Raw genomic sequence first — 40,390 nt, 5'->3', positions numbered from 1 at the left:
CCACGTTGCGTCCCAAAGTCTTTGCCGAAGCCAAGCTCGACACCGCCCGCAGTGGAGCCATCGAGCCGTTTGCATCTTCCGCATCATCCAAGCTTCAGGTCGAAACCGGTGCTGCCGGCGGCGGCGGGGAAATCACACTCGCCGAGGCCGACATCATCGTGGCCGGCGGTCGCGGTCTGCGCGAACCTGCCAATTTCCACCTGATCCGCGAATTGGCCGATGCTGTCGGCGGCGCCGTCGGCGCCTCCCGTGCCGTCGTCGATGCCGGGTGGATTCAGTACAAGTATCAGGTCGGTCAGACCGGCCGTACGGTAAATCCCAAACTCTACTTCGCCATTGGCGTCTCCGGTGCCATCCAGCATCTCGTCGGTATGCAATCCTCCGGGACGATCGTCGCCGTCAATCGCGATGCCGACGCGCCGATTTTCAACGTCGCCACCTACGGAATCGTCGGCGACCTCTTCGAGATCGTTCCGGCCTTGACCGAGAAATTCAAGAAAGAACTGCATAAGTAGCAGGCGGAAAGGCCCCGTTCATTGCTTCGTCTGGCCGCAGTCGATATCGGCTCCAATTCCTCGCTCTTGCTCATCGTTGAGCGCAACGATAGCGGGCAACTGCGCGTTCTGGTCGATACCAAAGCCTCGACTCGACTGTCCGCCGGTGCCGCGGCCGGCGGCGTCATAACACCGGAAGCCCTCGCGCGACAAATTGCCGTCCTTGACAAGTTTGCCGCAATCATCAAAGACTTTGAAGTCTCCGAGGTTCATGCCTGCGGCACCCAGGTCTTCCGCTCAGCAACCAATGGCCCGGTGCTGGCCACGCTGATCGCCAAACAATACGACTGGACGATGGAGATCATCAGCGGTGCCCATGAAGCGGAATTGTCGTACCGCGCCGCGGCGACCGGACTGACCAACGTGCCCGAACGCCGCATTGTTCTCGATGTCGGCGGCGGCTCCAGCGAGGTGATCTTCGGCGCGCGCGACCGCATCGAACGCAGCAAAAGCTTCGCGATCGGCGCCGTGAATCTTACCGAATCATGCGGACTTGACACTCTGCTGACCGAAGCCAAGCGAGCCTCCGCACTGGAACACATGGCCGATGCTTTCACCGGCCTGGACCGCATGGGTCGGCCGGCGTTCAACGCCCAAGTCATCGCTGTGGGCGGCACCGCCACGACGTTAGGCGCGATGAGCCTGAATCTGACCGAATTCGATCCCGACCGCGTCCACGGCACGATGCTCAGCCGCGTCTGGATCGAAGAGCAAATCGCCCACCTTGGCGCCATCAGCAGCCTCGGACGCTCCAAGTACATGCCTTTCGACCCCGACCGCGCCGAAATCATCGTCGGCGGGGCGCTGATCCTCCACTACCTGTTGCGGCAGTTCGCCTTCGAGAAACTCACGGTCTCCAACCGCGGACTGCGCTGGGGGCTGATTCTGGCCGCCTTGGCTGCCCGCATCGGTTGAGGATTAAACAGTCGCATGTCTCGGTTCGTCTGTAAAACAGCTTGACGGCACTTCCCAAATTGCTACCTTCCCGCAGGAGGAATCGCTATCGAAAGATCGTCATCGAGAAGAACTTAGCCGATTCGGATCTATCAGTTTGAAGTTGACTTACACCAGACCGAAACTCCTGCACTTAAGCACGGCTTCGGTTTTTTCGTTTTTGGGAAGGTAGGCTAATGATCAAAGGACTTTGCATAAGCTGCCTCGGTCTCGCGCTGCTGCTGGCAGTGAGCCTCTCGGCCGCCACCGGGGCGTTGCCGACGTTCTCCAAGGCGCACGACGGCACACCCACGCTACTCGACAATTCTGTTGTCGATATCATCACGGTGGGAAATGCGATCTGGATCGCCACCGGCAACGGCATTGCCCGAACCACCGACGGCGGCATCACCTGGATGACCTTCAACGCCCCCGAGTCGTTCGAAGATGATGCGATTGGGGCCATCGGCGCTTCCGGATCGCGTGTGCTCGCCGCCACCGCCAGCACCACTCTCAACCAGACTGGTGCCGGGCTCTATCTCACCGACAACGGCGGCGATTCCTGGCAATACGTCGAAAACCGACTTTTCGGCCTTCCCAACCGGCTGGCCTATGACCTCGCCGTCTACGATAGCGTCATTTACGCCCCCGTTTTCGGCGCCGGACTCTTGCGGAGTCTGGACGGGGGAAGCAGTTGGTCGCCGGTGTTTCCGTCCACCGAGATCGCCGACGACTTCGAGGGTGACAGCCTGATCAACGAAGCGGGTCATCTTCGCGGCCTGATGTTCTCCGCGCTGGTTGATCCGACCCATGAAAATGCCAAGATCGTCTGGACGGGAAGCGCTGAAGGCGTTCAGCTATTCTACTACGTCAGCAAGCACGTCAAGCTGATTTCGAAAAACATCATCGACATCGCCAATACCGGTTCCGAATGGTGGTATGCCACCGATCGCGGCATTACGAACGTCAACGACACCGTCTTCGCCATGCGCTCCTGGGACATCGACAACGGACTGCCGGGCTATCTGTTCAGCGCGATCGCTGCCAATGGCGACACCGTGATCGCCGGTGTTTTCGATACGCTCAGCCACTCCGGCCAGGGCTTCGTCGTCACCACCGATCGCGGCGCCACCTGGGAATCCAAATCGACCCCGCAGGCCGCCGGAACAAACCGCCGGGTGGAAGAGCTTGGCTTCTGGGGCGACGAAATCTGGGCCGCCTGCGATCACGGCGGGCTAATCCGATCCACCGATCTCGGCGACACCTGGTCCAACTTCTACTTCGACAACGGCAACCAGAGCGAAGACAATCTGCGCAATCGCTTCCATTGTCTCGATATCTCCCCGCGTGAGGACTTCGTCCGCATCTCGGCCGGCACCGACTCCGGGGTGGTGGCCTTCTATTTCAATCCGGGCGGCGATCTCGACTCCACTGCCTATCTCAACCTGTTCGACAATGCGACCTGGGGACAGAAAGTCATTACCCTGGCGACGATGAAGACCCGGCACGGCGAAGAGTTCTGGGCGGGTGTCGAATCGTTCAAAGACCAATTCGGTAGCCACCCGGCAACCCTTCGAACCACCAACAACGGCTTCACTTGGGAACACTACCTCGTCGGTCCGCCCGCTGTAACCTGTTATGACATCGAAATTGGCGAGTACTACGGCGATACGGTCATCTTCGCTGCCACCTCCGGCGGCATGCGGCGCTCGCAGGACTACGGCGCGCACTTCGACGTTCTCACCGTTGCCGACTTCTTCTCACCGACGAGTATTCCTATCGGCACTCAGTTCAACGCCGTTGAAATGAGCCAGTACGAGGTTCATGTTGGCTCCGCCGGTTCCGGGCTCGGACAGATGTACCTCGCCCAGATTGGCTCGCAGTTCCTTTTCAATTTCCGCGTTTATCAGCCGAATCTCGATCCGGATCAATTTGACTTCATCTGGCGGTCATATAACGGCGTCGGTGCGGTTCCCAAGGAGGATAGCCTCCCCGGCAATTTTGTCGTCTCCTTAGCCCTTCAGCAAAGCGGGGACAGCAGTCTCGTCTGGGCCGCCACCAGGCGCGGTGAGGACCTCGGCCACCCCTCCGTGTGCTACTCGACCGATCAAGGCACATCCTGGGTCGAGACCATCGCCGACGTCATGGCCTGGAACATCGCCTTCAACGGCGATACCGTCTTCTTCGCCGCCGACCAGGGACTCTACATGTCGACTGATTTCGGCGCCAACTGGACGGTGCCGACCATCTACGACCCCGCCACCGGCCGCAGTATCGCCGACGATGTACCCGTCTACGCCGTGCGCATGATCGGCGATCGCCTCTGGGTTGGCACCGAAGACGGCCTCGCACACACCCAGGACTTCGAGAACTGGACGATCATCCGCACCTTCGTTGATATCCCTGCAACGGCCGGCGACGACGACCGCACGTTCGTGACGCCGAATCCCTTCTCGCCCTACCTCGGCATCGGCGATTTGAAGTTCCACTACAAACTGAAGCAGAATGGCAAGGTGACCATCACCGTCTACGACTTCGCCAACAACATCGTGAAGAAAGTCGTGGACGGCGTTGAGCGGCTGGCCAATGTGCAGTACGACGATATCGATACCTGGGACGGCACCAACGGCAACGGCGAGAAAGTTGCCGCCGGCGTCTACTTCTATTTACTCGAAACCACCAGTGGCGAAGAATACTGGGGCAAGTTGATGGTGATACCATGATGCTAAGACGATTTTTCCTGGCGCTCCTTGCGTCGCTGCTGCTGGCGGCGACCGCCGCTGCCGGCGATGATTACGGCGGCTACGGCGGCGCCTTTCTCCAGATGTCGGTAACTCCGCGCGCGGTCGGCATGGGCAACGCCTACACCGCCGTCTCGGATGATATCGCCGGCATCTTCTTCAACCCCGGCGCTGTTGCCCAGTTGCAACGCCTGACCATTGGCGGTGCCTACCGCGACATGTCGCTGCAACGCTCGCTTCAGCAGTTCGCCGTGCTCTTTCCGGTGCGCGGTGAGGCCGCCATCGCTTTCTCCGGGGAGATGGCTTCCACCGGCGGCGTTATTGGCCGTGACGAACGCGGCGTCGACACCGGTGAACTCGACAACCTCGATGGCGTCATCGCCATCGCCTTCTCCCGCCGTTTCTCGCGCTATCTGACCCTCGGCGGCGATATCCGCTACTACTACCAGAAACTGGAATCCATCTCGGCCTACTCGGCCGGGTTCGATGTCGGCGGCATGATCCATCTTGACCGTGAAAGCATCTTGCCGCTCGACGGGCCGATCGACCTCGTGCGCTTCGGCGCGGTCGTGCGCAATCTGGCGGCCAAGTATCCATGGAATACCGGCGAATACTGGAGTCAGCGCGGGGAACTGGGAACCGATGTCACCGACAAGGTACCGTTTGTTGTTAAGGCCGGCGCTTCCGTACTGCTGTTGAAAGAACGCCTGCTGCTGGCAGTCGATGGAGAGAAGCACGAAGAGTTTTCGCCCAAACTATATGCCGGAGGCGAGTTCAAGATTGTCCCGCAACTGGCCCTGCGCGCCGGCGTTGCTGCCGGCGAACCGGCCTTCGGCGTCGGCTTCACTTTGCCGATAAAAACGGTGTTGGCCAAAGTTGACATCGCCGTCGAACAGGCTCGCAATGTCGGCGGCTGGGAGTCAATCTTTGGTTTTTCAGTTGGTCTTTAATCTCGAGGCGGTGCGTGCGCTATAATATCCTCCTGCTGGTTCTGGTGATCGTCGCGGCCGGACAGCTGTCGGCTGCCGACCCCGGTTCGGTCGGTTTCAACTTCCTCAAAGTCTCTCCTGGCGCGCGAAATGCCGCCATGGGTGAGATCGGGGCGTCCCTGCCGGCTGACCTCTACGGCGTCTATTTCAATCCGGCCGGAATCGTCGGAATCCCCCAGTCCAGCGTCAGCTTCATGCACCTTGAAGGCATCTTCGATACGCGGCGGGAATTCCTCGGTGCGGCGACCAACGCCTTCGGCGGTGCGCTGGCCCTGGGCTTTGACTATTTCAAAGTTGGCGACCTCGAAGCCCGCGATGCTCCGACCGAAGAACCTATCGGCCTGTTTGACTCACAGGATTGGCTGCTCGCTCTCAGTTATGCCCGGCCCGTTGGCGCCAAGTTTTCGGCCGGCCTAACCGGCAAGTACGCAGCCGAGAAAATCGAATCCCGCACGGCGGACGCCGTTCTCTTTGATGCCGGCCTGCAGTTTCATCCGACGCCCGCCGCGACCCTCGGCCTGGCCTTGCGCAATGTCGGCAGCAAACCCAAATTCAGCGCTGAGGAAATCGACATACCCGTTACCGTCGCCGGCGGCGTTAGCCTCGCGGTCCACGGTTTGACTGCCGCGCTCGAACTCGCCGCGCCCAAAGAGTCCGACCTGCGCGTAAATCTCGGCGCCGAAAAGGTTCTCGCCGAAATCTTCGCCCTCCGCGCCGGCTACAAAATCGGCTATGACGAAGAGAATTTCTCCGCGGGCGCCGGCTTTCGCAAGTCGATCTGGCAGATTGACTATGCTTTCGTCCCCTTTAAGTCGGGCCTCGGCTCGACCCATAGTTTTGCACTCACAATTAATTTCAAAGCATAGGAATTCGTAATGGCAAAGTATCGGATCGCGTGGTTACCCGGTGACGGCGTTGGTGTGGATGTGATGGAGGCAACGCGCATCGTCCTGGACAGAATGAAACTGGATGCGGAATATGTGCACGGCGACATCGGTTGGGAATTCTGGTGCCGGGAGGCCAATCCACTCCCCGACCGTACCATCAAGCTTCTCAATGAGACCGACTGCGCCCTGTTCGGTGCTATCACCTCCAAGCCCAAGGAAGAGGCCGAAGCGGAACTGGTGCCGGAACTGCGCGGAAAGAAGCTCGTCTATTCCTCGCCGATCGTCCGCCTGCGTCAGGAATTCAACCTGCGCACTAACAAGCGCCCCTGCAAAGCTTACGACGGCAACCCGCTCAATTACAAAGAGGGCGTCGATATCACGGTCTTCCGTGAGAATACCGAAGACTTGTACGCTGGCGTGGAGTTTTACCCGCTGCCCAAGGAACTCTCCGCCCAGATGACAACCCTCAATAAGAAGATGAAGCGCTTCGCCGAACTGCCGCCGGAAGATGTTGCGATGTCGTGCCGCCTCATCACGCGCCTCGGCTCCCGCAACATCGTTAAGGACGCCTTTGAAGAGGCAAAGAAAACTGGCAAGAAGTCGGTGACGATCGTCGAGAAACCCAATGTCCTGCGCGAAACGTCCGGCTTGTTTACCCGCGTCGGCCGCGAAGTCGCCAAGGACTACCCCGGCATCGAGTGCTGGGAAACCAATATCGACGCAATGTGCATGTGGCTGATCAAGAATCCGCTCGACTATTCGATTCTCGTCACGAGCAACATGTTCGGCGATATCATCTCTGACCTCTGCGCCCAACTCGTCGGCGGCCTCGGCTTCGCCTCCTCCGGCAACATCGGCGACAAGTACGCCGTCTTCGAACCGACGCACGGTTCCGCGCCCAAATACGCCGGCCAGTACAAGGTCAACCCGATGGCGACCTTCCTCGCCGCCAAATTAATGCTCGAATGGTTGGGTGAGACTAAGGCAGCCGATCGCCTCGAAAGCGCTATCGCTGCTGTTATCAAGGAAGGCAAGGTCCGCACCTACGACATGGGCGGCAAGTCCTCGACCATCGACATGGCTAATGCCGTTGCCGCTAAACTCTGATTCTTCGCATTTGTTGATTATCGCGGGCGCGCTCGTCGCGCCCGTCTTTTTTTGCCCGCCCTATTGGTGGTGTCGCTCTTTTAGCAGTTGCACCATCGAGCCAAACTCCGCGCCCAGCAGGACCACCGTCGCCGAATAGTAGACCCAGAGAAAGAGCAGGGCTAACGATGTGAACGATCCATAGATGGTGAAACCTCCACCAAAGCTGCGCACGTAGTAGTCGAAGACCAGCTTGGCCAGTTCCCACAACACGCCCGCCAACAGCGCGCCGATAAAGGCGCTCTTCAGGTGATGCCAGCGGCTCGGCAGCAGGTAGTAGATCCAGGTGAACAGCATCACCGAAATCAGCAGCGGCACGCCGTAGGAGATGATCGTACCCAGCACCGGGATGTCGATGATCGAAATCTGCAGCAGCGGCAGTTGGTTGTCCTTCAGTGCCTGCAAAATCGTCGTTAGCGCCAACGAGACCGTCACAAACAGCATCATGATCGGTACGCAGATATATGCTACCAGCCGCGACTTCCAGAAACTGCGCCCGCCCCGTGTCCGCCAGATGCGGCTCATCGCTTCCTCCAGTACGGCGAAGACGCGCGTGCTGCCCCACAGCATGCCGATCAAGCCCAGCAGCCCGTAAAGCGTCTTGTTCTGGACCGTCTCGGAAAACAGCTTCAGTGCCCCGGTCGCCGCGCCGGGGAAGTTGCCCGACACGAAATTCACGATATCATGCAACGCCTGGTCCGACGAGGCCAGAAAGAACCCCATCACCGAAGCCGCCAGGAGCAGGAAGGGAACGAACGAGAGCAGGGCATAGAACGAGATCGCGGCCGCCAGGGTCGAGATATTGTCGATGACAAATGTCCGTCGCAACAGCAGGACGAAAATGCGCCACAACTGCTGCCTCACGAGTCATCTCCCGACAGCATAATCCCGATCGGTCGCAACGAGTCAATGTTGTCGCAGAAAACCTTGAGCGCAGCCGTGATCGGAACCGCCAGGATAATCCCGATCGCTCCCCACAGCCAGCCCCAGTACAAGGTCGACACCAACTGCGCCAGCAGGCTGATATTCAACGAGCCCTGCAACATCCGCGGCGTGATGATGTTCGACTCGACGAACTGCACCGCCATGAAAAAGGCAACCACCAGCACCACCGCTACAATCGAATTGAACTGAATATAGGCCATAATCGCCGGCGGCACCGCGCCGACATACGCACCGACGTACGGCACCAGATTCAGCAGCGCCGCCAGCGGTCCCCAAATGTAGGCGTAATCCACGCCGCCAATGAGCAGACCCACCGTGAACACGATCGCCAGCGCCACCGTGATCACGAACCGTTGCCAGATATAGCCCGCAATCCGATTCGAAACATCGCCGATGATCGCCGCCGTTGCCTCGGTCTGCTCCTGCCCGAACAGCGACTTGAGCCGCCGATTGTAGGCCGGCTGCTCAATCAGCACGAACAACGTCAATAGGAACACCAGCACCGCTTGCCCGAGAAAGCTGAACACCGAACCGACACCTTTGAAGATGAACTTGGGAATCGTCGAAAGACTCCCCAGATCGATCTTGCTGAGTACTTCATCCAGTTTGGTATTGACCAGGTCGCTCAACCACGGCGGCAGATTGGTGAACTTGGCCGCCCGCATCTGCTGAAACTGCTCCCAATAGCCCGGCACATTGCTGGCGAACTGCATCGCCTGCCCGTAGATCAGCAGTCCGATCAACGCCAGCACGACCACTGCCAGCAGCAACACCAACAACACCGCTACCAGGTGCGGCACCTTCCATTTCTTGAGCTGGCTGATAACCGGCCATAGCACATAGGCCAACGTGATCGCGGTCACCAGCGGCACCAGGATTCCCGCCGCGAAATAGCAGAATGCGGTCAAGCCCGCCAGCGCCAGTATTGGCACCGTGATCTGGCTCAGCGGCAGCGTCCGCGCCTGTTCGGCCATCCTACCCTCCAATCAATTTCTCGAATTCGGGCTCGGTCAGAATCGTGATGCCGAGCTTGAGCGCGTCTTGGTATTTGGACCCGGGATCAGCGCCGACGACAACATAATCAGTTTTTTTCGAGACGCTCGATGCGACTTTCGCCCCCAAATCGATCAACAGCTTCTTGGCTTGATCACGGGAATAGTTCTCCAGCCCGCCCGTGATCACGAACGTCTTCCCCGCGAGCGGCCTCGGCCCGGCATTGATCTGGTAGGTCGGGAAGGCCTTCCACGCCTTCTCCAGCTTCTCGATCACTTGCCGATTGCTGCGATTGGCGAAAAAATCAACAATGCTCTCCGCCACGATCGGCCCGATCCCCTCCACGCTGCTCAACTCCTCGGCCTTCGCTTTTCCCACTCGCTCGACACTTCCGAAATTCACCGCCAGCAGCCGCGCAACGTGCTCGCCGACGTTGCTGATCCCCAGTGCCGCGATCAGATGCGCCAGGTCCGCGCCCTTGCTCTTCTCGACCGCCGCCAGCAGATTCGTCGCCGACTTCTCCGCCATTCGCTCCAGGCCGGAAACCTGCTCCAGTTTCAGGTAATACAAGTCCGCAAAATCATGAATCAGCTTGCTCTGCAGCAACTGCTCAATCAGCTTCGGCCCCAGCCCCTCGATATCCACACCGCTCTTGGAGGCAAAATGAATAATCCGTTCCGCTACCTGCGCCGGGCAAGAGAGATTCGGGCACCGGTGGGCTGCCTCACCTTCAATGCGAACAACCTCGCTGCCGCACTCCGGGCACTTCTTCGGCATCGCGAACTGCTTTTCCTTGCCCGTGCGCTTGGCCGTCAGCGGCTTTACCACTTCCGGGATAACATCGCCCGCCCGCTGGATAATCACCCGGTCCCCGATCCGGATATCCTTCCGCATCACCTCGTCATAGTTGTGCAGCGTCGCGCGCCTGACCTCCACGCCGCCCACGCGTACCGGCCTCAACTGCGCCACCGGCGTCAACGTGCCGGTGCGTCCGACCTGAACCACGATATCCTCAACGACTGTCTCCTCCTGTTGTGGCGGAAACTTCATTGCAATCGCCCAGCGCGGCGAACGCGACAATTCGCCCAGCTTCTGCTGCTGCCGGAAGGAATTGACCTTGACGACCATCCCGTCAATATCGTACTCCAGCGCCGGACGCTTCTCGTTGAGAAGATTGTACCGCTCGATGACCTGTTCCGCGAAATAGCACAATTGCGCCTCCGGCGTCACTTCGAACCCCAGTTGCGTCAATTGTCGCAGCAACTCCCACTGCGTGCCGAGTTCAGCGCCCTCGATGCGCCCGACGCCGTGCGCGTAAAAGCGCAGCGGTCGGGAAGCCGTGATCGTCGGGTCCAGTTGTCGCACCGAGCCCGCCGCCGTATTTCGCGGGTTGGCGTATAGCTCTTCACCCTGCTGCTCGCGCTCGCGATTGAGCCGCGCAAAATCCGACTTGCCCAAGATGATCTCGCCCCGCACCTCCAGCCGTCCGATTTTTTTGTCGCGCAAACTCAGCGGGATGTTCTTCACCGTACGCAGATTCGTCGTGACATCCTCGCCGGTCGTCCCATCCCCCCTCGTCAATCCCAGCGCCAGGATACCCTTCTCGTAGACCAGTTCCACCGCCAGGCCGTCCAGCTTCGGCTCGGTCAAATACTCGATCGTCTGCGGGTCTCCGGCCAAGATCTCCTCCACCCGCCGCTGGAAATCGAAAAACTCCTCCGGCGTGATCGCCTTGTTCAGCGACAGCATCGGCACCGCCCGCCGCACCGAGCGAAACGCCGTCGCCGGCGGCGCGCCCACCCGCTGCGTCGGCGAGTCGGGGCGCTTCAACTCCGGAAACTTCGCTTCCAACTCCGTCAATTCATCGAATAACCGGTCGTATTCGGCGTCGGTGACTTCCGGGTCATCCAATACGTAATAGCGATAGTTGTGATGGTTGATCAATTCCACCAGATCGTCGATCCGGCGCCGCGCTTCATTCTTGGTCATGCGGGTGAATTTACCATGCCGCAAGCGTGCTGTCAATCGCCGAGCCATGCCCCGAAAACGCCCGCCAGAAATTGACAAGGACGACCTCAAGCTCGTCTTTCTGGTTGACAGAGCATTGCACAATGAGTTTCATTTCTTGCACGATCGTCAAAGTGAGGGATCAGCCATGAAAGAACTTGAGACCGCCGCAGAGTCCCAAAGGCTTGCCGTTGCGCACCGCCTCTGCCCGTTGCTTACAATCTTGACCGTTGTAGTTTTCGTCTGGCCGTCGTTCGCACAGCAGAAGGTCGGCACCTTGCCTGACCCGGTCACCGACTACGCCTTTGCGTTCTATTCACTGAACTTCATCGACGGCGCCGCCGCTGCGCGTGGCGGTTCCGGTGTCGCTCTTGCGCTGGGAGCCCGTTCTGCGCTCGCCAACCCCGCTGGTCTGCTTGGAGGCGACCGCCTCCAGGTACATCTCGGCGGTGCTGGCTTCCGCAATGATCTCGACCCCGCGCCTCCTCGGTTCCCCGCAACACCGTACAAGCAACCCAACCCGCGCGCTACCGCCGCTGCCGCGATGCGCCTCGGGGATCGGATCGCCCTCGCCGCCGGCTTCAGCAATGTTCGCTACTACGAGTCACACCTGCGCTGGGAGTACGAAGAAACGACCTACGAATTCCCCAATGGCACCGGGCGCTTCTTCGTTTACAGCATCGACCGCCGTCTCCGTGTGCTGCAGTACTCGCTCGCCCTCGCCGTCGCGGCAACCGACAACTTCTCTGCAGGCATCGCCGTTGACTATCAGCACTTCACCCTCGGCTTTGACGAGGCCAGTACCGACAGCTCGTTCCCGACCCGCATCAATGCCCGCGACACGCACGATGCTGTCTTGCTTCGCTTCGGCGCATTGCAGCGGATCGGCGATGTCACTTTGGGCCTGACCGTGCGCAGCGGCGACCGCTTCACCTTCGCCGTGAACGATGATAGCCGAGACTGGGGTGAGTCCTCGCAAATTCCTTGGGAGTTCTCCCTCGGCGCATCATATCGCGACTTGTTCACCTGCGAAGGGAAGTGGTACTACTTCCGCGACAACTACAATCCGACCGACTTGTACGACCTCGGCGCCGGCGCTCATCTCTCCCTGATAACCCGCGGTGAGAATGCTTTACTGCACCTCAATCTCGGCCTGATCTATCGCCACCTCCTGGAAGTCTACAGCAGGCGCGACGCCCAAGCCTTCATCAATTCCGGACTCGAGGCCGATTTTGGCTGTTTTCATCTTGCCGCCACTGTCCTCAACGGCCACTGGCTCAACAATGAACGGCTCCGCGTATCAGAACTTCAGCTGGCGGTCGGGTATGGCGCCGACTGACGGGTGAAAGTCAGCGTTTGTTGTTGACTCACTCGTCCGATTTCCATCTTTTCCGAGCATGCCGGATCAACCGCATGGCCTGACCAAGATCATCTGCACGCTCGGCCCCGCCAGTGCCGACGAAGCCACCATCGAACAGCTGGTGCGCAGTGGCATGGCCGTAGCGCGTCTCAATTTTTCCCACGGTGACCACGCCTTCCACAAACGGATGATCCAGCGCCTTCGCCGCGTGTCGCGGCGCGTCGGGCGACCGGTAGGCATTCTTCAAGACCTATCCGGCCCTAAGATCCGCGTCGGCCGCATCAAAGACGGAGCCGTCGAAATCGTCGATGGCGCCCGCCTTAAGATCGTCCCCCATGACATCCTCGGCGACGCCTCGACCATCTCCGCCAGCCCGCCCGAACTGATCCCCGAACTGCGCAAGGGTGACCAGATCTTCATCGATGACGGCATGCTGCGCCTCGAGGTCACCCGCGCCGGTCGCCACGAAATCGAGGCCGTCATCGTCAAAGGCGGCACGCTGCGCGAACGCAAGGGCATCAATCTGCCGACATCCAATCTCTCGTTGCCGTCGCTGACGCCCAAGGATATCGCTGATCTCGAATTCGGCATCGCCCTCGGCATTGACTTCGTCGCTCTCTCTTTCGTCCGCTCCGCCAATGACATTGCCGTCCTGCGCGGAGAAATGCGCCGCCGCGAAGCGGACATCCCGATCATCGCCAAACTGGAAAAACCGCAGGCGATCAAGAAACTGGGCGACATCCTCCAGGCGGCGGATGCCGTCATGGTCGCCCGCGGCGACCTCGGCGTCGAAACCCCGATCGATCAGGTGCCGACGCTACAAAAGAATATCATCACTACCGCCGCGGAAATGCTTAAACCGGTGATCACCGCCACGCAAATGCTTGAATCCATGACCCAGCATCCGATTCCGACCCGCGCGGAGGTCTCCGATGTTGCGAACGCCATCATCGACGGCACCGATGCCGTCATGCTTTCCGCCGAAACCGCTTCCGGCAAGTATCCCGTCGAGGCCGTCTCCATGATGTCGCGCATCATCTGCTCCACCGAGGCCAGTATGCGCGAACGCCTGCAGCCGAAATTCGAACTGGTCGGCCGTCCGGCAGTGGAATTCGCCAACGCCATCGCGGAATCCGCCGTCGATATGGCGCGCGAAATCGATGCCACCTTGATCGCCTGCTTCACGCAAACCGGACTCTCGGCGCGACTGGTTTCCAAGCAGAAGTCCCCCGTGCCGGTGTATGCTTTCACGCCGCACCCCGAAATCCTCAACCGCATGACCCTCTTGCGCGGCGTTCGACCCGTGGCTGTCCCGCACTTCCGCTCGGTCGATCAGATGATTATTGATGTCGAAAAGATTCTCAAGAAACTTGGTCTGGTTTTGACCGGCGACCGCGTCGTTATTGTCGCCTCGGCGCCGGTGCATATCCACGGCGACACCAACATGCTCAAACTGCATACCATCGCCTGACCTCCTGCGCCACTTGCCCCTTGCCGCCGCAACACAATCCGCTATATTTGCCCCATGGCGACATTGCGCAGAAGACTCCGGCTCAAAATTCGACTCGACATTGATCCGCTCAAGATCTGGGACGCGGTCATCAATCCACTCAAGCTGGCGATCTGGTTCTGTAATAAAGGCGAGATCAACCCCAAACTTCGCGGCAGCGTCAAACTGGCCGGCGACAACTGCGTCGCTACCAGCTTTCCTGAGAAAGAAATCAACGGCTCGATCCTTGAACTCGAACCCAATCGCCTGCTCAAATTCTCCTGGCCGATGGCCGGCTCTGCATCCGAAGTCACCTGGATGATTGACGACAAGACTCGCTACTGCGATTTCCTCGTCACTCACGACAAGTTACCGGCAAACTCGCTGATGATGGACGCCTGGATCATCTACCTGTACAACCTCCGCTCGTTCCTCAGCGAAAACCGCCCGGTCTACCGGCTCGACTACTCGCGGCTCGATAAGGGTACCATCCGCCGCGAACTCTTCATGGACGTGATGCCCTCCGTCGTCTTTCGCGCCCTGACCGACCAGCGCTCGGTGCGCGGCTGGTTCTCTACCGCTGCCGAGGTCGAACCACAGGTCGACGGCAAGTATGTAGCCGGCTGGAAGGCTCCCGACGGGTCGCCGATCGGCCCACAGAAAATCATCGAGATCGTCGAAAACAAGAAGCTGGTGTACGACTGGAGTGAAGCCGGTGTCAAAGCTGGCGATCTTGTCACCTGGGAGCTGCTCCGAATCGGTGAACGCACCCGCGTGACTCTCCGCCACTCCGGCTTCCCGCCCGACCAACTCAACCGCAGCCATACTCAGGGATGGCACTCGTATCTGCTCGTCCTGAAGGATTACTGCGAATCGAACGGCCGCGTCAGTTATACCGTCATCGACGGCGACTGGACCGTCTAAACCGCTCACCCCTTCCTGGTCAATCTCGGATCTCCCCTGCGCCAATCGGGCGCGACGAAGCAATCTCGCCTACTGCAGTTTCTTTCCGTGCCGTAGCGCCGACTTCAGTCGGCTCACGTTGTGGTGTATGTCTCAATCAACTCGCAGGGAAGTGTCATTGCGAGGAGCGCCCTTACTCTCACCGATCACACCGCCCTTCACCGCGATGAAGCAATCTCCACACTGAAGCCTTCGTCTCCCCGTATCTCCAACCTCAGTCAGACTCGCCGAAACCCCACGGTAGTCGCACTCCGTAAAGGCGAGGCTCGTCCGCGCCCGCCAACACCGGTGTCCCACCGCCATGACTCATCGTTTCCGACCCCCACGACTTCCGCGCCGACTCCCAACTCACACCTTTACCGCCCGAAAATCATTCCCCCCTATCAAGAGGGGTGGATCGAGCCCGCCGCACCAGCGCCACAGCCGTCTGCGCACCACCTCTCGTCTCGACTCCGCTCCTGTCGCCTTTCCGGCGGGCTCGAGACGGGGTGTGTCTTCTCCTTACGAACTGCACCTCGCTCTTCCTAAGATCGACGGTGCCACCCCCCTCTCCTCCTGGGAGAGGGGTCGGGGGTGAGGGTGCGACACCACCGCACCGAATCATTTTCGCGCTCTTGTCCTAGAATTGCGAACCACACCGCCGTTCGCCGGCGCTGTGCCTATCGCCCGGTGGCGTGGATGACGGCGGGAATCGTTCGCAGCAGAATCTTGGCGTCGAGCATCAGCGACCAGTTGTCGATGTACTCCAAATCCTGCTTCATCCACTGTTCGAACGATGAATCATTCCGGTCGCCGACCTGCCACAGGCACGTGATGCCCGGCTTCATCGAGAGCTTGCGGCGTTGCCAGAAATCGTAATCATGCACTTCGTCCGGCAGCGGCGGCCGCGGCCCGACCAGCGACATCTCCCCTTTGAGAACATTGATCAACTGCGGCAATTCGTCCAGTGACAGCTTGCGCAAAATCTTACCCATTCGCGTAATCCGAGGATCGTTGGCGATCTTGAACACCGGCCCGTCCATCTCGTTGAGGTGCGTCAATTCTTGTCTGACTGCCTCGGCATTAACGACCATCGTCCGAAACTTCAGCATCCGAAACCGCCGTCCGTGCAAGCCACAGCGCTCCTGGCTGAAAAACACCGGCCCGCGTGAGGTCGCCCTGATCAGCACGGCAATCATCGTCATCAACGGCAGCAGCACCAACAATCCCACAGCCGCCGCCAGCCGGTCCGACAGCGCCTTCAAGATCAATCCTAAGTTGTGCTCTGGTTCACGGGTAAACAGCAACGCCGGTTTTCCGGCCAGATCGACCGCATACTGCCGCGAGGCGCTCAACCCGATGAAATCCGCGCTCAGGCAACTGGCCACCCCCATTTCCTCGCACAGTACCATCGCGCCGCGCACGCGTTCGACCAGGTGTGCCGGCACCGTGAAGAACACGAAATCAACGTGATTCGTCTTGATCACCTCCGCCAGTCGTTCAATTGGACCGATCAGCGGTATGTCGCGGTAGCGATAAAGTAACTTGTGATCGTCGAGAAACAGCAGTCCCGCGGCGCGCAGGCCCCACTTGGGACTGTCCAGGATCAGATCAACCGTCTTGCGCACCCGTTCGCGCGTTCCCACGACCAGGGTCGTTTGCACATTTCGGCCCCGCGCTCGCGCATGTTGCAACGCTTTGAGCAGAATCAATCGCAACACAAACAGTGTCAAGAATTGTAGCAGCACAAATGTCGCAAATTGGAGTCGCGGCAGACTCGGCAGGTGCAACAAGTAGGCGGCCACCAGGAATACTCCGGCCGCTCCCAAGGTTAGCACCAAGGCCTCGCGCAGAAAATCAGAAGCACTCTTCAATCGATAGACGTACCGCTCGCCGAGGAAGTAGATGCACGCCGCCAACGCCAGCAGCGCCACCGCCAGCATCTCCGCTTCGCCGCGCGTCGGCAAAATCCAGGCGCCGGTCGAACGCCTGATCCGCAGATACTGCCAGTGCGCCGCGACAAACGCCAGAGCCGACAACAGCAGATCCAGCAGGAAATGCGCTTTCCGCAGTATGCTGACATGTCCGCGCAGCATCGTCTCTGTTACTCCTGCTCTACCAGCGGCTGCAAGACCGCCAGGTAATCCCGCGCTCGCACCCGATAGTCGCAACAGCGCTCCGCAAAAGCGCGACCGTTAGCCCCCAGCCGCCGCGACTCGTCGCGATGTTTGGCCAGATACACTATCTTGGCCGCCAGATCGTCCGCATCCTCCGGCGCCACCGCAATTCCTGCCTCCGCGCCCTCTACCAGCCGGCGTGATTCACCGTTGGTGCCGATTACGATCGGCTTGCCCGCCGCCATCACCTCATAAATCTTCGAGGGAATATTCTTCGTAAACAACTCCGTCTTCCGCAGCGGGACCAGGCAGACATCGGATGCCGCATAATACTCCGCCACCCGAGTGCGGCTCTGTTGCGGGACAAACGTGACATTGTCCAATTTCTGGGCGCGGCTGTAGGCTACCAGATTCTCCCGTTCGGCGCCGTCGCCCACGATCAGGAATCGGATGTCGTCATGGCACCGCAGCCGTGCTGCCGAGTCCAGCACCGTGTGCAGATTGTGCGCCATACCCAACGTGCCGATGTACGACACCAAGAAATGCCCGTTCAGCTCGTGTGCGTTCCGTATCTCATGATCGTCTTGCGCCTGGGCGAAACGCTCAAAATCCACCGCGTTTGGAATCAGTGCCAGCCTCTCGCGCGGTATGCCGCGTGCCGTCAACACCGCGATCGTCCCCTCCGCGACCGCGACAATCAGTGCGGCCTTCCGATAGAGAAAGGCCTCGATCCGCTCCAGCATGCGGATGACCGTGCCGCGCTTCATCGCGCCCACGGCGACGATCTCCTCCGGCCACAAATCGCGCACCTCGAACACAAATGGAATGCGCTTGATGCGGCTCACGATATAACCGGCGATCGCGACGAAAAACTGTGGGGAAGTCGCGATCACAAGGTCTTGCTTGCCGCTGCGCAGCACGCCGATGATGATCGCGCTCACCATGAAGGACAGGTAATTCAAGATCCGCCGCGCGAAGCCCCGGTTCGGTGCGGCGTAGATGTACCCCCGCAATACCTGGGCGCCGGCCGTCTCCTCGCGTTGAAAAATCTTACCGCGATACTCCGGCGGAATGACGCCCGCTGGATGATTCGGAAATCCGGTGACCACCGTGACCTGGTGGCCGCCCGCGCTCCAGGCCTGCGCAAACTGCGAGACCCGCACCGCTGGCGCATTGACCTCGGGCGGGAAATAGTGCGTCAGGTAGAGGATTCGAAGTTGTCGTTGCGCACTGCTCGTCATGGTTTCTTCAGTCTACTGCAATCGCGCTCCCCAAACTCAAAGACCGGCGGGCCTGCAGTGTTGCCCGCGTCGTGTGATAGAAACTTTCCAGATTATCCTGTGATTGCCCATCCTGAATCGCCGTGGCGAATACCGCCAGCTCGGCGTCAAAACCCTTGTCCATCGACCCCTTGTAAAGACGTCGTGTGCGGCCGTCGCGAAATTGCTCGACCAGCCGGTAGTCGGTCATCTGCAGCACCGTGCCGTCGCCGATCACCTGCAGCGTCTCCTTGGCGAAACTGCGCTCGCCCATTGCCGTATAGGTGATCGCCGCGATCGATCCGTCTGACATCTCCAGTTGTACCTGCACGTTGTCGTCCGCCTGATACCTGCCCTTTGTGCCTGCGATCGCTGCCGTCCGCACTGTGCGAACGCGCGCCTGCAGCAGGTGGCAAATCAAATCGATGAAGTGACATCCTTCACCGATAATTCGTCCGCCTCCAATAGTATCGTCATGCACCCAGTTGTCTTTATCAATGAATCCGGCATTGATCGTGTAGTTCACGATCGTCGGCGTAGCGCGCCCGCTCAGAGCCGCCGCCAGGATTTTGCTCGCGGCCGCATAGCGCCGGTTGAACCCGACCATCAGTGCGCAACCACTGGCCGCCTGCGCTGCCTTGATCGCCTCCAGTTCAGTGAGCGTCAAACACAGCGGCTTCTCCACCAGCACATGCTTGCCCGCTGCCAGCGCCCTGGTCACTTGCGCTACGTGGCAATTGTGCGGCGTGGCGATGATGACCGCGTCTATCGCTGAGTCCGTCAGCAGTTCCTCTTCTGAGTCGGCAGTTTCGGCAAACTTGAACTGCTCGGCAACGGCGCGCGCCCGGTACGGCGTCGCTGAATACAGCAAGCTCCGTTCGAACTGCGCATTTCGCGTCAGCGCCGGCAGCAACACTCCGCTGGCGAAAATCCCCGCACCCAGAAATCCGACTCGTATCTTGCCGCTCGTTGGTGCGAGGGCGCGTTTCTGCCGCGCGGTGCTCGCTGCCTGCTCCCCCGGAGCATATCGCAGCAACAGCCCCAGAACTTTCTCCGCCTCCATACGCTCAAATGCCGTCGCCGCGTCTTCAACGCTGTATTGCGCCGTCACCAGCGACTTGACATCGACTTTGCCCACAGCCACGAGATCGAGGAAGGCGCGCATATTGCGATTCTCCGTCCAACGTACCTGGCCGATCGGATAGTCAACGCCGCGCTCTTCGTACATCGGATCATATCGTCCCGGCCCGTACGATCGCGACATCGTCAACGTCATTTCCTTCTCATAAAACGGCTTGCGCGGAATCTCCATTTTGACGTCGCCGACAATCACCACCCGCCCCCGGTCGCGCGCGATCGTCGCGGCCAGCAGGATTGGCTCATTCGACTTCGTCGCTGCCGTGATGATCACAGCGTCTGCGCCGCTACCCTCGGTGCATTGCTTTGCCGCTTCCGCGGCCGTAGGGTCGGCGGCATTGACGAGCAGTGCTGGAGCAAATCGTGCGGCTTCATCCAGCCTCTGTTGATCAAGATCGATGGCGATCACCTGGCAACCCGCCGCGTTCAGAATCTGTTGCGTCAACTGACCCAACAGCCCCAATCCGATCACGGCTACCCGCTCGCTGACGCTCACCTGCGCCTGCCGCACCCCCCACAAGGCGATCGCGCCCAGCGTGACAAACGCCCCTTCGTCAAAACCCAGTTTCGGCGGCAACATTACCGCCAGATTGTGCGGAACAAAGACCCGCTCGGCGTGGCACGCGTAGCCAAAGCCGGCGCACGCCACGCGGTCGCCGACGGAGAACTCGTGTACATCCGGTGCCACCTCGACCACAAGACCAGCCGCGCTGTATCCCAGCGGGATCGGCGCCTTGAGCCGTGCCTGCACCTTTGCCAGTGTGCTGCCGATGCCCTCGCGCTTTGCCTTATCGATCACCTGTCGCACCAGGTCGGGGCGCGATCGAGCTTTGTTGACCAGGCTCTTCTCAGCCAGATCGATGATAGCGCGCTCGGTGCCCGGCGAGATGAGCGAACAATGATTTTCAACGATGATGCCGCCCGGCTTCAGACCCGGATGCGGGCAATCGGCGACTGTCAACCCGCCGCGCTTGGGATATTGCAGGACTTGTTTCACGCCCAGCTCCCTTCCTGTATTGTCTTGCTCTGCGGACTCGTGCTTGTTGCTGCCGCTCCATTGAATAGATCTATCGCCCGCACCGCCGTCTCATCCCAACTGAATTGTCGTGCCCGCGACTTCCCAAGTTCGCGCAGTGTTGCTGCCAGCGCACGATCCGCCAGAACTTGCTGCATGCGTTCAGCCAGATGGTCGACATCTCCCGCGCGACAAAGCATCGCCGCGCCGCCCGCGATTTCCGGCAGCGCCGACGAATCCGATATGATCACCGGTACCCCGGCCGCCATCGCCTCCAGCACCGGCAAACCAAATGACTCCACGCTCGAGAACAGCACGAACAACTGCGCCGCACTGAGTAGTTCTGGAATACGCGTGTGCTCGACACCGCCCAGAAAGCGCACTCGCTCCGCGATCCCAAGCTCCCGCGCTGCCAACTCCAACTCGCTTTGATGCCCGTGCCAGTCACTCCCGATGATCAGCAACTCGTGCGGAATTCCTTGAGCGACGAGCCGCGCAAATGCCCCGATCAGCTTTTCGATATTCTTGTTCGGATACAATGTTGCGACCGTCGCAATGTACGGCGCGCTTGGTGAGACGTTCGTGGTACGCTCGCGGCGGTCGGGACTGAAGGCTTCGTAGTCGACGCCCTCGTAGACGACGGTGATCCTCCGCCGGTCAACCCCCAGCCGCTCCTGCAGCGCTTTCGCCGTCGTCCGCGACACCGCCCAAATCCGATCCGCCTGCGCCAGCGTCCACCGCTGTGCGATCGAGTTGTATCGATACTGTTGCCAGAGGCGCAGTCGTGCGCGCCGGCCGCGTCCTTGCAGCGGCACATGCGTGCGAAAATCGATGTAGATCAGATTCTGAAACGTCACGACCGAGCGACACGGCACCAACGGCGGCAGCACACCGAACGGCGCATAGAACACGTCGACACCCCAATGCCAGAGCAGGAAGGGCAGTGCCAGCCATTCATACGCCACTCGCCGCCACTGCGGGCTGGCGCTCTTCAGCACGACTCGTGTCTCAAACCTCGGATTGCCCGTCTCGAACAGCGCCCGATTCGCGGCGGTAACTAACATGAGATATTCATTCTTCTGGTCGAATCGCGCCAGCCGGCGCACCAGGTTCACCAAAAACGTCTCGCCGCCGCCGGTGCGATTCGGTTCTACCAACAATGCGTTGATGCAGATCTTCACGAGGCGAACGTCTCCTCGATGAGTCGTTGCGTTTGCTCGAACCGATTCTGCCAGGTGTCGTCGCGCACCAGCTCGCGCAACGTCTCTTGTAGGCGCCGGCGCTCCTCCGGCGGCAGAGCCAGAAGCTCGTCAATCGCGCGGACGAAACCGACATAGTGCTCGGCAACCCGCACGTGCGGCGTAAACCGCTGAATCTCCGGCATCGGCACGCTCACCACCGGCCGTCCGCTCGCCAGGTATTCGAAAACCTTCAGCGGCGAGCACGACTCTGCAATATCGTCGCGCTTGTAGGGATTGATGAATACATCGATCCCCGCCATCAGCTCCGGCAACTCTTCGTAAGCGCGCCGGCCGAGAAAGTGCACGTTGCAGTGCTTGCGCAGTCGCGCTACATCAACTCCGATCGGCCCGATGAACACCAACTGCCATTGCGGTCGGTGCGCAGCGATATAATCGATCAAATCCAAATCAATCCAGTACGCCAGCATCCCCATAAACCCGATCCGCGGTGTCGGAATCGCCGCCAGCGCCGTCGGCGCCACGCGACGCTCGTTCGCCCCCTGGAAATGCTGTACATCGCAGGCATTTGGAATGACATGTACGTTCGGATGAAGATCGCGCAGCTTCTCTTTCAGCCTGCCGGCGGTGACAATCACCAACTTGCACGCGCCCAGAAACCTCTTCTCCATCCGCTCGACCGTCTCGCGTCGCACCAGCCCTTTGGCCGCCGCCAGATCATCAACCTTTTCGTACAGCACCTTGCGCGCCCCTAAGATTCTGATCGCCACTTGCGAGTAGGGGACATAGGAATAGACGATCGGGTCTTTGATCTTCGCCCGTGCCGCAATCCAGCGCAGCCACAACCCCAGGACCACGTTGTTCACGATCGCAATCGGCAGCAACATCTGGTGAAACGGCAACAACACCGGCGGCGTCGCGATCGACAAATTCGGTTGAAGCTCGCGCGGCCGGTTCAGAAATTTCCAGAGCCGTCGCCGATTCCCCCGATTGCGCTTCAGCCACGTCAGCCAGTGCCACTGCGTCTCGACGTAAACGACTTTGTGCCCGCGCTCGGCAAACCAGTTCATGAATCGCTGCTTGCGCGTCCACAGGTCGCTGTAATCCTGGGTGGAGAGACAGATAATCGGTGAGCGCGGCGGCGTGCCCGCCGGAGTCTGAACGGCCGGTTTCTCTTGCTGTCGTGCTTTTGTTGTCTTGCTCATGGCTTGTCACGACGCCTACAGCCGGTCAACCACGAATATCGTTGTGGCGATGCTCGCCGCCACCGAGGCCGTCGTTGAAAAAATCTTCAGCCAATCGCGCTCCTTCGAGATTCGCGTCGGCACAAAAATCGCATCGCCGAGATGTACCTGCTTCGACAGCGCGCCCCGGCCCGACACGATCGTCCCGTCCGCACGCACCAGCTGCACATGCTTCTTGTCGGCATTGGGCATGAACCCGCCCGCACGCTTGACATAAAACTCCGCCTTCTTGCCGTCCTGATAGGCAATCGTGCTGATCGAGGGCACCGCGCCCAGCACTTGAATTCCCGCCGGCTTGGCCGGGATATAGATGTGGTCGCCGTCAACCAGCTTGACGTCGTGCCGGCTGCCGCTGGACAGGAGCAACTCGTCCATGTAGACGACAATCCGGTTCGACATGCTGTTGTCGCGCAGAACCGCCGACGAATCGATCCGAATCTGCCCCGAATCCTCCTCGACCCGCTCCATCGACCGATTGATCAACTCGTCCACCCCGCGTCGCTTCAAATCGCTGATGATCGACGCGCGCGTAAACACCGTGCCGGTGGCAAACGCATCTTCCGTCAGACCACCGGCACGTTGGATCAAGGAGTAGAGGGAATTCATTTCATGCGTGATGACATATTTCCCTGGGAAGCGGACTTCGCCCTCAATCGTGACGATGTCGCGATCTTCCCAACCGGGAATCTGTCGAACAAAAATCTTGTCACTCCGTTGCAGCGGCAGGTCGCCCTCGGGATCGTCCAGCGAGGCGTACAGCACCTCGCGCCGGCCGTCGATGAACGTCCGCGCCAGCTCAATCCGCAGCGGATACGCCGACGGACGCAGGTTGCCCGCCCGGAATACCAGGTCGGAGACCTTCATCCCTTCGTAATAGGCGTAGTCCCCCGGTCGCGCGACCAATCCGAAGATCGACACCGACTTCGGCGCGATCACTTCTTCCTGCGAGTACGAAATCAACCGGTCATGCGAGCGCAGCGTGACATCCGTTGTCCCGGCCAGCACTGCTTCCGGATTGACCGTGATCAAAGTCGTGTCGTAGCCGTTGTCACAGCGCAGAATGTCAATCCGCCCGCGGTAGGCCCGCTCCTCCAGCTCGCAGCCTTCCTGAAACAGCGTCGCCAGCGACAACCCTTCGCGATACTGATACAGCCCCGGATGGCGGAACCGCCCTTCGAGATAGACCACATCGAGCTTGTGATCATAAATCGACTCGATCGCCACCGCGTCGCCGTCTTCCATGACAAACGCCCGCACCGTCGCTGTCGAGTCCTTCAGGTTCAGATCGATCACCTGGTACGCATCCTCGGTCGTGACCCGATCAACGCGCACTTTCTCCAGATAGGCGCTCGGCAGCGTTCCGCCCGCCAGCTCGATCACGTCGGTGATCGTCTCCGCGCCCAGAATTTCGTAAACCGCCGGCCGCTTGATTGCCCCCGTCACCGTCACCCGCTTGCCGACCACGTCGACAAACACGACGTCCCCCGACTGCAACGATACCCCCGCGACGTTCTTGCCAAAGAGAAGAAATTGATATAGGTCGATCGTCGCGACATCGCTGCCGGCCCGGATCAAACGAATCTTGCGCAAACTGCCGCGATCACTCGGACCCCCCGCCAGATACAGCGCCGAAAACAACGTCGACAGCGAATTGACGCTGTAACTGCCCGGAAACTTGACCTCGCCGAAGACGAATACCTGGATCGACTTGAGCTTACCGATGCTGACACTCAGTTCAAACTCGCTGAACCCTGACGCCAGTCGTTCGCGCAGCCGCCGCTCCGCCTGCTGCAACGTCAGTCCCCACAACGGCACCTCGCCGATCTTCGGGATGAACACCGTCCCTTGCCGGTCAATTGTCAGATTGTATTCCTGCTCGACCCGCCCCCACAGATTGACGATCAGATTGTCCCCCGGTCCCAGCCGGTAATCCTCCGGCAGCGCCAGATTCTGCGGGATCTCGTTCGTCGTTCCGCCCCGCGCAAAGAGATTGTAGCCGAACAATTCCAGCTTGCTCGAATCGCCTGCGGCTGCTCCAAACTGCGGTTGCAATGGCTGTTCCAGCCGTTTGATCGAATCGGGAAGCGATAGCGACGACTGGTACCGATCGGGATCGGCAACCTCGCGTGCGGGTATCTGCCGCATCAACTCGTCATAGTTGAATGCATCGCGCTGCGGATAATTTTGCGCGAAAAGGGAAACGGCCAGCCCGATGACAATGGCCGCGGCTAACTTGATCTTCATTCTCTGACTCCTTGGGTCCGCTGGTGAACCTCCGCCGTCAGCTATTGCAAGTGCTATGCCGGATTGAAACGGTCTCTTAAGTGATATGGAGTCACTAACTTACAGGGTGGGAACTTGCCGCGCCGGCCTCGCCAATGGAAGACTCTTCCGGATCTCTCCGAAATTCTTTCCGGTGCCTCACACTTTGATCGGAAGTGGCTGCGATGATCAGACTTGGGGAAACGCAGGTAAATCGTGGCCGAGAAGTGCGGCCGCCTGTCTTGAAATCAATCCCGCCCGGCGCGGCCGCACCGCCTTCAATTTCAGTTCGGCGGTTGTCGCCGCCAGAACGTGGGCGCTGTCATAACCGGCGTGCCGCGCCACGCGGCAGGCAAACGCATGTCTTGACAAATGCTCGCGTCCGGCCAGATGGATCACCGGCGGCGTTGCCCCCAGCGCCAGCAGGTCGGCAAAAGCATCCGCCACGTCCGCAACATTCGTCGGATTCGACCACAGATCCGTCGCCGCCACGTACTGCTGCCCCTGAGCCAATGCCGCTACCACGGAATTATAGAGATTCGACCGCACTCCCAGGTCCAGCGAATACAGCGAGCAGACCCGCACGATGGTCGCCGGCTGTCCGCTGGCCGCGATCACTTGCTCCCCGTGCCACTTCGTCGCGCCGTAATAATTGATCGGCCGCGCTTGCGCCGTCTCGTCATATGGCCCGGCTTCGCCGTCGAACACGTAATCGGTCGAAATATGATAGAGATGGGTTTTGCTCGCGGCCAGCGCCTGCACCAGCGAGCGTGGAATCGCGATGTTGCCGACTTCGGCGTGTTGATGATCTTGTTCGCATCGATCAACCGCGGCCGCCCCCGCCGCATTGATCACCACGTCAAACCTTTGACCGCCAAACAGCGACTGAACTTCAGCGATGTTGCTTAAGTCGACCCTGAGGGTACTCACGCCCGCTGGCGGCGACTGAGTATGATAGGTAGCGGTGACTTCGTGAATCCCCCCGAGGCGGCGCACCAATTCGCTCCCCAGCAGTCCTGCTCCCCCGGCGATCAGGATCTTCATACGCCTCAGCGTGCCTGGTAGTGCCGCGATTCAAATCCGGCGGCGTCTAACTTGCGCAAGCGCGCAAAAATCGCCGGATTCTCACGATACCACGCCACCGTCGCTGCCAGCCCGCTCTCCAGACTCCGCTGCTTGAGCGTACCGTAACGACGTTCGAATTTGCTTGAATCAATCCGATAACCGCGATCGTGCGCCGGTCGGTCGGCAACATGCTTGATTGCGCTGTCGGCGCCTGCGATCTTCTGCAGCAGTTGTATTGTCTCCAAGTTGGCGTAATCCGCGTCGGCGCCGATGTTGACTACTTCGCCGGCGGGGAAGTCACGCACCAACCGCAGCAGGCCCGCGCAGAAATCCTCCACGTACAACCAGCACCGTCGTTGTTGACCGTCACCATAAACCGGCAGCGGCTGACCCTCGCGGATCAGATTCAGAAAGTAGGGAATCAGCTTCTCCGGGAACTGCCGCGGTCCGTAGTTGTTGGTCGTGCGCACGATCGCCGCCCGCTGGTCGAACGTCTTGATCGCTGCCAGCACCAGCAAGTCCGCCGCCGCCTTGCTCGCCGCATACGGACTGCTCGGATTTAGCGGCGCCGTCTCATCAAATGACTCGCCTTCGGCCGCCGCTCCGTAGACCTCGTCCGTCGAAATCTGCAGCAGCGGAATCTCCCGCTCGCGGCACGCCGACAACAGCACCTCCACCCCCCAAATATTCGTGCGCACAAACTGCTGCGTGTAATACAGCGACCGATCGACGTGCGTCTCGGCCGCGAAGTTGACAACCAGATCGTACCCCTTGCCGATCACCGCCGCCACCGCTTCGGGGTCGGCGATGTCGCCCCGCACAAACTCCATGAACCGGTGCTGCTGCAATCCGCCAAGATTCTCCAGCGCGCCGGCATATGTCAACGCGTCGTAAACCGTAATCTGCGCTTCCGGCTCCGACTCCGTCAGCAACCGGACAAAATTCGACCCGATGAACCCGCAGCCCCCGCACACCAGGTAGCGTTTAGCCATCGTGGCGCGACCAATCGTAGGGAATCTTGGCATCTTGCGGGTCAACGCGAAACTCGTCCGGCTCGGCGGCACTGTAGGTGTGCGTCGGTACGTTCATCACGTAACACTCGTCTGTGCCGATGTTCTTGAATCCGTGATAAATCCCCGGCGGAATTTGAATCAGCAGGCGATGGAAATCCCCCGCAAAAAATTCGTTGATCTCGCCATAGGTCGGCGAATGTTCCCGCCCGTCGTACAGCACGAACTTCACGCGCCCTTTGACCACGCACATCTGGTCGGTCTGCTTCTTGTGCATGTGCCACGCCTTGACCACTCCCGGATAAGCCGTCGTGACATAGACCTGCCCGAACTGTTTGAACAGCGGCTCATCCGCCCGCAGGACCTCGAACAGATTGCCCCGCTCATCGCAGTGAACTTTCAATTCCTTGGTCTTGACTCCGTCAATCATCCTCGCCTGCCTTGATTCCCGCGTTCAATCGTAGCGACCTCACGTAGCCCTGCGCCCGGTGCAGCGACTCGAAGGTGCCCGCGTCGGTCCACCAGCCCTCCAATATGTGAAACCCGCAGCGCCCCGACCGCAGGAAATGATTCGAAACGTCCGTGATCTCTAACTCACCGCGCGCCGACGGCCGCAGCGTCTCGATCACATTGAACGCCTTCGCCTCGTACAAGTATACGCCCGTTACCGCATATTTGCTCTTCGGCTGCGCCGGCTTTTCCTCCACCGCCACCAGCCGCCGCTCCTGGTCAAACACCGCCACTCCGAATCGATGTGCATCTTCCACTTCCTTCAAAAACAACTCTGCCCCGTTGCCGCCCGAGTCAAATTGCCGCACTGCCGCGCCGATGTCATCCATGATGATGTTGTCGCCCAGAATCGCGCAGAACTTGTCGTCCCCCACGAAGTGCCGCGCCAGCGCCAGCGCCGCCGCAATTCCGCCTTCACCTTCCTGGTAAGCGTACCGCAGTCCGTTCAATCCGAATTCCTTCCCATTGCCGAGCAACTGCAGGAAATCTCCGGCGTGATTACCTCCAGTGACGATCATGATGTCCGTGATCCCCGCCTTGACCAACGTCTGAATCGGATAGTAGATCATCGGCTGGTCATATACCGGCAACAAATGCTTGTTGGTGATCTTGGTCAGCGGAAACAGCCGGGTTCCCAGCCCGCCGGCAAGAACGACGCCTTTCACCTGCTATCCCTCCTCTTCTCGCCGTGCCGACTGGTCAAAGCCGCCACAACGGGGTATAAGTACTGTGACCGAAGTGCGGTCCGATTCGTCAATATCTTTTGTTGAAATGACGTTGTCAAACACCTATCGTCCTAATCCATGACTCGCATCATCGCCCACCGCGGATCGTCAAAGCTCTTCCCCGAGAATAGCTTGGCCGCTTTTCGCTATGCCTGCGAGCGGGGCGCCGATGCTCTTGAAGTTGACCTGCGCTGCTCGCGGGACGGCGTCATCTACTGCTTCCATGACTACCACCTCGCCCGCATGACCGGCTATTCCGGGTATCTCAGCCGCACCTCCTCCAAGGTCGTGGATAAGCTTCGCGTCGAATCGCGACAACATGTCCTCCACTTCGAACGTTTCGTCGAGGAGTTCGCCGGGCAAATCGATATCGTGCTCGACATCAAATCACCCGGGATCGAAAGCAAAATCATTGCGATTTTGGGCCGCCATGCATCCAATCACAGGTTGATTTATTCAAGCTTCAATGCCAAAATCCTGATGCGTGTCAAAGCCTTGCTTCCCAGCGCTCATACCGCACTCATCGTCGGGCCGATTCGTAACATGAAGGTAAAATTGGACTTAGCTGCATATCTCATCGAGCGCCTCCAACACCTCCGTTGCTCCGCCGTCCATCTCTCCAAGCTCATCGCCAAACCGGCGCTCGTTCGGCGGCTGAAGCAGGCCGGTTTTCACGTCGCCGTCTGGACCGTCGATGACGTCGCCGCTGCCGGCAAGTTGGCAGCTTCAGGCGTCGACGGCATCATCTCCAATCTTCCCGAAGCTCTCGGGAATCCGGCCAATCGGAAGCTCATCGTTAATAACTGACCGCAGATGTCATGTTTAGACTTTGCCCCCTCTCTCTCGTCTCTTGTCGTCCGATATTATCCAACGGGCGGCTTGCGGAAGTCGTTTTGATTTCCTAAGCCGGAAAGGAACGGCTGAATCATGAGTAAGATCTTCTTCGCTTTCCTGGTCGTCTTCGCGGCGGCAGCATCTCAGGCCCAAGTGCTTAATGAAATCCTGGCCAAGCACACCGAAGCAATGGGCGGCTTGGACAAGATGCGCCAGATTGCGACGGCGGAATTCGATTTCAGCTACCAGATGGGCGGGATGACCGGCACCGCGAAAATGTACTATAAATCCCCCGATCGCGTCCGTTATGAGCTTGACCTGCCGCTCGCCGCCTATACCCAGGCCTGCTCCGGCGACGATTGCTGGATGAGCGACAAATCGGGGCTCACCCATTCCCTTGGCGCCGAGTACAAAGCGCTTCTCATCACCCAACTGGCCCTGACCACCGGCAGCTATCTCGACCCGGCCGCCTTTGTGGGGCAGGTCTCACTTGTGGCGCCCGATCGTCTCGTCGATTCCGTTCGCTGCTGCGTTATCGAAATCGCTCCCACAGGCGGCCTCGCCGCGCAGCTCGCCATCAACAAGCAAACCTATCTGATCTATCAGACTGTCGTCGACATGGATCTGGCCACGATCATCTCCACCTACTTCGACTACCGCGCCGTCGACGGCGTGATGGTGCCGTTTCGGACCATCGAACGCACCGAGGCCGGCCTGGTCGCAGGCTCCAACGAAGTGCTCTCCGCCAAATTTAACCAGCCCATCGACAATGCGCTCTTCCGCGACCCGCGCGCTGGCACCGAAGCGCTCACGACCATCAAGAGCGACTCCGTTATCGTTCCCTTCGAGTTCTGGAATAATCACGCTTATGTCGAAGTCAACATCGATGACCGGCGCAAACACTACTTCATCTTCGACAGCGGCGCCGGCGGCTCGGCCATCAATGCACGACTTGTCGATTCGCTGAATGTCTCCAAATTGGCGGATATCGAAGCGCATGGCGTCGGCGGCGCCCAGCAAACACCCGCCTACAAACTCGACCGCCTGGTCATCGGCACCCTCGAGTTCGTCGACCTGCCCGTCTTTGCCGTTGATCTCTCCGCCATTGAGCAGGCGAGCAACCGTACCATCGACGGCATCATCGGCTACGATGTGCTCAGCCGCTGCATCGTCAGCATCGATTACGACAAGAAACTCCTGGTCCTTTACAGTAACGCGACCGCGCCGCGCGCGTCGTGGGGCGATTATTGCGACCTCACCATCGATTTTCATCTGCCCTATGTCGCCGGGAAGGTCAATGATTCGATCCCCGGCCTGTTTCGCATCGACACCGGCTCCGGCTCTACCATCGACTTCAACTCTCCTTTTGTCCAGCGGAACCGACTGATCGGCGGCGACCGCAGTCAATACCAGGAAATCCGCGCTGTCGGCATTGGTGGCGGCTCGACCGGATTGATGGGAGTCCTGCCCGCGATTGAACTCTGCGGCCGGCGCGTTGACTCCCTTCTGGTCAACTTCTCGACCAGCTCCGCGGGGATCTTCTCCGGCGAACACACGGCCGGTAACATCGGCGCCGGCTTGCTCAAACGCTTCCGCGTCACCTTCGATTACGCCAACGAAAAGCTCTACCTCGCGCCACTGGCCGGTCCCGCGCCCGCACTGTCCGGCTTTGAGCGCACCGGTCTCACGCTGCGCTCACAAAATGATACCGTTTTCGTTGACGCCGTCCGCACTGGCTCGGCTGCCGCTGGCCTGATCGAGCCCGGGGACCAACTGCTGTCCGTCAACGCGACGAGCACGGTTGGGACGCCGCTGGCAGAAGTTGAGCAACAGTTGGTCGTCGCGCCGGGCGATTCTGTGAATTTGAAAATTCGCCGCGGCGAACGTATTATCAAAGTGAGGTTGATTCTGGACAGCGCGTACTAAATTGGGCGCGCCTGCCGATAATGGATGTGATATGGAAATAACATGGAGGTAATAAGTTGCGTGTAGGAATCGTGACCGGCGGCGGTGATTGCCCCGGCCTCAACGCTGTCATCAGGGCCGTCGTCCGCAAAGGCATCAATAAGAACGGCTGGGAAATCGTCGGAATTCGCGAAGGCTGGAAAGGCCTCATGGGCGACACCAACGTCCAGCCCCTCGGCATCAACGATGTCTCCGGTATCCTCCACCGGGGCGGCACCATCTTGAAGACCTCCCGAACCAACCCGTTCAAGAACGGCGACGGTATCGAGGAAGTCTTGCGAAACATCAAAGACCTCGAACTCGATTGCATTGTGGCGGTTGGCGGGGAAGATACACTGGGGGTCGCCCAGAAGATGTCCGCTCTCGGCATCAACGTCGTTGGAATTCCCAAGACCATCGACAACGACCTCTCCGGCACCGATACTACCTTCGGCTTCGACACCGCGATCAATATCGCGATGGAGGCCATCGACCGTCTGCACACCACCGCCGAGTCGCACAACCGTGTTCTCGTGATCGAAGTCATGGGTCGCCACACCGGTTGGATCGCCCTTTACGCCGGCGTCGCGGGCGGCGCCGACGTGATCTTGATCCCTGAGCGCCCCGTTCTGGTCGACAAGGTCTGCGAATTGATCCGCAAACGTCACAAGCGCGGGAAAGACTTCTCAATCGTGGTTGTCGCCGAAGGCGCCAAGGTCTCCTTCGACAACAAGGTCGATGCCAACGGTTCGCTTATCGTCAAAGACATGGGCGTCGACCAGTTCGGCCATGTCCGCCTCGGCGGCATCGGCACCTTGCTGGCCGACGAAATCGAGAAGCGCACCAAATTCGAAGCCCGCGCCGTAATTCTCGGCCATATCCAACGCGGTGGCGCGCCCACCGCCTTCGATCGCGTACTGGCGACGCGCTACGGTTCGGCTGCTGTCGACTTCATCCGCGACGGCAAGTTCGGTCAAATGGTCGCCTTGCGCGGCAACGAAATTGTTGGTGCGGAACTCACGGAAGCGGTATATTCCTTGAAGAAAGTCGATGAGCGGCTTATCGAAATGGCAGAGGAATATATTGGCTAAGTCGATTGTCTCGGCGTTCATTCTGACCATGCTCCTGACCGCGGCGGCGGCGGCCTCGCAACCTGCCGGAACCACCGCGCTGGGGGTGCGCCTCGGGCTGTTCACCAACAAATCCAACGAGCTCAATCAGCCCAATGACGAAGTCAAGCTGTTCGGCAACCGCACCAACTTCTACGTCGAAGCCTACGCCAATTACTACCTGACCCGCTGGCTCGCCGGTGTCCTGAACCTCGGCTCTTATTCCAAGGGCGACATCACCTTCGATGTCTACGTCAACGGCGTCTTCGACGGTCAATTTCTCGGCCAGGCCTCGATCTTTCCAATGCAGCTTGGTCTGAAGGTTTCCCCCTTCAGCACTCAGTTTCCCGGCAAGGCCCGGCCTTATCTCGAAGGCGGCGGCGCCTTCATCATCGGCCGCGAAACCGCCACGCTCGGACCCTACGACTCCTACTGGGCGCGCTACACCGACGGCTCGGTCGCGAGCGAATCCGACTGGGGCTGGTGGCTCGGCGGCGGCGCCGAAATCCCACTCACCGAGGCCCTCTCGTTCGACACGATGGTCAAGTACCTCGACAACAAATTCAATGGCGATATCGCGGGAATTAGCAACTACTCCGGGTGGCAATTCTCGATAGGGATAGTGTACGTCTTTTTGCGCAAATAGCACGGAAGGTGGAGGATTTCATGGCGACTAAAGTAGCGATTAATGGATTTGGACGCATCGGACGTCTGGTCGTTCGGAAAGCGATCACCGAAGGCAAACTTGACTTCGTGAGCGTCAATGACATCACCGATGCCGCTACGCTGGCCCATCTCTTCAAGTACGACTCGATTCATAAGAAATTCAATGGCGAGGTGCGCACCGAAGGCGACAACCTCGTCATCAACGGCAAAACCATCAAGGTTACCAAAGAACTCGACCCGGCCAAACTCCCGCATGCCGCCAACGGCGTGCAGGTGGTCGTCGAATCCACCGGCAAGTTCACCGACCGCGACGGCGCTGCCAAACACATCACCGCCGGCGCCAAAAAAGTCCTGATCTCCGCCCCGGCCAAGGGCCACGACGGCACCTTCGTGCTCGGCGTCAATTGGGACCAGTACGACAAGTCCAAACATCATGTCATCTCCATCGGCTCCTGCACGACCAATTGCTTGGCCCCGGTGGTCAAAGTCCTCCACGACAAATTCGGCATCGAGAAGGGACTGATGACGACCATCCACGCTTTTACCAACGACCAGAAAATTCTCGATCTGCCTCATAAGGACCTGCGCCGCGCCCGCGCCGCTTCAATGTCAATGATTCCGACCACGACCGGCGCCGCCAAGGCAATCTCCGAAGTCATCCCTGAGATGAAAGGCAAACTCGACGGCCTGGCCGTGCGCGTCCCCACTTCCGACGGATCGCTGGTCGATCTGGCGGCAATCCTGAATAAGGAAGTGACCGTCGATGAACTCAACACCGCCTTCAAGGAATACGCCCACGGCAAGATGAAGGGCATCCTCGAATACTGCGAAGAGCCTATCGTCTCTATCGATATCGTCGGCAACAACCACTCGTCAATTCTCGACTCCAAGCTGACTCAGGCCAAAGGAAGCATGATCAAGGTGTTCTCGTGGTACGACAACGAGTGGGGCTTCTCGTGTCGGATGGTCGAGGCGCTCGAGAAGATGATGTAGGGGTGCGCCATGAACAAACTCTCAATTGACGAACTGCAATTGAGCGGGCGCAAAGTCCTGATGCGGGTCGATTTCAACGTCCCGCTCAAGGACGGTCGGGTCACCGACGACTTGCGTATCCGCGAATCACTGCCGTCGATCAACAAAGTCGTGAACGGCGGCGGCAAACTCATCCTGATGTCGCACCTCGGTCGCCCCAAGGGCGGTCCCAGTCCCGAATTCAGCCTCAAACCGGTAGTTCCGGTCCTGGAGAAGCTCGCCGGGAAGAAAGTGCACTTCGCCGTTGATTGCGTTGGCGCCGCAGCCGAGCAAGCTGTTGCCGAACTCAAGAACGGGGAAATCCTCTTGCTGGAAAATCTGCGCTTCCACAAGGAAGAGGAAGCCAATGATTCCGACTTTGCCCAAAAACTCGCCTTCCTCGGCGACGTCTACGTCAACGACGCCTTCGGCTCTGCCCACCGCGCTCATGCCTCAACTGAGGGCGTGACCAAGTACTTTGATCAGTCAGCCGCCGGCTACCTGATGAAAAAAGAACTGGAGTTCCTCGGCGGCGCGCTGAACAACCCCAAACACCCGTTTGCGGCTCTCCTCGGCGGCGCCAAAATTTCCGGCAAGATCGATGTCATCACCAACCTCCTCGGCAAGGTTGAGAAAATCCTCGTCGGCGGCGGTATGGCATTTACGTTCTTGAAAGCTCAGGGCAAAGAAATCGGCGGATCGCTTCTCGAAGCCGACAAGCTCGATCTGGCCGCGGACTTGCTCAAACAGGCCGCAGCCAAAAACGTCAAGCTGATCCTGCCGGTCGATTTTGCCTGCGCTGCAGAAATCTCCAACGAGGCCACCGTGAGCTATCACGCCGCCGGGTCGATCCCCGCCAACCTTAAGGGACTTGATATCGGACCGGAAAGCGTCAAGCTCTTCTCGAAAGAGCTTTCAGATTGCCGCACCGTTGTCTGGAACGGACCCATGGGCGTTTTCGAAACCGACAAATTCGCCGTCGGGACGATGGAGATGGCCAAGGTACTCGCCCAGCTCACCAGCGGCGGGACAATTACTGTCGTCGGTGGCGGTGACTCAGCCGCAGCGGTAGCCAAAAGCGGTCTCGAGAAGAAATTCTCGCATATCTCGACCGGTGGTGGCGCCTCACTGGAATTTCTTGAAGGCAAGGTCCTGCCGGGCGTCGCGGCCCTGACGGACAGGTGAGCGCGCTATGACACGAATCAAAATCGCCGCCGGCAATTGGAAGATGTACACCACGCCGGCGGAGGCCAAAGCCCTTGCCGGTGCGATCGCCCAACATCTTGGCGTTGCGACGTCTCCCCAAGTCGTTCTCTGTCCACCGTTTACGTCAATAGCAGCAGCCGTGGATGTGGTTCGAGGCTCGGCCGTCAAGGTCGGCGGCCAGAATATCTATTGGGAAGACGAAGGCGCTTATACCGGTGAGGTCTCCGGCAGAATGCTGTTGACCCTCGGCTGCTCGCACGTTATCTTGGGACATTCTGAACGACGGCAGTACTTCTTCGAGACTGACCTCACTGTCAACTCCAAACTCAAGAAGGCGTTGTCGATCGGATTGACTCCTATCGTCTGCGTCGGTGAAACCCTCGAACAACGGGAAGCCGACCTGACGGAACAGGTAGTCCGAACGCAGATCAGCGGGTGCTTCAGCGGTATCGCTCGAGAGGACCTGCCCAAGACCGTCGTCGCTTACGAACCGGTCTGGGCTATCGGAACCGGCAAGACCGCAACGCCGGAGCAGGCGCAAGCCGTCCACCGACTGATCCGCGACTTGCTGGCCGCATCGCACGGCACTGCCGCAAATGACCTGCGGATTCTGTACGGCGGATCAGTCAAACCGGACAATGCGCGCGAACTCTTCAGCCAGCCGGATATCGACGGCGGGCTGGTCGGCGGCGCAAGCCTCAAGGCGGAGTCCTTTGTCAGGATAATTGATGCAGCTCGTTAAGAGCAGGAGGAATAGAGAGTGTTCACGGTTCTGGTTGTTATTCACCTCATCGTTTGCCTCGGCCTGATCATCGTCGTGCTGATGCAGTCGTCCAAGGGCGACGGTCTCGCCTCGGCCTTCGGCGGCGGCGCCTTTTCCGGCGCGGTCTTCGGTGGACGCGGCGCTTCGACGTTCCTGTCCAAGGCCAGTTGGGTGCTCGCGATCCTGTTCATGGTGACCTGCATCGGCCTGACGCTGTCTTCACGCGGCGGCGTGACCACGTCCACGCCGGAATCGGCAGTCGAACGCGTTGTCGGCGAAGAGCGGCAGCAGATGCCGACCACAACCCCGGCGCAGCAGCCAACTCAGCAGCCCACACAAACTCCTCCGGCGGGTGGCGGCCAGTAGCTCGTTCCCCAATCTGAATTCATTGACGGCAGGTCCTCTGGAACCTGCCGTTTCTTTTGCCGTGCACCCTCGCTGCTGCAAAAGAGGACTTGACAGATTCGTAAACGGGATTATATTCAACTGCACATGATGAAAGTTACTCTGATCACGGCTCTCTTCGGCGTCTTCACGCTTGGCTACTATTGGTGGTGGTATGCCCGCACCGCGGATAGTGGCGCCGTACCGGTGTAACCTCAGTCTGACGGAAAGACTACTGAGCCCACTGTCCGCAAGGATGGTGGGCTTTTTTCATGTCTGGTAAAAAAATGAACATCCTGGACTCACTTGTCAACGCTCGCGCCGCCGCCCAACTCGACCTGGGTTGCGACGAAATCAATCTGCCCGGCGACCTCGAAACTCCGGTCTCCGCCTTCTTGAAACTCCGCCCCCTGGGTGCGCGATTTCTACTCGAATCGGCGGAAGACCCGGTTGCGCTCGGTCGCTACACCTTCATCGGTATCAATCCGCATCTCACCCTTGAGCTGACGGCGGAGGCCACCGTGATCAAATCGGCCGCGCAGACGATGACAATCCCTCATGGCGCCGCGGCGCCGTTTGATGGAATCCGGCAACTGCTGGGCCGCTTCACTGTCGGCTCCGGGCGCAGCGACCTGCCGCTGCTTGGCGGCCTTGTCGGCTTCGCCTCCTATGAAATCGTTCAGTTCTTTGAGCCGCGCCTGCGCGGGCTGCTCACATCGTCCGCTGTGCCGCTTGGTCGTTTCTTCTTCGTCGATACCCTGCTGGTCTTCGATCACTTCCTGCGGCGGATGACTTTGCTGCGTCTGCACAATGCGCGCGAGCAGCTGGCCGCCGGTTCCGAGCCGGTCGCACTCGAGCAGATTCGCGCGGCGCTGCGGCGCCCGATTCCCCGACCGTCGCTGATCTCCCGGCCGCCGTCGAAGGATTACCTGTCCAATTTCTCTCCGGCGCAATTCGAGCAGATGGTCGGCACTGCGCAAAAACACATCTTCCGTGGCGATATCTTCCAAACCGTCCTTTCCCGGCGGGAAGAACGCCCGTCCGCCGCCGATGGTTTTCACATCTATCGCGCTCTGCGCATGCTGAATCCGTCGCCGTACATGTTCTATCTCGACTTTGACGACATCGAGCTGATCGGCTCTTCCCCCGAGGCAATGGTCAAATTGCAGGGACGCCAGGCAATGGTCCGCCCGATCGCCGGCACGCGTCGTCGCGGCCGTACCATCGACGATGACCGTCGCCTGGCCGACGAACTCCTCCACAATGACAAGGAACGCGCCGAACATGTGATGCTCGTCGATCTCGGTCGCAACGACCTTGGCCGCGTCTGCGACTACGGCTCAGTTCGCGTAACCGACATGATGCACCTCGAACGGTACTCCCATGTCATGCACCTGACTTCGACCGTCTCCGGCACGCTCCGTTCCGATTGCACCGCCTTCGATTTATTCCGCTCCGCCTTTCCCGCCGGAACCGTCTCCGGCGCCCCGAAACTGCGCGCTATGGAGGTCATCGCGGAATTGGAGCACAACGCCCGCGGCCCCTACGCCGGCGCCGTCGGCTACTTCTCGCTCTCCGGCGAACTCGATATGTGTATCACCATCCGCACCATCATCAAACAAGCTGGTTGCGTGCGCTTGCAGGCCGGCGCCGGCATTGTCGCCGACTCCATCCCCGAGCAGGAATACCTCGAAACCGCCAACAAAATCGCCGCCCTGCGCGAGGCCGTCCGTATCGCCGAGGAGGAACTCACATGATCCTCTTCATCGACAACTATGATTCTTTCACCTACAACCTCGTGCAGTACATCGGCGAACGCGACCGCGACATCACCGTCGTGCGCCCCGACGCGGCCACCCCCGCCGTCATCGCCGATCTCCGGCCCGAGCGCATCGTCATCTCGCCGGGGCCGGGTCATCCGCGCGATGCCGTCTTGTCGCTGGAAGTCATCCGTCGCTTCCACACCACGATTCCGATCCTCGGCGTCTGTCTCGGTCACCAGTGCATCGCCGAGGCTTTTGGCGGGGAAGTGCGCACTGCCGATCGCCTCGTGCACGGCAAAACTTCCGACATCTACCACCGCGGCAAGGGCGTCTTTGCCGGTCTGCCGAACCCCTTCAAGGCGACGCGCTACCATTCGCTGGTCGTCGCCGAGGAAAACCTGCCCGCCCAGCTCGAAGTCGTCGCCTATACCTCCGACGGCGAAATCATGGGCCTCATGCACAAGACCGCGCGGCTCTTTGGCGTCCAATTCCACCCCGAGTCGATCTTGACCGTCGACGGCATGAAGATCATCAGCAACTTCCTGGACGTGGCCGCATGATCAAAGACGTTCTCTCCAAATTGGCCGAGCGGGAATCGCTCGCCTTCGCCGAGACCGCGCAATTCATCGACGCGGTCGCGGACGGCCAGGCAACCGAGGCGCAGATCGCCGCCTTTCTGATCGGCTTGCGTGCCAAGGGCGAGTCCGTCGCGGAAATTGCCGGCTGCGTCGCGGCCCTGCGCCGTCGCGCCCTCGCCGTTCCTCATCACCAGTCATTGGTCTTCGATTGTTGCGGCACCGGTGGCGATGGCACCGGCACCTTCAACATCTCGACCGCCGCCTCGCTGGTCGTAGCCGCCTGCGGCGTGCCGACCGCCAAGCACGGTAACCGTGCCGTTAGTTCTTCCTGTGGATCGGCTGACCTGCTCGAAGCCGCCGGCGCGGACATCGAGCTGTCCCCTGACCGCGCTGCGCAATTGCTCGATGATCTCGGCTACGTCTTCCTCTTCGCGCCCGCCTATCATCCGGCCGCCAAGCGCGTTGCCGGCGTCCGGCGCGAACTCGGCATTCGCACCGTCTTCAATCTGATCGGCCCGCTGCTCAACCCTGCGCGCGCCACGCATCAGATGATCGGCGCGGCCACCCGTCCGGCCGCTGCCATGCTCGCCGCCATCGGCGAATATCTCCCCGAACTGAACGTCACGACTTTGCACAATTCGCGCGGCTACGATGAGTTGCTCCCCCTTGGTGTCAACCACCGCTATCGTTGGCTCGACGGCGCGCTCCTCGATGACGAGATCGAACTGCCCGTCAATATTCACAACGGCTTTCCCGCTACGGCCTTGCGCGGTGGTGACAAAGATGACAACGTTCGCCTGCTTCGAGGTATCCTCTCCGGCGCCGACTCGCCCCTCGCGTCCGCCACCGATCTTAACGCCGCCTTCGGTCTTGTCATTGCCGGCCATGTCGAGAATTTGGCCGTCGGCGTGGAGCTGGCCCTTGATGCCCGCCGTTCCGGTCGCGCCTTGCGCCTTCTCGATGACTACATTCACGCCAGTCGGGAGGAAGAATAGATGCTCGAATCAATTGTTGCCGCCGTTCGCCGCGACCTCGCCGTCCGTTCGCGAGATGACTGGCGTCGCCAGATCGAGCAACAACTACGCGATCGCAACGGCCACCCGACTCCCTCCTTCCGTGCCGCGCTTTCCGGCCCTGGTGAACAATTCATCTTCGAGATCAAACGCACTTCTCCTAGCTCGGCCGGCACCAAGGTTGATCTCGACCCGGCTGAATTGGCGCGCCGCTACTGGAGCGAAGGTGCCGCCGCCGTCAGCGTCCTGACCGAACCCACGCATTTCGCCGGATCGCTGGACGATCTTCGCCAGGTTGCCGAGCGCATTCCGCTGCCGATTTTGCGCAAGGACTTCATCGTCGACGAACTGCAAATCCTCGAAGCCAAAGCTGCCGGCGCTGCGGCTGTCCTGCTGATCGTCGCCGTGCTCGCTCAGAAGGCCTTGGCGAATTTGCTCGTCGCCGCCCGCGCTTGCGGCCTCGACGCGCTGGTTGAAGTCCACACGCCGCGCGAACTCAAGATCGCTCTCGATATCGGCGCCGAGATGATCGGCGTCAATAATCGCAATCTCCAAACTTTGGCTATCGATCTGACCGTCGGCGAGCGCCT

34 protein-coding genes are annotated in these 40,390 nt (G+C 59.9%); 21 read left to right on the top strand and 13 right to left on the bottom strand.

What is annotated here, in order from left to right; translation table 11 throughout:
* From IT585_00230 to IT585_00205, 6 genes are all read left to right on the top strand, one after another.
* Positions 1-515, top strand: a 515-nt coding sequence (locus tag IT585_00230) for an electron transfer flavoprotein subunit alpha/FixB family protein (GenBank protein ID MCC6961657.1), incomplete at its 5' end; no start/stop codon positions are given.
* A gap of 21 nt (positions 516-536) precedes the next feature.
* A complete protein-coding gene (locus IT585_00225) occupies positions 537-1,469 on the top strand; it encodes a hypothetical protein (protein ID MCC6961656.1) in 933 nt (310 codons plus the stop codon).
* 215 nt (positions 1,470-1,684) lie between these two features.
* On the top strand, positions 1,685-4,210 hold the full coding sequence (locus IT585_00220) for a hypothetical protein (GenBank protein ID MCC6961655.1): 2,526 nt from the start codon (positions 1,685-1,687) through the stop codon (positions 4,208-4,210).
* Positions 4,207-5,178 carry a hypothetical protein gene (locus tag IT585_00215; protein ID MCC6961654.1) on the top strand — a complete coding sequence of 324 codons (972 nt, stop codon included), beginning with the start codon at positions 4,207-4,209 and terminating at the stop codon, positions 5,176-5,178. Before IT585_00220 ends, IT585_00215 begins: the two co-directional genes overlap by 4 nt.
* A 14-nt stretch (positions 5,179-5,192) precedes the next feature.
* A complete protein-coding gene (locus IT585_00210; GenBank protein ID MCC6961653.1) occupies positions 5,193-6,083 on the top strand; it encodes a PorV/PorQ family protein in 891 nt (296 codons plus the stop codon).
* 9 nt (positions 6,084-6,092) lie between these two features.
* Positions 6,093-7,211 (top strand): isocitrate/isopropylmalate dehydrogenase family protein, encoded by a 1,119-nt coding sequence (locus IT585_00205; GenBank protein ID MCC6961652.1) that lies wholly within the window; start codon positions 6,093-6,095, stop codon positions 7,209-7,211.
* Between the two features lie 60 nt (positions 7,212-7,271).
* Here the strand turns inward: IT585_00205 and IT585_00200 are convergent, their stop codons facing one another.
* Genes IT585_00200 through ligA form a run of 3 tightly spaced genes read right to left on the bottom strand, consistent with a single transcriptional unit; the run spans position 7,272 to position 11,177 of the window.
* A complete protein-coding gene (locus IT585_00200) occupies positions 7,272-8,114 on the bottom strand; it encodes a YihY/virulence factor BrkB family protein (protein MCC6961651.1) in 843 nt (280 codons plus the stop codon).
* The gene (locus tag IT585_00195; GenBank protein MCC6961650.1) at positions 8,111-9,169 is read right to left on the bottom strand and encodes an AI-2E family transporter; all 1,059 of its coding nucleotides are present in this window, start codon (positions 9,167-9,169) and stop codon (positions 8,111-8,113) included. Before IT585_00195 ends, IT585_00200 begins: the two co-directional genes overlap by 4 nt.
* A 1-nt stretch (position 9,170) precedes the next feature.
* The gene (gene ligA, locus IT585_00190; protein ID MCC6961649.1) at positions 9,171-11,177 is read right to left on the bottom strand and encodes an NAD-dependent DNA ligase LigA; all 2,007 of its coding nucleotides are present in this window, start codon (positions 11,175-11,177) and stop codon (positions 9,171-9,173) included.
* 166 nt (positions 11,178-11,343) lie between these two features.
* On the opposite strand from ligA, the gene IT585_00185 reads away from it, so the two are divergent.
* The 3 genes from IT585_00185 (at position 11,344) to IT585_00175 (ending at position 14,968) form a co-directional block, all read left to right on the top strand.
* Positions 11,344-12,534 (top strand): hypothetical protein, encoded by a 1,191-nt coding sequence (locus tag IT585_00185; protein ID MCC6961648.1) that lies wholly within the window; start codon positions 11,344-11,346, stop codon positions 12,532-12,534.
* Positions 12,535-12,592: 58 nt separating this feature from the next.
* Positions 12,593-14,026, top strand: coding sequence for a pyruvate kinase (gene pyk / locus IT585_00180; GenBank protein ID MCC6961647.1), 1,434 nt, complete (start codon positions 12,593-12,595; stop codon positions 14,024-14,026).
* A 63-nt stretch (positions 14,027-14,089) separates the two neighbouring features.
* Entirely contained in the window at positions 14,090-14,968 is an 879-nt protein-coding gene (locus tag IT585_00175; protein ID MCC6961646.1) for an SRPBCC domain-containing protein, read from the top strand.
* 698 nt (positions 14,969-15,666) lie between these two features.
* Here IT585_00175 and IT585_00170 read toward each other — a convergent pair.
* From IT585_00170 to IT585_00125, 10 genes are all read right to left on the bottom strand, one after another.
* Positions 15,667-17,082 carry a sugar transferase gene (locus tag IT585_00170; protein ID MCC6961645.1) on the bottom strand — a complete coding sequence of 472 codons (1,416 nt, stop codon included), beginning with the start codon at positions 17,080-17,082 and terminating at the stop codon, positions 15,667-15,669.
* Between the two features lie 8 nt (positions 17,083-17,090).
* Positions 17,091-18,344, bottom strand: coding sequence for a glycosyltransferase family 4 protein (locus IT585_00165; protein MCC6961644.1), 1,254 nt, complete (start codon positions 18,342-18,344; stop codon positions 17,091-17,093).
* 7 nt (positions 18,345-18,351) lie between these two features.
* The gene (locus IT585_00160) at positions 18,352-20,496 is read right to left on the bottom strand and encodes a bi-domain-containing oxidoreductase (GenBank protein ID MCC6961643.1); all 2,145 of its coding nucleotides are present in this window, start codon (positions 20,494-20,496) and stop codon (positions 18,352-18,354) included.
* Complete coding sequence (locus tag IT585_00155) at positions 20,493-21,695, bottom strand: glycosyltransferase family 4 protein (GenBank protein MCC6961642.1); 1,203 nt, start codon at positions 21,693-21,695, stop codon at positions 20,493-20,495. Before IT585_00155 ends, IT585_00160 begins: the two co-directional genes overlap by 4 nt.
* Positions 21,692-22,918, bottom strand: coding sequence for a glycosyltransferase (locus IT585_00150; protein ID MCC6961641.1), 1,227 nt, complete (start codon positions 22,916-22,918; stop codon positions 21,692-21,694). Before IT585_00150 ends, IT585_00155 begins: the two co-directional genes overlap by 4 nt.
* Positions 22,919-22,933: 15 nt before the next feature.
* A complete protein-coding gene (locus tag IT585_00145) occupies positions 22,934-25,201 on the bottom strand; it encodes an SLBB domain-containing protein (GenBank protein ID MCC6961640.1) in 2,268 nt (755 codons plus the stop codon).
* Positions 25,202-25,408: 207 nt separating this feature from the next.
* A complete protein-coding gene (locus IT585_00140; GenBank protein ID MCC6961639.1) occupies positions 25,409-26,263 on the bottom strand; it encodes an SDR family oxidoreductase in 855 nt (284 codons plus the stop codon).
* A gap of 5 nt (positions 26,264-26,268) precedes the next feature.
* On the bottom strand, positions 26,269-27,276 hold the full coding sequence (locus IT585_00135) for a GDP-mannose 4,6-dehydratase (protein MCC6961638.1): 1,008 nt from the start codon (positions 27,274-27,276) through the stop codon (positions 26,269-26,271).
* The gene (locus IT585_00130) at positions 27,269-27,724 is read right to left on the bottom strand and encodes a dTDP-4-dehydrorhamnose 3,5-epimerase family protein (GenBank protein MCC6961637.1); all 456 of its coding nucleotides are present in this window, start codon (positions 27,722-27,724) and stop codon (positions 27,269-27,271) included. The genes IT585_00135 and IT585_00130 overlap by 8 nt, the downstream gene beginning before the upstream one ends.
* Entirely contained in the window at positions 27,717-28,469 is a 753-nt protein-coding gene (locus IT585_00125) for an NTP transferase domain-containing protein (protein ID MCC6961636.1), read from the bottom strand. Before IT585_00125 ends, IT585_00130 begins: the two co-directional genes overlap by 8 nt.
* A 192-nt stretch (positions 28,470-28,661) precedes the next feature.
* Here IT585_00125 and IT585_00120 point away from each other — a divergent pair, with 192 nt between their 5' ends.
* The 12 genes from IT585_00120 to IT585_00065 all read left to right on the top strand — a co-directional run.
* On the top strand, positions 28,662-29,336 hold the full coding sequence (locus IT585_00120) for a glycerophosphodiester phosphodiesterase (GenBank protein MCC6961635.1): 675 nt from the start codon (positions 28,662-28,664) through the stop codon (positions 29,334-29,336).
* A 120-nt stretch (positions 29,337-29,456) separates the two neighbouring features.
* Entirely contained in the window at positions 29,457-31,289 is a 1,833-nt protein-coding gene (locus tag IT585_00115; GenBank protein MCC6961634.1) for an aspartyl protease family protein, read from the top strand.
* Positions 31,290-31,345: 56 nt separating this feature from the next.
* The gene (locus IT585_00110; protein ID MCC6961633.1) at positions 31,346-32,398 is read left to right on the top strand and encodes a 6-phosphofructokinase; all 1,053 of its coding nucleotides are present in this window, start codon (positions 31,346-31,348) and stop codon (positions 32,396-32,398) included.
* Positions 32,391-33,062, top strand: a complete 672-nt coding sequence (locus IT585_00105) for an outer membrane beta-barrel protein (GenBank protein MCC6961632.1) — start codon at positions 32,391-32,393, stop codon at positions 33,060-33,062. Before IT585_00110 ends, IT585_00105 begins: the two co-directional genes overlap by 8 nt.
* Before the next feature lie 20 nt (positions 33,063-33,082).
* The gene (gap, locus tag IT585_00100; GenBank protein ID MCC6961631.1) at positions 33,083-34,075 is read left to right on the top strand and encodes a type I glyceraldehyde-3-phosphate dehydrogenase; all 993 of its coding nucleotides are present in this window, start codon (positions 33,083-33,085) and stop codon (positions 34,073-34,075) included.
* Between the two features lie 9 nt (positions 34,076-34,084).
* Positions 34,085-35,278, top strand: coding sequence for a phosphoglycerate kinase (locus IT585_00095; GenBank protein MCC6961630.1), 1,194 nt, complete (start codon positions 34,085-34,087; stop codon positions 35,276-35,278).
* Between the two features lie 7 nt (positions 35,279-35,285).
* Positions 35,286-36,041 (top strand): triose-phosphate isomerase, encoded by a 756-nt coding sequence (locus tag IT585_00090; protein MCC6961629.1) that lies wholly within the window; start codon positions 35,286-35,288, stop codon positions 36,039-36,041.
* A gap of 18 nt (positions 36,042-36,059) precedes the next feature.
* Complete coding sequence (gene secG, locus IT585_00085) at positions 36,060-36,428, top strand: preprotein translocase subunit SecG (protein ID MCC6961628.1); 369 nt, start codon at positions 36,060-36,062, stop codon at positions 36,426-36,428.
* 290 nt (positions 36,429-36,718) lie between these two features.
* Complete coding sequence (locus tag IT585_00080) at positions 36,719-38,203, top strand: chorismate-binding protein (GenBank protein MCC6961627.1); 1,485 nt, start codon at positions 36,719-36,721, stop codon at positions 38,201-38,203.
* On the top strand, positions 38,200-38,769 hold the full coding sequence (locus IT585_00075) for an aminodeoxychorismate/anthranilate synthase component II (GenBank protein MCC6961626.1): 570 nt from the start codon (positions 38,200-38,202) through the stop codon (positions 38,767-38,769). The genes IT585_00080 and IT585_00075 overlap by 4 nt, the downstream gene beginning before the upstream one ends.
* The gene (gene trpD / locus IT585_00070; protein MCC6961625.1) at positions 38,766-39,782 is read left to right on the top strand and encodes an anthranilate phosphoribosyltransferase; all 1,017 of its coding nucleotides are present in this window, start codon (positions 38,766-38,768) and stop codon (positions 39,780-39,782) included. Before IT585_00075 ends, trpD begins: the two co-directional genes overlap by 4 nt.
* On the top strand, positions 39,783-40,390 hold a 608-nt coding region (locus tag IT585_00065), incomplete at its 3' end, for an indole-3-glycerol-phosphate synthase (GenBank protein ID MCC6961624.1). It lies immediately after the preceding gene.

It is taken from the genome of Candidatus Zixiibacteriota bacterium (assembly GCA_020853795.1).
In the GTDB taxonomy this organism is placed as follows: Bacteria; Zixibacteria; MSB-5A5; order CAIYYT01; family CAIYYT01; genus JADJGC01.
The sequence above is the reverse complement of the archived record's forward strand: the minus strand, read 5'-3'. Positions and strand labels throughout refer to the sequence as shown.

What these genes read in the sequence shown, in the direction of transcription:
- IT585_00095 (MCC6961630.1), top strand. Translation starts at nt 34,085, where the DNA reads ATGAACAAACTCTCAATTGACGAACTGCAATTGAGCGGGCGCAAAGTC.
- IT585_00140 (MCC6961639.1), bottom strand. Translation starts at nt 26,263, where the DNA reads ATGAAGATCCTGATCGCCGGGGGAGCAGGACTGCTGGGGAGCGAATTG.
- IT585_00080 (MCC6961627.1), top strand. Translation starts at nt 36,719, where the DNA reads ATGTCTGGTAAAAAAATGAACATCCTGGACTCACTTGTCAACGCTCGC.
- IT585_00195 (MCC6961650.1), bottom strand. Translation starts at nt 9,169, where the DNA reads ATGGCCGAACAGGCGCGGACGCTGCCGCTGAGCCAGATCACGGTGCCA.
- gap (MCC6961631.1), top strand. Translation starts at nt 33,083, where the DNA reads ATGGCGACTAAAGTAGCGATTAATGGATTTGGACGCATCGGACGTCTG.
- IT585_00220 (MCC6961655.1), top strand. Translation starts at nt 1,685, where the DNA reads ATGATCAAAGGACTTTGCATAAGCTGCCTCGGTCTCGCGCTGCTGCTG.
- IT585_00135 (MCC6961638.1), bottom strand. Translation starts at nt 27,276, where the DNA reads ATGGCTAAACGCTACCTGGTGTGCGGGGGCTGCGGGTTCATCGGGTCG.
- ligA (MCC6961649.1), bottom strand. Translation starts at nt 11,177, where the DNA reads ATGACCAAGAATGAAGCGCGGCGCCGGATCGACGATCTGGTGGAATTG.
- IT585_00170 (MCC6961645.1), bottom strand. Translation starts at nt 17,082, where the DNA reads ATGCTGCGCGGACATGTCAGCATACTGCGGAAAGCGCATTTCCTGCTG.
- IT585_00090 (MCC6961629.1), top strand. Translation starts at nt 35,286, where the DNA reads ATGACACGAATCAAAATCGCCGCCGGCAATTGGAAGATGTACACCACG.
- trpD (MCC6961625.1), top strand. Translation starts at nt 38,766, where the DNA reads ATGATCAAAGACGTTCTCTCCAAATTGGCCGAGCGGGAATCGCTCGCC.
- IT585_00145 (MCC6961640.1), bottom strand. Translation starts at nt 25,201, where the DNA reads ATGAAGATCAAGTTAGCCGCGGCCATTGTCATCGGGCTGGCCGTTTCC.
- IT585_00215 (MCC6961654.1), top strand. Translation starts at nt 4,207, where the DNA reads ATGATGCTAAGACGATTTTTCCTGGCGCTCCTTGCGTCGCTGCTGCTG.
- pyk (MCC6961647.1), top strand. Translation starts at nt 12,593, where the DNA reads ATGCCGGATCAACCGCATGGCCTGACCAAGATCATCTGCACGCTCGGC.
- IT585_00115 (MCC6961634.1), top strand. Translation starts at nt 29,457, where the DNA reads ATGAGTAAGATCTTCTTCGCTTTCCTGGTCGTCTTCGCGGCGGCAGCA.
- IT585_00130 (MCC6961637.1), bottom strand. Translation starts at nt 27,724, where the DNA reads ATGATTGACGGAGTCAAGACCAAGGAATTGAAAGTTCACTGCGATGAG.
- IT585_00075 (MCC6961626.1), top strand. Translation starts at nt 38,200, where the DNA reads ATGATCCTCTTCATCGACAACTATGATTCTTTCACCTACAACCTCGTG.
- IT585_00165 (MCC6961644.1), bottom strand. Translation starts at nt 18,344, where the DNA reads ATGACGAGCAGTGCGCAACGACAACTTCGAATCCTCTACCTGACGCAC.
- IT585_00185 (MCC6961648.1), top strand. Translation starts at nt 11,344, where the DNA reads ATGAAAGAACTTGAGACCGCCGCAGAGTCCCAAAGGCTTGCCGTTGCG.
- IT585_00205 (MCC6961652.1), top strand. Translation starts at nt 6,093, where the DNA reads ATGGCAAAGTATCGGATCGCGTGGTTACCCGGTGACGGCGTTGGTGTG.
- IT585_00150 (MCC6961641.1), bottom strand. Translation starts at nt 22,918, where the DNA reads ATGAGCAAGACAACAAAAGCACGACAGCAAGAGAAACCGGCCGTTCAG.